The 57671-nt window shown below is 29.3% G+C and carries 40 protein-coding genes, 4 tRNA genes and 2 pseudogenes (1 of these 46 only partly in view); 16 read left to right on the top strand and 30 right to left on the bottom strand.

The window, feature by feature from the left end; genetic code table 11:
• Positions 1-414 precede the first annotated feature (414 nt).
• Positions 415-1536, top strand: a complete 1122-nt coding sequence (locus M9407_RS00240) for a porin (protein WP_250237165.1) — start codon at positions 415-417, stop codon at positions 1534-1536.
• Positions 1537-1624: 88 nt separating this feature from the next.
• Complete coding sequence (locus M9407_RS00245; protein WP_250237167.1) at positions 1625-2707, top strand: D-alanine--D-alanine ligase family protein; 1083 nt, start codon at positions 1625-1627, stop codon at positions 2705-2707.
• Positions 2708-2715: 8 nt separating this feature from the next.
• Here the strand turns inward: M9407_RS00245 and M9407_RS00250 are convergent.
• Positions 2716-2789, bottom strand: a tRNA-Pro gene (locus tag M9407_RS00250).
• 268 nt (positions 2790-3057) lie between these two features.
• The gene (rplY, locus tag M9407_RS00255) at positions 3058-3351 is read right to left on the bottom strand and encodes a 50S ribosomal protein L25 (protein WP_250237169.1); all 294 of its coding nucleotides are present in this window, start codon (positions 3349-3351) and stop codon (positions 3058-3060) included.
• Positions 3352-4232: 881 nt separating this feature from the next.
• Between rplY and folE the strand changes: the two genes are divergently transcribed.
• Positions 4233-4898, top strand: coding sequence for a GTP cyclohydrolase I FolE (gene folE, locus M9407_RS00260; RefSeq protein WP_250230840.1), 666 nt, complete (start codon positions 4233-4235; stop codon positions 4896-4898).
• 1014 nt (positions 4899-5912) lie between these two features.
• Here folE and metG read toward each other — a convergent pair.
• Positions 5913-7547: pseudogene (metG, locus tag M9407_RS00265) on the bottom strand (methionine--tRNA ligase); the annotation flags it as partial.
• A gap of 568 nt (positions 7548-8115) precedes the next feature.
• On the opposite strand from metG, the gene gndA reads away from it, so the two are divergent.
• Positions 8116-9525 carry an NADP-dependent phosphogluconate dehydrogenase gene (gene gndA, locus M9407_RS00270; protein ID WP_250237171.1) on the top strand — a complete coding sequence of 470 codons (1410 nt, stop codon included), beginning with the start codon at positions 8116-8118 and terminating at the stop codon, positions 9523-9525.
• 251 nt (positions 9526-9776) lie between these two features.
• On the opposite strand, the gene hisIE is transcribed toward gndA, so the two are convergent.
• From hisIE to sbcB, 9 genes and pseudogenes are all read right to left on the bottom strand, one after another.
• Complete coding sequence (gene hisIE, locus M9407_RS00275) at positions 9777-10418, bottom strand: bifunctional phosphoribosyl-AMP cyclohydrolase/phosphoribosyl-ATP diphosphatase HisIE (RefSeq protein WP_250230844.1); 642 nt, start codon at positions 10416-10418, stop codon at positions 9777-9779.
• The gene (gene hisF, locus M9407_RS00280; RefSeq protein WP_250237173.1) at positions 10412-11188 is read right to left on the bottom strand and encodes an imidazole glycerol phosphate synthase subunit HisF; all 777 of its coding nucleotides are present in this window, start codon (positions 11186-11188) and stop codon (positions 10412-10414) included. The genes hisIE and hisF overlap by 7 nt, the downstream gene beginning before the upstream one ends.
• The gene (gene hisA, locus M9407_RS00285) at positions 11170-11910 is read right to left on the bottom strand and encodes a 1-(5-phosphoribosyl)-5-[(5-phosphoribosylamino)methylideneamino]imidazole-4-carboxamide isomerase (protein WP_250237182.1); all 741 of its coding nucleotides are present in this window, start codon (positions 11908-11910) and stop codon (positions 11170-11172) included. The genes hisF and hisA overlap by 19 nt, the downstream gene beginning before the upstream one ends.
• Before the next feature lie 3 nt (positions 11911-11913).
• Positions 11914-12503 (bottom strand): annotated as a pseudogene (hisH, locus tag M9407_RS00290) (imidazole glycerol phosphate synthase subunit HisH).
• Positions 12500-13570 (bottom strand): bifunctional histidinol-phosphatase/imidazoleglycerol-phosphate dehydratase HisB, encoded by a 1071-nt coding sequence (gene hisB, locus M9407_RS00295; protein ID WP_250237184.1) that lies wholly within the window; start codon positions 13568-13570, stop codon positions 12500-12502. Before hisB ends, hisH begins: the two are co-directional and overlap by 4 nt.
• Before the next feature lie 16 nt (positions 13571-13586).
• Complete coding sequence (gene hisC / locus M9407_RS00300; RefSeq protein ID WP_250237186.1) at positions 13587-14663, bottom strand: histidinol-phosphate transaminase; 1077 nt, start codon at positions 14661-14663, stop codon at positions 13587-13589.
• Positions 14641-15972 (bottom strand): histidinol dehydrogenase, encoded by a 1332-nt coding sequence (gene hisD / locus M9407_RS00305; RefSeq protein ID WP_250237188.1) that lies wholly within the window; start codon positions 15970-15972, stop codon positions 14641-14643. The genes hisC and hisD overlap by 23 nt, the downstream gene beginning before the upstream one ends.
• 4 nt (positions 15973-15976) lie before the next feature.
• Complete coding sequence (gene hisG, locus M9407_RS00310) at positions 15977-16876, bottom strand: ATP phosphoribosyltransferase (protein WP_250230857.1); 900 nt, start codon at positions 16874-16876, stop codon at positions 15977-15979.
• Positions 16877-17389: 513 nt separating this feature from the next.
• On the bottom strand, positions 17390-18892 hold the full coding sequence (sbcB, locus tag M9407_RS00315) for an exodeoxyribonuclease I (RefSeq protein WP_250237190.1): 1503 nt from the start codon (positions 18890-18892) through the stop codon (positions 17390-17392).
• A gap of 273 nt (positions 18893-19165) precedes the next feature.
• Here sbcB and tmaR point away from each other — a divergent pair, with 273 nt between their 5' ends.
• Both tmaR and gutQ read left to right on the top strand, forming a co-directional pair.
• Complete coding sequence (gene tmaR, locus M9407_RS00320) at positions 19166-19489, top strand: PTS system regulator TmaR (protein WP_250230859.1); 324 nt, start codon at positions 19166-19168, stop codon at positions 19487-19489.
• Positions 19490-20063: 574 nt separating this feature from the next.
• On the top strand, positions 20064-21041 hold the full coding sequence (gutQ, locus tag M9407_RS00325) for an arabinose-5-phosphate isomerase GutQ (RefSeq protein WP_250237191.1): 978 nt from the start codon (positions 20064-20066) through the stop codon (positions 21039-21041).
• A gap of 77 nt (positions 21042-21118) precedes the next feature.
• On the opposite strand, the gene M9407_RS00330 is transcribed toward gutQ, so the two are convergent.
• Positions 21119-21194 (bottom strand) — tRNA-Asn (locus M9407_RS00330).
• A gap of 288 nt (positions 21195-21482) precedes the next feature.
• Between M9407_RS00330 and M9407_RS00335 the strand changes: the two genes are divergently transcribed.
• Positions 21483-21572, top strand: a tRNA-Ser gene (locus M9407_RS00335).
• A 448-nt stretch (positions 21573-22020) separates the two neighbouring features.
• Here M9407_RS00335 and M9407_RS00340 read toward each other — a convergent pair.
• Together M9407_RS00340 and mdtH are read right to left on the bottom strand one after the other, a co-directional pair.
• A tRNA-Ser gene (locus tag M9407_RS00340) sits at positions 22021-22113 on the bottom strand.
• 212 nt (positions 22114-22325) lie between these two features.
• Positions 22326-23549 (bottom strand): multidrug efflux MFS transporter MdtH, encoded by a 1224-nt coding sequence (gene mdtH, locus M9407_RS00345; protein ID WP_250237192.1) that lies wholly within the window; start codon positions 23547-23549, stop codon positions 22326-22328.
• 605 nt (positions 23550-24154) lie between these two features.
• Here mdtH and murJ point away from each other — a divergent pair.
• Entirely contained in the window at positions 24155-25702 is a 1548-nt protein-coding gene (gene murJ / locus M9407_RS00350; RefSeq protein WP_250237194.1) for a murein biosynthesis integral membrane protein MurJ, read from the top strand.
• A 23-nt stretch (positions 25703-25725) separates the two neighbouring features.
• On the opposite strand, the gene argS is transcribed toward murJ, so the two are convergent.
• Positions 25726-27471: an arginine--tRNA ligase gene (argS, locus tag M9407_RS00355; protein ID WP_250237196.1), complete on the bottom strand. Its 1746-nt coding sequence runs from the start codon at positions 27469-27471 to the stop codon at positions 25726-25728.
• Between the two features lie 634 nt (positions 27472-28105).
• Between argS and aspS the strand changes: the two genes are divergently transcribed.
• On the top strand, positions 28106-29830 hold the full coding sequence (gene aspS, locus M9407_RS00360) for an aspartate--tRNA ligase (protein ID WP_250237199.1): 1725 nt from the start codon (positions 28106-28108) through the stop codon (positions 29828-29830).
• 288 nt (positions 29831-30118) lie between these two features.
• Complete coding sequence (gene mepM / locus M9407_RS00365) at positions 30119-31477, top strand: murein DD-endopeptidase MepM (protein ID WP_284309713.1); 1359 nt, start codon at positions 30119-30121, stop codon at positions 31475-31477.
• 166 nt (positions 31478-31643) lie between these two features.
• On the opposite strand, the gene pyk is transcribed toward mepM, so the two are convergent.
• On the bottom strand, positions 31644-33092 hold the full coding sequence (gene pyk, locus M9407_RS00370) for a pyruvate kinase (protein ID WP_250230871.1): 1449 nt from the start codon (positions 33090-33092) through the stop codon (positions 31644-31646).
• Between the two features lie 670 nt (positions 33093-33762).
• Between pyk and zwf the strand changes: the two genes are divergently transcribed.
• The 3 genes from zwf to cspE all read left to right on the top strand — a co-directional run bounded on the left by zwf (position 33763) and on the right by cspE (position 37231).
• Entirely contained in the window at positions 33763-35247 is a 1485-nt protein-coding gene (gene zwf, locus M9407_RS00375; RefSeq protein ID WP_250237203.1) for a glucose-6-phosphate dehydrogenase, read from the top strand.
• Positions 35248-35477: 230 nt separating this feature from the next.
• The gene (gene htpX / locus M9407_RS00380; protein WP_250237205.1) at positions 35478-36407 is read left to right on the top strand and encodes a protease HtpX; all 930 of its coding nucleotides are present in this window, start codon (positions 35478-35480) and stop codon (positions 36405-36407) included.
• A 614-nt stretch (positions 36408-37021) separates the two neighbouring features.
• Positions 37022-37231, top strand: coding sequence for a transcription antiterminator/RNA stability regulator CspE (cspE, locus tag M9407_RS00385; protein WP_011282991.1), 210 nt, complete (start codon positions 37022-37024; stop codon positions 37229-37231).
• Positions 37232-37548: 317 nt separating this feature from the next.
• On the opposite strand, the gene M9407_RS00390 is transcribed toward cspE, so the two are convergent.
• The 3 genes from M9407_RS00390 to manX all read right to left on the bottom strand — a co-directional run bounded on the left by M9407_RS00390 (position 37549) and on the right by manX (position 40301).
• The gene (locus M9407_RS00390) at positions 37549-38415 is read right to left on the bottom strand and encodes a PTS mannose transporter subunit IID (RefSeq protein WP_250237207.1); all 867 of its coding nucleotides are present in this window, start codon (positions 38413-38415) and stop codon (positions 37549-37551) included.
• 26 nt (positions 38416-38441) lie between these two features.
• A complete protein-coding gene (locus M9407_RS00395) occupies positions 38442-39251 on the bottom strand; it encodes a PTS mannose/fructose/sorbose transporter subunit IIC (RefSeq protein WP_250237209.1) in 810 nt (269 codons plus the stop codon).
• A gap of 75 nt (positions 39252-39326) precedes the next feature.
• Positions 39327-40301: a PTS mannose transporter subunit IIAB gene (manX, locus tag M9407_RS00400; RefSeq protein ID WP_250237211.1), complete on the bottom strand. Its 975-nt coding sequence runs from the start codon at positions 40299-40301 to the stop codon at positions 39327-39329.
• A 539-nt stretch (positions 40302-40840) separates the two neighbouring features.
• On the opposite strand from manX, the gene M9407_RS00405 reads away from it, so the two are divergent.
• Entirely contained in the window at positions 40841-42394 is a 1554-nt protein-coding gene (locus M9407_RS00405; protein WP_250237213.1) for a TerC family protein, read from the top strand.
• Positions 42395-42457: 63 nt separating this feature from the next.
• Here the strand turns inward: M9407_RS00405 and pabB are convergent, their stop codons facing one another.
• A complete protein-coding gene (pabB, locus tag M9407_RS00410) occupies positions 42458-43846 on the bottom strand; it encodes an aminodeoxychorismate synthase component I (RefSeq protein ID WP_250237214.1) in 1389 nt (462 codons plus the stop codon).
• Positions 43847-44210: 364 nt separating this feature from the next.
• Between pabB and tsaB the strand changes: the two genes are divergently transcribed.
• Complete coding sequence (gene tsaB, locus M9407_RS00415) at positions 44211-44939, top strand: tRNA (adenosine(37)-N6)-threonylcarbamoyltransferase complex dimerization subunit type 1 TsaB (protein ID WP_250237215.1); 729 nt, start codon at positions 44211-44213, stop codon at positions 44937-44939.
• A 340-nt stretch (positions 44940-45279) separates the two neighbouring features.
• Here tsaB and minE read toward each other — a convergent pair whose 3' ends face one another.
• The 8 genes from minE to hns all read right to left on the bottom strand — a co-directional run bounded on the left by minE (position 45280) and on the right by hns (position 55405).
• Positions 45280-45543 carry a cell division topological specificity factor MinE gene (minE, locus tag M9407_RS00420; protein ID WP_250237216.1) on the bottom strand — a complete coding sequence of 88 codons (264 nt, stop codon included), beginning with the start codon at positions 45541-45543 and terminating at the stop codon, positions 45280-45282.
• Positions 45544-45550: 7 nt separating this feature from the next.
• Entirely contained in the window at positions 45551-46363 is an 813-nt protein-coding gene (gene minD / locus M9407_RS00425; protein WP_250230891.1) for a septum site-determining protein MinD, read from the bottom strand.
• 25 nt (positions 46364-46388) lie between these two features.
• The gene (gene minC, locus M9407_RS00430; RefSeq protein WP_284309715.1) at positions 46389-47069 is read right to left on the bottom strand and encodes a septum site-determining protein MinC; all 681 of its coding nucleotides are present in this window, start codon (positions 47067-47069) and stop codon (positions 46389-46391) included.
• 691 nt (positions 47070-47760) lie between these two features.
• The gene (gene dsbB, locus M9407_RS00435; protein ID WP_250237217.1) at positions 47761-48288 is read right to left on the bottom strand and encodes a disulfide bond formation protein DsbB; all 528 of its coding nucleotides are present in this window, start codon (positions 48286-48288) and stop codon (positions 47761-47763) included.
• Positions 48289-48801: 513 nt separating this feature from the next.
• Positions 48802-49803: a type I glyceraldehyde-3-phosphate dehydrogenase gene (gene gap / locus M9407_RS00440; RefSeq protein WP_250237218.1), complete on the bottom strand. Its 1002-nt coding sequence runs from the start codon at positions 49801-49803 to the stop codon at positions 48802-48804.
• Between the two features lie 345 nt (positions 49804-50148).
• Positions 50149-52002 (bottom strand): signal peptide peptidase SppA, encoded by a 1854-nt coding sequence (gene sppA / locus M9407_RS00445; RefSeq protein WP_420022299.1) that lies wholly within the window; start codon positions 52000-52002, stop codon positions 50149-50151.
• 227 nt (positions 52003-52229) lie between these two features.
• Positions 52230-53036, bottom strand: coding sequence for an exodeoxyribonuclease III (xthA, locus tag M9407_RS00450; protein WP_250237220.1), 807 nt, complete (start codon positions 53034-53036; stop codon positions 52230-52232).
• A gap of 1958 nt (positions 53037-54994) precedes the next feature.
• Positions 54995-55405: a histone-like nucleoid-structuring protein H-NS gene (gene hns / locus M9407_RS00455; protein ID WP_250237221.1), complete on the bottom strand. Its 411-nt coding sequence runs from the start codon at positions 55403-55405 to the stop codon at positions 54995-54997.
• A 622-nt stretch (positions 55406-56027) separates the two neighbouring features.
• Here hns and M9407_RS00460 point away from each other — a divergent pair.
• On the top strand, positions 56028-56639 hold the full coding sequence (locus M9407_RS00460; RefSeq protein WP_250237222.1) for a thymidine kinase: 612 nt from the start codon (positions 56028-56030) through the stop codon (positions 56637-56639).
• A 458-nt stretch (positions 56640-57097) separates the two neighbouring features.
• Here M9407_RS00460 and cls read toward each other — a convergent pair whose 3' ends face one another.
• Positions 57098-57671 carry the end of a cardiolipin synthase gene (gene cls / locus M9407_RS00465; protein WP_250237223.1) on the bottom strand. It continues 896 nt past the right edge of the window, so the window shows 574 of its 1470 coding nt (coding positions 897-1470); the start codon falls outside the window, past its right edge; it ends in the stop codon at positions 57098-57100.

A 57671-nucleotide genomic window follows, 5' to 3' on the forward strand; every position in this document is an offset into this window, starting at 1 on the left:
TGCAATTCATATTATGATGTGATCATTTTATTATTAATGTGAACATTGTGATTATAAGTAATGTTATATTTAATGATAGAAGTTGTTAGTTATAGGTATTAAGTGAGAGATCGTCATGTATTAAACAGTAAATAATATAGATAGGGCGAAACAGGTAGGTTCTTTTTTATGTTGTATGAGTAGGATTTAGTTTTTGTGTGCGTTGTTCAAATATGAGTGGAATTGTTGGGGAATTGTATTTTAAATATGCCGATATAGTTGATACAAAGTGGCAAAGTAGGCGGTTTATTATGTAAATAAACAGGAATGGGTTGGCGTATATAAAGTGCTGATTTATTCTTAAAGACAGTTAATATTAGGTGTTATTGACTTGTTAAATAGTATTTTTTACTTACTATATGGTGAGGTATTAATATGAAATTACGGTGTTTTACTAGCCTGGTTGCAACTATGGTGATGGCAAGCACTGCCGGGGCTTCTGAAATTTACAATAAGGATGGAAATGTATTAGATATGTTTGGTAGTCTTGTTGGAGGTCATTATTTTTCTAAAGATAATACTAAAAATGGGGATAATTCGTTTGTAAGATATGGTTTTTCTGGAACAACATATATTAATGACCAAATTATTGGTTTTGGTATGTGGGAGCATGAAATTTCCTTAAAGAATACCGAAGGAACTATTGTAAATAATAATGATAAGGTGTTGCTTGGTTATGCAGGAATAAAATTTGGAAATTTAGGAAGTATTGATTATGGAAGAAATTATGGAGTATTGTATGATGTGGGAGCATGGACGGATGTAACACCAGGATTTGGAGGAGATATATTATTTGTAGATAATTTTTTATCTAATCGTAGTTCAAATGTGATTACATATCGTAATAAAAATCTTTTTGGTTTTGTGAATGGACTAGATTTTGCCTTACAATATCAAGGTAAAAATGATGTGAACAAAGCAACGGGTCGTACTTTAAAAACGGCTAACGGAGAAGGATATGGGGTGTCCGCGTCTTATTCATTGGATAATGGATTTGCTGCGTCCGCGGCTTACACTAATAATAAACGTATCATTGAACAAACTGGTTTAGATAGCAATCTTTGTTGCAATGATAATGCTGAAGCGTATTCCTTGGGTATAAAATATGATGGAAACGGCATGTATGTAGCAGTTACTTATGGAGAAACTTATAATATGACTCCATTTGGAAGTTTTTGTGATAATCTTAATCCAGAATATATTTATGGATTTGTTAATAAAGCTAAGAATGTTGAATTAGTGGCCCAATATCAGTTTGATTTTGGTTTACGCCCTTCTGTGTCTTATTTGTATTCAAAAGCTGATGATGCGGAAAATGATGGTTATAGAAACTTCTTAAAAAAATGTGTTACAGTTGGAACAAGTTATATTTTTAATAAAAATATTTGTACCACTATGGATTATAGAATTAATTTATTACATAAGGATAGTTTTACTAGAGCGTCTCAGATTTGTACCGATAATGTTGTCGCATTGGGCGTAGCTTACGTATTTTAAAAACCGGTCAACATTTAATACTAAAACAGGCGAATTAATATTATATTAATTCGCCTGTTTTAGTATTAAATGTATCAAGGAATGGAGTATGTCTAAATTATGTATTGGTATTATTTGTGGGGGTCGTTCTTTAGAACACGAGATTTCATTGAAATCAGCTATGTGTATTGCACAGTTTATTGATAAATTGCGTTTTGAAGCTATGATTTTATGGATAGATAAAAAAGGATATTGGCATTTGAAAGATATCGACTTTAATGATTTATCGTATAATAAAAATGATAAAATTTCTATTTTGTTACAAAATTGTCCTCATCAATTTAAATTTCATACTAAAAATATAAATATTTTATTAAAATTTGATATTATTTTCCCTGTAGTTCATGGAACGCTAGGAGAAGATGGTGCTTTGCAGGGTTTATTGTGTATGATGAATTTACCATTTGTTGGGTCTAATGTTTTGAGTTCATCTATAGGGATGGATAAAGACGTATCTAAATGTTTATTGCGTGACGCGGGTTTATCTGTAGTACCGTTTAAAACTGTTTTGGCTCAGGATCAGCATAATATAGATTTTGATTATTTTGTTTCTATTTTTGGATTGCCTTTGTTTGTGAAGCCATCAAATCAAGGGTCATCGATAGGAGTATCGAAAGTTACTAAATTTAAAGATTTTAACTTAGCATTAATCAAAGCTTTCTCTTTTAGTAATAAAATATTGATAGAACCAGCTATTATTGGAAGAGAATTGGAATGCGCGGTATTGGGTAATGATAATCCAAAAATTAGTGTATGTGGTGAAGTTATATTATCAAATAATCATTTTTATACTTATCATGACAAATATGTGGAGCATAAAGCACAGATCATGATACCTGCTTTAATTAATGATGCTATAAGCGATGATATTCGTCATATTGTTTTACGTGCATTTCAAGTATTAAATTGTTCTGGAATGGCACGTGTCGATGTTTTTTTAAATTTGGATAATAAAATTTTTATTAACGAAGTTAATACGTTACCTGGATTTACTTGCGATAGTATGTATCCTAAATTGTGGGAGGCAAGTGGATTAAATTTTCAATCGCTAATTACGAAATTGGTAGAATTAGCGTTGGATCTACATGATAAAAATAATTATTTTTATCATGTAGATAATGCTGTTATTTAAAAATATTTTCGGCATGAGAGGATTTGAACCTCTGATCCCCGACACCCCATGCCGGTGCGCTACCAAGCTACGCTACATGCCGTTTTAAGTTTATTATAAGAAATTTGTAAAAAAATAAATATACAACTGTAGATTATATATCCTGAATATGATTGTTAGCTTTTGTTTGTGATCACTCAGATCTTTTTATATATATTTGATGTTATATGTACTGGTATTTTATTATTTTACGTTAATATATTTATTGAATTCAATTTCATTAGTTATTAATTATAATTTTATTGAATGGTTAATGTGTATTTGTATTTTATGATACAAGGAAGATATATTTATAAAAATAAATTATGTTATTAAGCACGTGTAAAATCAATATGCATTACTTTGGGCTTGAAAGGATGATATTGTAGTTCTTGCACTTTAACTGCAATAGGTTGTTGATTTTCAAGAAACAATAGAATGACATTATTTTTGTATAATTGTATTATAGCTTCAGGATGTAATATATCGTTTTGATTCAATGTAATGGGTACACTTGGTTCATTGCCTCTATTGTAGATAATAGCTGGACATTTGTTTTGTTTACGTAATCGTCTTGTTGCGCCTTTTTTGTGATAAATACGTAAACTAGCTTTGATTGTTAACATTATTGTCATACCTAATTAAATATTTTTATTAATAGTTTGATTATAATATCTATAAATTTACAACGATGATTTCTCTTACCACATGATACAATATAAATAACCATTTATATAGTTAAATATTATATGCAATAAATGTTGTTTAGTATTGTCTGTCGCAATGAATTTTCAATTGAATCATTTCAACCGTTTAATGTATTAAACAATGAAGGTAATTGAAAATTGAATACTCATACCTTATTAGGTTCATCTGATTATAGCAGTTTGTATGTCAATATATGAAAATTATAAAAATTCTGGGGATTTATAGTGCTATACTCATAATATTTAATTGAATTTGATATCTTATTTTATTTCAAGGGATTTGCGATATTATAAAACTGATAAAAATGTAATAGGATAAATATTTTCAATGATTTGATCAATTTTTAAAAATTTTGATTATTTATAAAATATTTTTGATAGAAAAAAATATGTTAAAAATGAATGAATAAATACAGTTTTATTTCCATATTTGTAATACATTAATGGATAATATAACTCTATTTATAGATTCAAAATTATGAATGTGATTCACGGAGATATTTATGCATAAAAATGAGGAATACATGATTGATGTTTTTGTATAAATCATAATATTTATTTTTACAATATGAAAGTGTTGGTAATGTTTAGGTGTTTTTTATAACAAATGTAATTATATAAATAAGATCTAAATAATTTAAAAACTAATATACTTGATTGTGGGTTTGTAATAATAAAATATGCATTTTTAATATTAATCAATGTATACTTGATTAATATTAAATTTGTTTTGAAATTGATGATAAGTACAATATTTTACATGAAAATTTTTTAGTGAATGCATTTTTAGAGAAAGTTATATGTCTATTTTAACACAAGAAGCGCTATTAGTACGTGATGCTTTATCAGTTCGAGGATTAGAAAATCCATTAATTGAGTTGAATATTAATCATCAAATACGTAAACGTCGTATTGAAGACCATATGAGAGCTATTGTGCATCTTCTTAGTCTCGATTTAGAACATGATAGTTTATTAAATACTCCTAAACGTATAGCTAAGATGTATATAGAAGAAATTTTTTCAGGTTTAGATTATTCAAATTTTCCTAAAATTGCAATTATTCAAAATACAATGCAAATCAATGAAATGATCACAGTAAGGGGTATTAATATCACTAGCACTTGTGAGCATCATTTTATTGTTTTTAATGGCAAAGTGACTATTTCTTATATTCCAGAAAAAAATGTGATTGGTTTGTCAAAAATAAATAGGATAGTACGATTTTTTTCTAAAAGACCTCAATTACAGGAACGATTAACAAAACAAATTTTTTTAGCGTTGCAAACCTTACTTAATACAAATAATGTGGCAATATTTATTGATGCAGTGCATTATTGTGTCAAAGCTAGGGGTATTCATGATGTTAGTAGTACTACGACTACTACTGCATTAGGGGGGTTATTTGAATCTAATACGAATATTAGAAAAGAATTTCTGCATGCAATTATGTATTGTAACCATTGATTTATTTTTATTTAAAATTTAATAAAGTTATTATATATAACATAGAATATGAATTCTAAAATATAGCAATTTGCTTATAATATGTATTTAAGTATTTGTAATAGATAAATATCGAAGTATAACAAATTATACTTCGATATGAAATATTTCATGCTTATGTGAATAGATATTAGAGTCGTTTTAGGGATTTGTTTTTATCAATATAAAATTGTAACTGTATATCTGAATATATATTTAAGTAGAAAATCATTTATGTAGTTTTTTATTAAATAAATTGATCTAAGAATTTATTTTTTATGATTAAGCGTTTAAAAAAAAGATCATAAAAATTGAAATTTCAGTGCACTTGATTTTATCTCTGTTAATTCATAATATGATTTATATGTCTATATGTATATTATGTTTGGACTCGCTCAGTTTGATTGCAATGTAGTGGAGTGGGGGAGTGTTGTCTTGAGAGGTTATATTTTAAATGGAAACATGAATGAGTATAGAGTTAAAAACAAAAATTTTTTAAATTATATAAAAACATTGATATGGATGTTGTATGTAAGTAAAATAAATTCTATCAAGTAATAGCCCTGTAAATGAAAGGAATGATTATAATAAAATTTTTTAATATTTAATTTTTTATTGTCATTAATTTGATAATAATTGTCGTCTACAAGACGACATATGTTAATATAGCGTTGTTTCATTTTAAAATACTTTAATAGAATTAATAGTATTAATTGTTGTTGTATCTTAATGATATTAAGAAATGTTTTCATTTATTTGAATTAAGATATTAAATATAATATTAAATTAATGTATACTGCATCTTTTTAGGTGATGTTTTTCTAAAACAAGAGTCTATGTATGTCTTCATTTTTGATAATAAATTCACGTATAGTTTTCATTGTGTAGCATATGAACTAATATAGTTGGTTTGTTTTGATGTTATTGTCTTTATATTAAATAGTGATTTGGGCTGTGTATTTATACATTATTGTTATTCGGAACGTGCTCATGTAATTGAGATGTGTTTGTTATGGATGCAATTTGGTCGGGATGGATTCGAGAAAAAATTATTTTGAATTCATTAATTCTATGATTTGATAAAGGCACAGAAAGACTGTCCCATGTAAGACGAGTATTGAGAAAGCATTCACTATAATTGGCTAATTTAGGCAAGACAGGTTTCAAATAGATCATCAGCACACGAAACAATTGAATACCCATAGAATAAATAGATAATGCCTCTTGTCTGCGGTCTGGTTTTTTTGCGATGTGCCACGGAGCATATTTATCTATGTAACGATTAGCTTCATCTGCTAATTTCATAATTTCACGCATTGCGTAATTAAAATCTCTTTTTTGAAATAATTTCCCTATAGCATGTCTGGATTCAATAAACATATTGTATATAACTGGATTTGTTAATGTATTCGATAATTGGCCATTATAATATTGATGTATAAAACCAGAATTTCTAGATGCTAAATTTAATACTTTATTAATAATATCTGAATTTACTCTAGTAATGAAATCCGATAAATTTAAATCTATGTCGTTAGTATGAGATGAAAGTTTCGTAGCATAATAATATCTTAAATAATCTGGGTTTAAATATGATAAATAAGTACTTACGTTGATGCAAGTCCCTTTAGATTTTGATATTTTAGATCCGTTTAAGGTAACATGTCCATGAACAAATATATTAGTTGGTTTACGAAATTGACTGCCTGACAAAATAGCCGGCCAAAATAGACAATGAAAGTAAATGATATCTTTACCTATGAAATGATATAAGTCTGTTTTGGAATTCGAGCTCCAAAAATCGTTAAAAGATATATTTTTGTTTTTTTTGCATAAGTTTTTAAAGGTACCCATATATCCAATAGGGGCATCCATCCACACATAAAAATATTTTTCTGAAGAATTAGGAATCTTAAATCCAAAATAAGGAGCGTCTCTAGAAATATCCCATTGTTTTAAACCTAATTTAAACCATTCTTCTACTTTGTTGGCTACTTCTTTTTGTATACTTCCTGATCGGATCCATGTACGTAATGTATCAGTAAAAGCTGGTAAATCAAAAAAGAGATGTTTGGACTTGCGTATTATCGGGGATGTTCCAGAAATAACTGATTTTGGGTTTATAAGTTCTAAAGAGGTATAAATAGTACCACATGTTTCACAATTATCTCCATATTGATTATCTGCTTTGCATTTTGGACATGTACCTTTAACAAATCGATCTGGCAAAAACATATTTTTTTTGGAATCATATAATTGAGAAATAAATTTAGATTTGATGAATCCACGTGCTTTTAATCGAAAGTAAATGTCATATAGTAATTCACGAGTTTCTTCGCTGTGAGTAGAATAATAGTTATCATAGCTAATTCCGAATTTGTAGCAATCTTGTTGATGTTCTTGTCGTATTTGAGCAATCATTTGTTCTGGCGCTATGTTCATGTGTTGTGATTTTAACATAATGGCAGTTCCATGCGCATCATCTGCACAAATAAAGTATACGCAATTGCCTTGCATGCGTTGATAACGAACCCAGATATCTGCTTGTATATGTTCTAACATGTGTCCAATATGAAGAGAACCGTTAGCGTAAGGCAGGGCACAAGTAACTAGCATTTTTTTTGCAGTCATAATAGTTTTAGTTGGGCTTAAAAATTTAAATATATTGTATGACGATATATATTGTAGATAATGAAAACGTAATGGTTTTTCATGATTACATCACGAGTGTATAGTATATATTATATTTATATATATTACAATAATTAAAATTGTATTTGGTTTTTTAATAGTTTTTTTTGATGTTTTAATGTTGTTGTAATAGTAGTTGTATGTTTAATAAAAATTCTATTTTATAATTTATCACGCGTTTTAAATTTAATATAGCACGGGCGTAATAATAGTTTGTATTATGATGTATAAAATACATATATGTATACGGTCGCGTCTGTAGGATATTTTTAAATAAATTATTCACAATTATTCACAATTGGATTTGTTAATTACGATTTTATAACATTGTTATAAGCTTATTGTTATTTTTGCGTTGTGTATTCATGTTTAAATATTGTTTAAAACTTTTTATTTTTATATTGGAGTATTTATGTATAATATTTTTATATTATGAACCAGATACAAATTAGTTATTATTTAACTATTATTAAAATATATAACATACTTATACCATAGAGGAGTAGACATGTTTAAACAACAAAAGATTGGTATTATCGGTATGGGTGTTATGGGTCGAAATTTAGCGTTAAACATCGAAAGCAAAGGTTATTATGTTGTCATTTACAATCGTTCTAAGGATAAAACCGATGCAGTTATTACTACTAATCCAAAAAAAAATATTATCCCATGTTATTCAATAGAAGAGTTCGTGCTATCCTTAAATAAACCTCGTTTTATATTTTTAATGATTACATCAGGAACGCATATCGATAATATTATAAAAATATTATCCCCTTATATGAATTCGGGAGATATTTTAATTGATGGAGGTAATTCATTTTATAAAGATACTATGCGTCGTAATCTTGAGTTATCAAAAAAAGGGATAAATTTTATTGGAACTGGTATTTCTGGGGGAGAAGAAGGGGCTTTAAAGGGGCCATCGATTATGCCCGGAGGGCATATTGATGCATACAAAATGGTTGAGCCGGTTTTTAAAAAAATTGCTGCTCGCGTTAATGATGAAACTTGTGTTGCATATATAGGACCAAATGGATCTGGTCATTATGTCAAGATGATACATAATGGCATAGAGTACGGAGATATGCAAATAATTGCTGAAATATATTTTTTTATAAAAAATATATTTCATTTAACTCATGAAGCATTAGGAGAAATTTTTAATCAATGGAATCAAGGCGAATTAAATAGCTATCTTATTGAAATAACAAGTCGCATCTTCATTAGAAAAGATGCTAATCATGGTTGTATTCTTGATTCTATACTAGATGTGGCTGGAAATAAAGGTACTGGAGCATGGGCCAGTCAAGATGCAATTGATTTAGGAATACCGTTAAGTATGATTACTGAATCAGTGTTTGCTCGTTATATATCTGTACTTAAAAAACAACGTCTCGAAGCATCAAAAATATTGTTAGGACCTAATAGAAGAAATTGTTTTGAGAGTAAATGTTTATATCTAGAAAAGGCGCGAAAAGCATTGTATCTTAGTAAGATTATTTTATATGCGCAAGGTTTCTATCAATTGAAAATCGCGTCTGATAAGTATCATTGGGATTTAAATTACAAACAAATTGCTCAAATTTTTCGTGAGGGATGTATAATTAGATCAAAATTTTTACAAAAAATCATTGATATTTATTCCCAAACTCCGGATGTCACTAATTTATTGTTATCTCCGTATTGTATCAATATCGCGAATGATTATCAACAAATGTTGAGAGAGGTGGTAGTGTGCGCCATTAAATACGGTATTCCAATGCCTGCGTTATCTGCTGCTATAGCTTATTATGATAGTTATCGCAGTAATGTGTTACCTGCAAATCTTATTCAAGCTCAAAGAGATTGTTTCGGAGCACATACTTATACGTGTTTTAATAAAAAAGGTACGTTTCACACTGATTGGTTAAAATAAATATAAGGAGAATATTGTTTTAATATTAATTAAATAATTTAAATAACACCCAATATCCCACATATAATGGGATATTGGGACATCAAAATTTATTAATTTTTATTCATTTAGGACGGTTTATTGTTGCATGTATAATAAATTAATTGGTATTCCTGTAAATATATTAATATTGGATTGTATATATCATTACTAATAAAAACGAATAATTGTTTGGTTGTCATTATGTTATTTTATGTAAATAATGTTATTGTTTATTGGTTTAATTTGTTGTCATTATTTCGAATTTTTAGTTCCTGGATGATTGCATTAAAACTTAATGATTTATGTTGTAATAGGACTAATAAATGATAAATTAAATCCGATGCTTCATTAATGAGTTCTTTTGTATTGTAGCAAGAAATTGCTGCAAGGGCTGTTTCTAGACCTTCTTCTCCAACTTTTTGAGCAATACGTTTGACGCCACTAGCATACAAACGAGATGTATAGGATGTATTAATGAGATGGGATGGTATATTTTTTTTTGAGGATATAATATTTTCTAATTGATGAAGAAAACTTAATTCTATTATCCCAGGATGGAAACAGCTACTAGTATTGTTGTGACAAGTAGGTCCGTGAGGCAAAGCGAAAATTAATAACGCATCCTGATCACAATCTGAATACCAATTGATTAATTTTAATATATTTCCGGATTTTTCTCCTTTAGTCCATAATCTGTTTTTACTGCGTGAAAAAAAAGTAACATGCTTAGTTTGTTCTGTTTTTATCATTGATTCTTTATTCATATGTCCTAGCATCAATACTTCTCCTGATTCAGCATGTTGTATGATAGCGGGTATTAGACCGTGATTTTTAGTCCAATTTAATTGCTGATGCTGATTTTTAATTAGCATAATCTAATTTTTATTCCTTCTTTATCTAAAAATTGTTTTAATTTATGAATGTCAATAATTTGGTTATGAAATACTGAAGCTGCTAACGCCCCGTCTACATCGGCATCACGAAAAGCTTCTAAGAAATGTTGATAAGTACCAGCTCCTCCAGAAGCTATAAGTGGTACTTTACAATGTTTTCTAATATTTCGTAATTGATCTAAATCATAACCATTTTTCATTCCATCTTGATTCATCATGTTTAATACTATTTCTCCAGCTCCATATTCTTGTACTTTTTTAACCCAATCCAATGTTTGCCATGTTGTGATTTTTGAACGAGCACTGTCCCCAGTATAGCATTTGACCTGATAAATTTTTTTTTTAGGATTATGCCAAGTATCGATGCTAACTACAACGCACTGTGTACCTAAATGGTCAGCTAATTCTTGGATTAGCATTGGGTTGATTAAAGCAGGAGAATTAATTGAAATTTTGTCTGCTCCAGATGCAAGAATTTGCTTAGCTTGCTTTAATGTGCTTATGCCTCCAGCGACACAGAATGGTATATTTATTACTTTAGCAACCTGAGAAATCCATCTCTTATTCACTACTTGATCATTAGGTGATGCTGTGATGTCATAAAATACTAACTCATCGGCTCCTGATTTTGCATATCTATTGGCTAAGTCTAAGATATCTCCTACAATTTTGTGGTCTTTAAATTGTACTCCTTTGATTACTTTGTTGTCAGCTACATCGAGACAAGGAATTATTCGTTTTGCCAACATGATATAGCCTCATCGATAGTAAATGTATTTTCTAAAAAAGCACGACCAATGATGATTCCTGCTACCCCAGAAGAACGTAATTTAGATATTTCTGTTAATTTATTAACACCTCCAGAGGATTGAAACGCTATTCGTGGCCAAGAATGGCATATTGATCGATATAAAGATATATTGCTGCCTAACAAAGTTCCATCTTTGGAGATATCTGTACAAATAACATGTTTTAAGCCTACAGTATAATATTCTTCTATTATTTGTTCTAATTGCAAATCAGTTTCTTTTTGCCATCCGTAAATAGCAACTTTTCGATTTTCTTCGGAGTAAACGTGTATATCTACCGCTAAAACTAAAGTATTTGGATCAAAATATTCAAACCATTTTTTTACTATCTTTGGTTGTGTAACTGCTATAGAACCTAATACTATACGTGTTGCTCCTGATTCTAACAGAATTTCTACATCTGTAGCGTTACGTATACCTCCTCCTATTTGTATCTTCGATAGAGGAGTAGCTTCTTTTATTAATTGACTAATTAATAAACTTTGTTTTTTTGATGGATTTTTTGCTCCATCTAGATCAACTAGGTGTATAATTTTTGCTCCTTGTTGTATGTATTTTTTCAATAATGATATAGGTTCTCCGTAATTAGTTTGCATACAATAAGATCCTTGATACAGTCTAACTATATTTCCGTTAATAATATCTAGTGCGGGAATAATCACAAATTATATCTCCAAAAAATTTTTTACTAATTGTTGTCCAGGCATTCCTGATTTTTCTGGATGAAATTGTACACCAAAAAAATTTTTATATTTTATAACTGAACTAAATAATTGTCCGTAATTTGTTTGAGAAATTGTTACAGAACATATTTCTATGAAATAACTATGTGCAAAATAAAAATAATCATTCTCTTTTATACCATAAAATAAAAAATGTTTTTTAGGAATAGTAATAGTGTTCCATCCCATATGTGGCAGAGGAAAACCGTGGTATTGCATACGTTTAACAGGTGTATGAATAATGTTTAAAGTGTTTACACCATTATTTTCAGAACTTATGGATCCAAATAACTGCATTCCTAAACAAATACCTAATATTGGTTTAGTACAATTTTGTATCAATGTAATTAGATTTTTTTTTTTAATTGTTTCATCGCGGATAAAGCAGCGCCTACTCCTGGTAAAAACAGTTTGTCCGCTTGAGATATAACATCAGCGCTGTCACTTATTATTGGATTGTGTCCTAGTCTATGCAGCATGGTTTTTACAGATAATAAATTAGAGCAGTTGGTGTCTATAATAACTATATTCATAGCAATGTTCCTTTAGAGCTTGGTATGTTATTATTGTCTATGTAAATGGCTTGACGTAATGATCGCCCGAAAGATTTAAATAAACTCTCTGCTTTATGATGATCATTTTTGCCAGTTGCTTGTAAATGCAAAGCACAACCCATTTTTGAAGATAATGAACGAAAAAAATGTTCTATCATTTCAGTGCTGAGATCTCCTATTTTTTGAAAAGTATAACTAGCTTCATAGCAAAAGTATGTTCGCCCAGAAAGATCTAATACACATTGCGCAATACTTTCATCCATAGGTAAGGTAAACCCAAATCTTCCAATGCCACATTTGTTGCCTAATGCAGTGTTTAAAGCTTCTCCTAGTGTTAAAGCTGTATCTTCTACAGTATGATGATCATCTACATGTAAATCGCCTTTTGCTGTAATATTCATACAGAATCCAGCATGCACAGCTATTTGCTGTAACATATGATTGAAAAAATTAATTCCAGTATTAATGTAACTTTTATTATTTTGATCTAACCATATCGCGATATCTATATTAGTTTCTTCGGTGATGCGATGAATATGCGCTGATCTGTGACGTTGCGTTAAATAGTTTTTAATTTTTTTCCAGCCAAAATCAGTACGATTATATTGTATTCCTTGAATATCCATATTAGTTGCTAAAATCATATCAGTATTTCGATCTCCGATAACATAACTATTATATTTATTTAATTTGTTATCGATTAGCCAAGAATTTACTAATTCAGTTTTTGGTTTGCGACAACTACATTGTTCTTCAGGAACATGAGGGCAAATCAGTATTTGATTGAATTCAATACCTTGAGATTGAAATATTTGAATCATTAGATGATGTAGTGTATCAAATTTTTCTCTAGGAAATGAAGCACTTCCTAATCCATTTTGATTAGTAACTATAACAAATTCAAAGCCTATATTTTTCAATGCTATGAGAGCAGGAATCACATATGGTTCCAATGAGAATTTGTCTAACGAATCAATTTGAAAATTGTCTTTTGGTTCACTAATTAAGGTTCCATCACGATCTATAAATAAAACTTTATGATGCATGAGCGCTCCTATTTATCTATATAGATAATGGTACAACATGTAATTTTTTTAAAACAGAAATTACGTGTTTGCATTCATTATATGTGCCGACAGTGATACGCAAGCAATTAACTAATCCTGGTTGATTGCTTTGATCTCTTAAAACTATGCCTTGATGCAATAATGTCTTAAAAACCTGATATTTTGGATTGAATTTAACCAACACATAATTAGCGTTACTATTAAATACTTTTTGAACACAAGAACATTGTTTTAAGCCTGTAATTAATATGTGTCGGTTTGTATTGATTGTAGCTATTCTATTTTGAGTGTATTGTATACTTGCAGGGGTTAGAGCTTGTTCTGCGATGTCAATTACTGGAGTAGACAATGGGTATGGTGCTATCACTTTTGCTAATAATTTAATAATTTCTGGATTAGCTAAAGTGAAGCCACACCGCAATCCTGCTAACGCGAAAGCTTTAGATAAAGTTCTTAAGATAACTAGATGAGGATACATTGATAGCCAACGTACTAGGCTTGCGTCCGGGCAAAAATCAATATATGCTTCATCGGTTACTAATAACGCTCGATTTTGAATAATTTTTAATAACTTTTTTAAACTATTTAAATGAATAATATTACCAGTAGGGTTGTTTGGGTTACAAATATAAATTAATTTAACATTGTTTAGTTGTGATTCAATGGATGCTAAATCAAGTTGCCAGTTTTTCTTTTTAGGTATAATCCGATAATTAATTCCTAAAATTTCTGCAGTAGTTTTGTACATACCGTATGTTGGTGGGCAAAATATAATAACGTCTTTTCCAGGATTACAAAAAACTTTCATTAATAATTCAATACTTTCATCGGCTCCTCTCGATACTAAAATTTGATCAGATTGAACTCCAGCATAATAAGCATAATTGTTGATCACTTCATGTGGTTGACAAGTAGGATATCTATGAATTTTTCTGTGACGAAATTGATAGTCGGGAGCGATTGGAAATTCATTAGCGTTCAGCCATATGTTACCTGAATGTGTGAATTTTCTAGCAGATTGATAAGGTTTAAGAGTTAATATATTATTCCTAGCCAAGTAACGAACGTTCATTTTGTTCCTTGATATAATTTATACGATGTGTTATAGCATATTCATGAGCTTTTAATTGTTCGATTTGTGTTAATGTTGTAATGGTTGATGATAGCTGTAATAATCCATTTTGGGTTAATTGTTGTACTGACATTCTTTTTTGAAAATCTGTCACTCCTAGCCCAGATGTGGTAACTGCGCGCCCGTATGTAGGTAAGACGTGATTAGGTCCACTTGCATAATCTCCAGCAGTTTCCGGAGACCAATTTCCAAGGAATATTGATCCAGCATTTATGATATAATGCAAATAATCTGATGCATTTTCAATTTGGATAATTAAATGCTCTGGAGCGTAGCTATTACTTATAGAAAAACATTCCATTAAATTGTTAGTAATAATCATGCGACTGTTCAATAATACATTCTGAATTATATCATTGCGTGGTAGTATTTTTAATTGTTTATGTAACTCTTGTTTTGTTTGCTCTGCAAGGTGTGCATAGGGTGTTATAAGTATTATGTGTGAATCAGGTCCGTGCTCTGACTGTGACAAAAGGTCTGCTGCGATAAAAATAGGATTAGCCGTATTGTCTGCAATAATTAATATTTCGGAAGGCCCAGCTAGCATATCAATAGCAGCTCCATTTGGAGTAAGGTTAATTTGTCGTTTTGCTTCGGTAACCCATATATTACCTGGTCCAAATATCTTATCTACTTTCGGAATAGACTCAGTACCAAATCCCATAGCGGCTATAGCTTGACTACCTCCTACTTGATAAATTTCGTCGATACCGCAAAGTTGTGCGGTATATATAATTATGTCTGGAATTGGTGGGGGTGAACATAATATTACGCGTTTACATTTCGCAATACGAGCTGGGATACCTAACATCATTACTGTTGACAATAGTGGTGCAGTTCCTCCTGGTACATATAGCCCAACAATATTTAATGGCCGAATAATTTGTTGGCAATATACACCTGGAAAAGTTTCTACGATTACCTCTGAATAACATTGTGCTTGATGAAACCGTGTTATATTGGTCATGGCGGTATGTATTGCTTGTTTTATTTCATTAGACAAGTTACGTCCCGAATTCATGATAATTTCCGTTGGAATTTGTAATTGTTTAATTTGTACGTTGTCAAAATCAAAATTAAATTTAAATAAAGCACGATCGCCTTCGTTATAAACTTTTGTGAGTATATTTTTAACATCTATATAAATATCGTTTAATTTATTATTTATTGGACGGGTAAGAAGTGTGTTTTGTTCAGATTTGGAACAATCATGCCAATAAATAGATATAGGATGTTCATGAGAAATCATAATATTATTCCATCATTTTTTCTATTGGTAATACTAAAATAGAACTAGCTCCAAGATTTTTTAAATTTTCCATTGTTTCCCAAAATAATGTTTCATTACTTACCATGTATATTGCTACACGATGTTGATTGCCTGCTAATGGTAATACTGTTGGGCTTTCTGCTCCAGGCAGTAAATTAATAATTTCCTCTAGTTGTTCAGCAGGAGCATGCAGCATGATGTACTTAGACCCCCTGGCCTGGATTACTCCTTGAATACGAATTATTAATTTGTTTATCAGTGATTGTTTTATGTTGGACAATTCTCCAGATCGTTGAATAAGACATGCTCTAGATCGATAGATTACTTCTACTTCGTGTAATCCATTAGCTTCTAATGTAGCTCCGGTAGACACTAGATCACAAATTGCATCTGCTAATCCAGCGCGTGGCGCTACTTCTACTGAACCATTTAACAAACAAGATTTAAAATGAATACCTAATTTATCTAAATATTGTTTCAGAAGATGTGGGTATGAAGTGGCAATCCGTTTGTCTTGTAAGGATTTTGGACCGTTCCATGGCTCATCTATGGGTAAGGCCATAGATAGCCGACAATCTCCAAAATCTAATCGAAGTAACATAATGTAACAGGGATTATCTCCTTGCGATCGCCTCGTTAATAATGCTTCTTCTAATACATTTTCTCCGATAATACCTAAATCTACTATGCCGTCCATAACTAAACCAGGAATATCATCATCTCGTACTCTCATTATATCGATAGCCATGTTTTCCGCAAACGCTAGTAGACGTTGTTGTTGTAAATTAATTTTAATTCCACATTGTTCAAGAAGTTGTTGGGATTCTTTGCTCAATCTTCCTGATTTTTGAATTGCTATTCGTAACCGTGATCTATCCAGCATGATATTTTACCTTATGTCAACAATTTTTCATTACTAAATACTTTTTTAAAGTTCTTGCAACAGAAGTACCTTTGATATTATTAATAAACAAAATATTAAAAATGATTTCTATTGTTAAATGTATTTGAAGGATTTAGTCAGGGTCATGATGATAAATTAACATATGAAGTACAGTCTTCCTATTGAAAATTTTTTTATTACCTTAATATTTTAACGAATATAATTAAATTTGTATAGGGTTGAATGTTATAAAGTTATTTTATATATATACATATATAATTAATGTTTTAATTAAATTAAAAATGATTTTTAAATATTAATGCGCATAGTTGAAAAGTAATTATGTAAAAATATAAATATGTAGTTGCATATTGCATATGGTTGCATGATATATATGTATTATAGTGTATATTGTTAGTATAAATTATATGATTTTTTTTGCAAATTGTTTCATATATTTTAGATTAGATTAAAGTGTACTGCGTTACGTGTATATGAAAAAAAATTAATTTTTTAATGAAAATTGAAATAAGCTGTATAAAGATATTGATAATATTTTTGTAATGAATGTAAAAGTGTAATTTTTTGATCGTTGTACTTATAGATCGACATAAGTTGATTTAGTTTATCGTTATAAGATTTTGATTGGTCTGTATTAAATAATTTATTTTTTTTATAGTTTAACCATTTTTTTTGTTCTTGGTGATTTAAAGTATTAGGAAAATTTCGGGCTCTATAGTAGAATAAGAGTGGTTTTAAACGAGTATCAACGTAGTCAGTGCATAAATTTTTCAACTCTTTTGAATGAGTTCTACGGATACTTTCAATTATTTTGCGATCAGAATTATTGAAAAATTTGTGATATAGTTGATTGTCTACATGAAGATTATTATGTAGGTTTTGTTGATTTATGTAAGATTCTATAATGGTATATAGTGTGTTTATTTTATTACGTAAATGGACGCTATTTTCATGAATTCTAATTAAATTTGAGTTTTTTAAACAGTATTGATAGTGGGCGGAGAGCTGTACGGTATAAGTAGTGTTAATGTTGTTTTTTTCAAAAAAGTTTATTGGTATTAAAGTGGGGCACGCATTTAAACGAATCAATCGTAGGGGTATTTTTTTAAAAATATCATATATCGTGATGTGATTAGAGTATAACTTTTGGTATATCGTATTGATATTTAAATTAATTAAAGTATCCATATTACCATTTAAATCACATGCTATTAAAATGTTAGGGTTTATGGGATGTCGAGCGATTGGAGCTATATAAGTTATAAAATTTTTATATTTATTATTTATTTTATTCATTATAAATATCAGAGGGTTCATGGTATCTAGATCGATTATTTTTTGTAATTGATATTTGGTGCGATGATCAAATAGAAATTGAAATAATTGTGGCTGGGCTTTTTTTATTAATTTTGTTAATTCTAAAGTAGCGTATACATCTGACATAGCGTCGTGTGCGCTGAGATGTTCTATAGCATTTGCTTGTGTTAAATCCTTTAGACGAAAGCTGGGTTTATTTTGAGTGTTCAATGGCCATGTAATGCCATCTGGGCATAGTGAATAACAGGCACGTAGTATATGTAATAAGTCCCATCGGGAATTTCCTTGTTGATAAGCCCACAAGTAGGGGTCATGAAAATTTCTGTAAAAAATGTTTCTACTAAATTCATCGTCAAAATGAATATTATTGTATCCAAGAATACAAGTTTTAGGGATACAAAATAATTGATAAATACGACGGGCGAACTCAGATTCAATCAATCCATGACGCAAAGTATCTTGAGGAACGATGCCTGTAATGAGGACAGATTGTGGATCGGGGAGATAGTCATTTGATAAGCGACAAAAAAAAACTTCTTCTTTTTCTATAGGTTTTAATGCGTTATCTGTACGAATTCCGGCGAATTGTGCTGGTCTATCTAAGGCTGGATTGATGCCAAAAGTTTCATAATCATAAATAAAAAAACTAGGTTGTGTAATATTAGAACGTATTAGCATAATGATGTGAGTTGTCTTGATTGAATAATCATCAAATGATTTATTAATATTATAATAATTTAATTTGGATTTGATTACATATATGTATGTATTATATATGGGTGTTTTAATTTATTATTGTTAGTAATAGTTTAATTATGAATATTCATGATAATGTTATGACATTATATGATACTAATAATGTTTGTTACATCAATTTTTATTTTGATTTAATTAGGGTTGTGAAGTTTTCAATATAAGGGTTTTTGCAATAAATATAAATGGGATATAATTATGAGAGATAATGTTAATCAATCATTTTATGATGTATTAGAGTTTGTGCGTATATTCCGTCGTAAAAATAAACTGCAACGAGAAATTGTTGATAATGAAAAAAAAATTCGTGATAATCAAAAAAGAGTGTTATTGTTGGGTGATTTAAGTGATTATATTAAGTCTGAAACTTCTATAGAAGGGATACAAGTTATTATTGCTAATATGCGTAATGATTATGAAGATCGAGTGGATGAATATATTATAAAAAATGCAGAGTTATCAAAAGAACGTCGTGAGTTGTCAAAAAAATTAAAAAATTTTAAAGAATCTACAATTGATTAGATTTGATGATTGTTGGTTTTCAAAAATATTTATTTTTCCGTTACATAGAAAATGTGTGCAATATTTAAATACACAAATAAGCAAGGTACTTCATTTTATAAATGAAGTACCAGAGATAATGAGTTTATAAAAAAAACAAAAGCATTATTGTTTCTTATTTATGATCATGGAATATGAAATATCATATTTATAATGCGAGTAATTTTAAATAATTTATGTAGCATGAAAAATTATTATATGTAATATTTTAAATGTGTCATTACGTATTGTATTTATAATATTATTGTAATTTAACAAAAATATAATATGGTGATCGTTAATTTAAAATTACATTTTTATGTAATATTGAATGTTGATTAAAGTATTTGTAAATATTAATTGTTTTGATACAAAATGTTACTCTGTGTTTTTGGTTGGGTTTATGTTGATTCAGGTACAGTATATTTTAGAGTGTTTTTTATTTGCATTATATCCCGCAGATATACGTATTCCAATGTTATAAGAAGGATGTAACTTATATTAAATATGAGTTGTTTATGGTATTATAGATTTTATATTTATCATTTTGATAGTTATGGTAATAATTAATGATGCACTGTTATTGGAATATGCTAAAGAAACTTTAGAGATCGAAATTAACGAAGCTCAAAGAATGTTAGATAGGTTGGACGAGAGTATTGTGTTTGCTTGCCGTATATTGCTAGATTGCACAGGAAAGGTTGCTGTTTCTGGTATAGGTAAATCCGGCCATATTGGAAAAAAAATTGCTGCTTCTTTAGCTAGCACGGGTACTCCAGCTTTTTTTGTTCATCCCGCAGAAGCTTTGCACGGTGATTTAGGCATGATTGGAACACAAGATGTAGTAATGTTTATTTCTTATTCAGGTCGTGCTTGTGAAATCATTACTTTAATGCCGTTATTAGCGGATAGCGGTATTCCCGTGATCGCATTTACTGGAGATGTTACCTCTCCTTTAGCTCAAGGAGCTACATGTGTTCTTAATATAAAAATACAAAGAGAAGCCTGTCCTATGGAGCTTTCTCCAACTTCAAGCGCGGTTAATACTTTAATGATGGGCGATGCGTTAACAATGGCGCTTATGAGACACAGGGGTTTTAGTTTAGAACAATTTGCTCGATCTCATCCAGGAGGTAGATTAGGAGCTCAATTGCTAAATTGTGTACATCATTTGATGCGTACTGGAGAGCATATTTCGAAAGTTTTTTGGAAAGTTACAGTAATGGATGCTATGTTTGAGTTAAGTCGTACTGGGCTTGGATTAACTGCTGTGTGTGATAACCACAATCGTGTTATAGGAGTATTCACTGATGGAGATTTAAGGCGTTGGATAGTACAAGGTAAATCTCTTGATGATCCTGTCGATATTGCTATGACTAAGCCTGGATATTGGATTCCGAAAGAATGGCGCGCAAGCGTAGCATTAAAAGCTTTGCATCATCGGAAAATTACCGCGGCACCAGTCGTGGATAAATTAGGAAGGTTAGTTGGATCAATTAACATGCACGATTTACATCAAGCTGGAATAGAGTAATTATTTAATTATATCTGTAATGTATATAAAATAATACTTATGAGGTTAAGTAAAAATGTTTCCTTAATTTTATTATTTGGCTCCTCTGACTGGGCTCGAACCAGTGACATACGGATTAACAGTCCGCTGTTCTACCAACTGAACTACAGAGGAACCAATACACAACCGTGTTATTTTATAGGAATATGAAAAACAATACAAGTACTTAATGGCGATCAATGTAGTTAATCAGGTATTATAATGTATGAAAATAGTATTTTTTATATCAACATATATGTAATTTCATCCGATGATATATGGATTGTATGTTGATTCCTTTCTTATCCATACGGACACAATAATGGATTTGTATGATTATATATTTACGTATAATAGTGTTTTAAAGGATTATTATTTTATATTAAAGAACATGTGATATTTGAGATAATTTTTTTTAAATAGGGAGAGATGCCGGAGTGGTTGAACGGAGCGGTTTCGAAAACCGTTTTAAAGAGATAATATCTTTCAAGGGTTCGAATCCCTTTCTCTCCGTCATGTTTGAGCATATAAAATGTTGTATTGTATGATATTTTAAATGTTGTAATCATAGAACAATATGCAAATATTATATTTGTGAAGCGTTTCGTGTTTTTAAGTATGATGTTTGTGTCATTGGGATCGTTGAATAATTGATGATGATGTTTTATAAGTATCCAATGATTGTTGATGTGAATGTGTATATGCGATTGTTATCATTGTATTTTAATTATATTAAAGTGGTTTATATTGTGATGTTTTTTGAGATGATATGTAAAAGTATTTATTTACGTGTGATTCCTATGTATAAATACATAGGAATCACACGTAAATAAATAAAGTGATATACTGATCAGTATAATTTAATAATTGTTTTTTTGTTTTAAAAGTATAACGGTATAGTCATGACATCTTAAAAATACTGAAGATAAGATCATACTGTGAATGTGAATGTACATGATTATGGCGGTGAGGAAGGGATTTGAACCCTTGATACACAAGTTATATGTATACATGCTTTCCAGGCATGCTCCTTAAGCCACTCGGACACCTCACCATATCACAAAAGAAAAAGAAATAATAAAAAATAGTTATAAAGTCTGATTTGTTTGATTGAAGTCAAATATGATTAATCAAATTATCGATTAAATTGAGTAATGTTAATTGTATGCATGTGTCTGCGTTTAGGTATGAAAAAATATCTGCATTCATATCAAGTTCCAGTAATTAGTAGGTAGTGGTGAATTCGTATTATTGTTTTATCGTTAATCACAGTTTACGTTTCTTATCATGATGATTACTAAGTAAAGATTGAAAAGAATAATATTTAAATTGACAATATAATCCTAATAACGTAATCAGGCCTATTATACTTAAAATGATCCAAGGTAATTGCATAAAATTTTGTGCTTTCCCAATATCATATAACCATCCACTGCCACTATATCCTACAGTACCTCCTAAAGCTAGACTTAATTTGCTAAAACCTATGTAACTACTACGTGCTTTATAGTCCGTTAATAGCGCTCCCAAAGTTTCTCTTGCAGGTTCGGCAATAATAGATCCTATGTAGAATAAGCTAATTAGAATTAATAAAGTATGTAAGTTTTTGACTAATCCAATAGGAAATAAACTAATTATCATAGTTATTAATCCTACCATCAAGCGTGTTTCTAATTTGAAATATTTTTCGCTCCACCAAGTTATAGGCATGATTAATAATAAAGATAAAATTGCTTCTATGATATACATCCATTTGATATATGATAATTGACCGGATACTTCATGAATGCGAATGGGTAACATTAACATTACTTGAGCTGATAAAATGTAATAACCAGTTAATGTGAAGACATAAATTACAAATCGTTGATTATTAAGTACTTTTTTTATTCCTTCTAATAATGAAGCATGGGAACTAGAAATTTTGTATGCAGGTAACCGCCAAGCATTAAACACTCCGGCGATAAAAAATAATATTGCTCCGGTAAAACATACTAATTTGAAGTTATATTGCAATAACCATGTACCTAGCACAATTCCGATGATGGCGCACATACTGTCTTCTAGCATTAATACAGAATAAAACCTCCCTAATTCCCATGGACGTACTAATTTGATTACTAATGCAGTACGTGGCGGATCAAATAACGTGCCACCTAATGCCGATAACATACATGATAAACATAGTAGCATGGGGGTGTTTGCAACGCTCATTATAATAAACCCTAAAGTACGAATGAATAACCCAGATACAATCATAGGCTTAGCTCCTAATTTGTCAGCAAAAGCGCCACTAAAAATGCCTAGTCCTTGCTGAATAAATTGTCTTAGTCCTAAAGCAAATCCTACTAAAAAAGCACCCCATCCTAGTTGCTCGACAAAATATATTGAAATCAGTGGAAAAACAACATAAAACCCTACAACTACAAACATGTTATCTATAATTAAAAAATATTTACCCAATCTTCTAGCTTTAGATATTGTATACATGAGTCACCGTTTATATATTTTCGTATACATTATTATTTATTGTATGCACGAAAATTATTTTAAAATGATTATAATTTTTTAATTTTTAAGTATAGTGAAAATTAATATGTATCTTCTATTTTCTATAAGATATTTACATATAATAATTATTGGTATTGTTTACAGTTTATTTTTTGTATATGTTATTTTAGGCATAAAATTTTAAAAAAATAGGAGTAACTATATTTATTGAAGATTAAAAAAATTATATGTATATATTTATGTATAACCAATTTTTTTTAGAAAAATCAAAGAAGTATTTTAAGTGATCATCTTTTAAAATATGTGAAATAAGAAATATGATTTTTGTCATTGGTTATTTTTTCATGAGTACTATGTTTTATACGTATTAGCATGCATATACTATATCAGAGATATGTAATAATTGTAATTATATGTGAACTGTATTAGTATTTCAAATATATGATTTTTAAAAGATTTTTAAATGTTCTTCTGGAAATAATTTTAAAAATTGTACATAAAATTGGAGCAATTATTATAAGTTATAAGAAAATAGTGTTTTGTGTTGTTGTGTTAATACTAAATACTAAAAATTTTTTAATACGATGAACCTGTTAAAGTCTTTGACCGCGATAAGTTTTATAACTATTTTATCTCGTATTTTGGGTTTTATTAGAGATACTATCATGGCTCGAATGTTTGGAGTCAGTATTATGACAGATGCATTCTTTATTGCTTTTAAGTTGCCTAATTTATTAAGACGTATTTTTGCTGAAGGAGCATTTTATCAAGTTTTTCTTCCTATATTATCAGAATATCAATGTCGAGAAAGTAAAGAAGAAATACGATTGTTTATTTCTAGAGTATCTGCCTTGTTAATAGTTACTGTAACAGTTGTAGTATTCATTGGTTTGTTGATAGCGCCTTGGATTATTATGGTTATTGCTCCAGGTTTTAATAGTTCTTCAGAAAAATTTATTATGACTATTGAGATGTTTCGAGTGATGCTTCCTTATATTTTATTAGTATCATTGACATCATTAATGGGGGCGATTTTGAATGCTTGTAATTTTTTTGTAGTTCCAGCGTTCACTCCTATTTTTTTAAATATTAGCATGATAAGTTATATGTTATTTACAGGATATTCATATTTTTATATTCCTATTATGGGATTGGCTTGGTCAGTAATTGTAGGGGGAGTATTACAGTGTCTTTATTGTTTGTTATTTTTAAAAAAAATTAATATGTTAGTTACCCCAAAAATGCAATTTTATGATAATAGGGTATATAGAATATGCCGATCCATGGTGCCTGCTGTGATTGCGGTTTCAAGTAGTCAAGTATCATTAATTATTAATACTGTTTTTGCGTCTTTTTTAAGAGATGGTTCTGTTTCTTGGATGTATTATGCTGATAGGTTAATGGAATTACCTATTGGAGTTTTTGGTGTGACATTAAGCACTATTTTAGTGCCGTATTTATCTCGTTTTATTTCTAGGAAAAATTATGGAGATTATTTTTATTTAATGAATTGGGGTATGAGGTTATGTTTTATATTCAGTTTACCTAGCGCTCTTATTTTGGGTGTTTTGTCTGAACCGTTAGTAATAACGTTGTTTAAGTATGGAAAATTTTTAGAATTTGATGTGTTAATGACACAATATTCTGTAATTGCGTATGCAATCGGTTTGCCTGGGTTAATTTTTACCAAAGTATTGACATCTGGTTTTTATGCTCTCCGTGATATTAAAACCCCAGTGTATATAGTTATTATTGTGCTTTTTTTTACTCAATTTATAAATTTGGTATGCATTAATACATTAAAGCATGTTGTTTTTTCTTTTTCTGTCAGTTTGGGTGCATGGCTAAATGCAGGGTTGTTGTATTGGAAATTTAAAAAAAAATATTTATTCCAATTGCAAGCTGGATGGTTATGTTTTTGTTGCCAATTAATGATTGCTCTTTTTGTAATGTATATAGTATGCATAGGATTATTAACGTATGTATCTAGTTGGGATCAAGGAAATATCGTATATAGATTAATTAAAATGATAGGGGTTTTGATATTAGTTAGCAGTAGTTATGGTATAACGTTATGGGGTGTAGGCATGCGTCTAAAAGATTTTATTTTTTTGAGTAAAGATTTATATTGATGTAATACAAGATATATTCATTATCACATATGTCTTACCGTTTTAATTCCCAATAAATTTAATCCTTTTTTTAAAATACGACCAGTAATTAATGCTAATTTTAATCTACTATATTTTGTATGTGTATTATGCGCTTTGATAATGGGACAATTTTCATAAAAGGAGGAAAATAATACGGATAATTTATATAAATAAGAACATAGCATGTGAGGAGTTCCTTGATTTGATACTGCAACAATCGTTTCTTCAAATTGAAGTAAACAAATTGCTAACAACATTTCTTCTTCAGTTTCTAATTGAATATTATTTTTTTTTAATTGAAAATTAGGTTGTTTAGATCGTTTAAAAATAGAAAAAATCCTGGTACATGCATATTGTACATAAGGCGCCGTATTTCCTTCGAAGTTTAACATGTTATTCCAATCAAATATATAATCTGTAGTACGATTTTTTGATAGCTCAGAATATTTAATAGCGCCTATACTAATAATATGTGCTAGTTTATTGATTTCAGTATATTTTAAATTAGGGTTTTTGTTTGATATTAAACAACGAGCGCGTTCTAAAGCTTCATCTAATAATGTTTTTAATTTCAGTGCGTTTCCAGATCGTGTTTTAAATGGCTTACCGTCTTTCCCAAGTAACATACCACACATATGGTGTTCTAATAATACTGATTTTCCTATATAACCTGCTTTATCAGCAATTTCCCATGCTTGTATTAGATGTTGTTTTTGCCGAGAATCAATATAGTAAATAATTCTATCGGCATGTAGTACCTTGCAACGATATTTTATGCAAGCAATATCAGTAGTGCTGTATAAATAAGCTCCGTCTTTTTTTTGAACAATGACCCCAAAAGGAGTACCGTGTTTGTTATGATGCTTCTCGAGAAGTACCACAGTAGCTCCATTACTTGTGACGGCTAAGCCTTTATTTTTTAAATCTGACACAATGTTAGGAAGCATATCATTATAAAAACTTTCTCCTATAATGTCGCTTTTTTTTAAGTTAATATTTAATCGTACGTATATGTTTTGATTGCTTAAAATGGAAATTTCTACTAGACGTTTCCATATTTGACGATAATATCGATCGCCTTTTTGCAGTTTTAGAACGTAACTTCGAGATAATTCAGCAAAATCAGGATCAATATCATATTTTTTTTTAGCTTCTCGGTAAAAATGTTCTAACGTAGATAATTGTATAGTTTCATTTAGTAAACATTCAGTTTGTGTGTTTTTCTCTATATAGGCGATCAGCATACCGAATTGAGTACCCCAATCCCCTATGTGGTTGACTCGAATGACATGATGCCCTAAAAAAGATAAGATGCGTGCAATACTATCTCCGATAACAGTTGAACGCAAATGCCCAACATGCATTTCTTTTGCAACATTTGGTCCAGAATAGTCAATAACAATAGTTTTTGATGTAGCTGGAGTAATACCTAAATGAGATGCGGAAAAAATATTATTAATTTGATTGGATATCCATGTTGGATTTAAAAATATATTAATAAATCCTGGTTTTTCAAGTTTTATTGTATGAGCAACATCATTTAAATTAATAAATTTTATGAATTTTTTAGCGAGTTCTTCCACAGGTATATTTAATTTATTAGAGATAGCTATTAATCCATTAATTTGATAGTTCCCAAATTTTCTTTTTGTTGATTGTTGTACTTGTATCAGATGAAAAAAGGATTCATTTGTAATTGCACGTAAAGCTTGATGAATTTTTTTTAATAAAAATTTTTGAATATTCATATAAAGGTTTTAAAAATGTATTATTTTCTATATTAGAAATGTAATTGATTTGTTTTGATATAAAGCAAAACTATATTTTGTAATTGTATAAATATTTTAAAGTTATTTTGTATTTGTCTGATATATTCATGTTGTGTTTATAACACTTAGATTATTGAATTATTATTGGTAATTATGTAGTTTTTTATGTGATTTTTTTCAAGACAAATAGTAACAATTACATGTGAAATAAAATATATTTTATTTCACATGTAATTGAAGTTTTAATTTTATTTGTAATAAAAATATCATAAATAAAAACCATATACAAGGATACATATGTATCCTTGTATATGGTTTTGTTGTGTGTTATTTATTTTAAATGATTAAGTGTTATAATATTATTTAAATAAAATATAAGGTAAATTTAAATTACGGTTAATTTAAACAAATTTTAGTGTAGTGTAGAAACAGGTTCTATAATATTTTTTTCAGATTATTCACATTATGTAGAAATAGTTTTTGTTTTTATGAATTTTTGAAAACAAAAGCGTATGTGTTTTTATAAGTTATAATATACATGTGTTTAATTGATATGTAATTTTCTGTAAAATAGGTATTATCTAATTCGATATTCATGATTAGAGGTATTTGTATGCGTACTGCATATTGCGGTCAATTAAATTTGGCTCATGTGGGTTTAGAGGTTACATTATGCGGGTGGATCAATAAATATCGTAATTTTGGTGGGTTAATTTTTATTGATTTGCGTGATAGAGAAGGATATGTACAGGTTTGTTTTGATGTGAATCACAACAAAGAAGTGTGTATATCTGCTACTAAATTGAAACAAGAATTTTGTATACAGTTAATAGGTATGGTTCGTGCACGTCCTAAAAACCAAATTAATAGCAATATATCTACTGGTGCTATTGAAGTAATAGCGAAAAAATTTTCTATTCTTAATATTTCTGATCCATTACCATTGGATATCAGTAAAAATAATATTGAAGAAAATAGATTAAAGTATCGCTATCTTGATTTAAGACGTTCTATTATGTTTTATCGAATAAAAACTCGATCGCGTATTATGTCAATTGTTCATCGTTTTATGGAATTAGAGGGATTTTTGAATATTGAAACGCCGATGTTAACAAAAGTTACTCCAGAGGGTTCTCGTGATTATATTGTTCCTAGTAGATTACACACGGGTAAAAATTATGCTTTACCTCAATCACCTCAAATATTTAAACAATTGTTAATGGTTTCTGGTTTTGATAGATATTATCAGATTACTAAATGTTTTCGGGATGAAGATTCACGTGCAAATCGTCAGCCAGAGTTTACTCAAATAGATATTGAAACTTCTTTTATGACAACACAAAAAATACGAGAACTTATGGAAATTTTTATTCGTATTATTTGGCGTGAAATTTTAAACGTAGAATTGGGAGTATTTTCTCAGTTTACATATTCTGAAGTGATGCAACGTTTTGGATCTGATTCTCCAGATTTAAGAAATCCAATAGAAATGTTTGATGTATCATATTTATTTAAGTCAACACAAAATAGGTTGTCATTTATTAGAGCAAATAATATTGATGTTGAGGTAATAGCTATGAAGGTACCTAATGGTAGACAACTAACACAAAGACAAATCGATGAGTATATTGATTATTCTAAAAAATGTGGTTTGAAGGAATTAATGTGGGTTAAGGTTCAATTTAGTGAAAATGATATTACTAAAAAAGAAATTCAAGGATCAGTTACTAATTTTATAGATAATTTAACTTTAGATATTATTCTAAATAAAATTAATATTAAAAATAATGACATTTTGTTTTTTGGGTTTAATGATAATAAAAACCAATCTATCACAAAAATGTTAAGTTCTTTAAGATTAAAATTAGGTAATGATCTGTGTTTAATTAAGAAAGATTCTTGGGCTCCGTTGTGGATAATAGATTTCCCGATGTTTAAAAAAAACAGCCATGGGGAATATATATCTATGCATCATATGTTTACTTCTCCAAAAAATTGTGACGTTCAAATGTTAAAGAAAGATCCGTTATTAGTCATTTCAGAAGCTTATGATATGGTGATTAATGGTTGCGAGATTGGTAGTGGATCAGCGCGTATTCATTCATTTGATATACAACAAGCAGTATTTAATATTTTAGGTATTACTAAAAACGATCAGAAAAAAAAATTTGGGTATTTCATGGATGCATTAAAATATGGAGCGCCTCCACATGCTGGTTTAGCATTTGGATTGGATCGGATAGCTATGTTACTAACTGGATCTAAGAGCATTCGGGAGGTGATTGCGTTTCCTAAAACTACAGCATCAGTAGATATAATGGCTAATGCACCTGATTAATTTATGCATCAAGTAGGGGTGTTTGGTATTGTAGTATTTATGTGAGTAGATTTTTTTATATTATAAAAAATATTTAAGAAGGTTATTGTAGATATTTTAAAAAATAAAAGTAATCAATAGATTGTTATGTGTAACTATTTGTTACAAGATACATAAGTAATGTGATTGTTTTATTGAGAGACAGCGTTAGAATTAAAGTCATTTGTATTTTTTTCTGTAATAATTTCTTTTAATTTTGGTTAGAATGATTCTCTTTTTGTTGGAGATCGTAATATAGGCTATTAATTAGTGCATAGTATTATTGTTAGTGCTATTAAGTTATTATATCGTTATATGTATAAGCATTATTTTGTAATGTTATTTGTGTTTCTATTAATGGTTATGATTGTAACGGTTTGCGAAGTTTTTATTTCATGTACGTTAAATAAAAATAAAAAAAATTCTAATAAAGCACTTCTTATTCAGAACCGTGAGTTTCATCAATTTGAAATTATGAAAAATGGAAAATTCTTCAATAGTGTCATAGTTCGTTCTAATATTTTGAAGAAACACTGGTATTTTAATAAATCATCACAAGAAATAAACATGTATAACTATACAGTATCTCAGAATGAGATATTGAGTAAAATTTTAATAAAATATAGCAGCAATGGTATCGATGCTTCTGAAATTACTCTTTTACTACAACAGTATCCAGAATTAAGACAGATAAAAATGGGGCAAATACTTTCTTGGATAATAATTACAAAAAAAAAATTACAATGTTTAGTTTGGGATATTTTTCCGCAGGAAATTCGTGTCTACAATCGTATGGATGCTAGTTTTACAGAAGGAATTATTAAATTTGTAAATCAATTAAATGATGGGTTATCTCCTTCAATTTTATTTATAGGTAAATTAAGCGGAACATTTATTGATAGTGCTCGTTCTTTAGGTATAGAGGAAAATTGCATTATGGATATAATTAATGCATTACAATATCAATTAGATTTTCACAAACTACATCAGGGAGATAAATTTTCTGTGTTAATATCGATAATGATGAATGATGACCATAGTATTAAAAGCACATTACTTGGAGCGAGATTGTATACTGCTGGTAAAGATTACTATGTATTTCGTGCAAATAACGGTAAATTGTATGATCGTGAAGCTGTGAGATTAGGAAGTAATTTTATACGATTTCCTACATTAAAACCATTTCGTGTGTCTTCTAATTTTAATTTAAATAGATTAAATCCTGTGACTGGTCAAGTGTCTCCTCATTCTGGAGTTGATTTTGCCGTACCAATAGGTACTCCTGTTGTATCTGTAGGGGATGGAGAAGTTATCGTCAGCGCATATAGCAAAATTGCTGGTAATTATGTGGCAATTAGGCACAATTGCCATTGTATCACTCGATATATGCATTTAAAAAAGTTATTAGTTAAACCTGGACAAAGAGTTAAATTAGGCGACAGCATAGCGCTATCCGGAAATACAGGTCGATCGACAGGACCTCATTTACATTTTGAAATATGGATCAATCATCGTCCCGTAAACCCATTGACTACTACATTATTAAATATTGAGAAGCTATCAGGCCCTGAACGTACGATATATTTAAATCAAGTAAAAGAAATTCTTTCTCAATTACGTTTTGATTAGATGTATTTAATTGTATAATTTTTTAATAATATAGTTTTTATTTGGTTTCTTTTTTAAGATAGTTTACTCGCATGCATGCGAGTTTTTTAAGTAATATTACATATCATATACGTGATGATATCATGAATTTTTCATGTAATTGCAAAAATATTTCAATCAATGATAATTATTCTACTTGTAGAATGTGACTAATATTAATTACATCACACTTATTGTATATATCATTTTGTATCACAACCACTAATTCACCAGATAGCAGAAGTCCTTTGTCGCGTAACAAATTACTAGCATACTTGGCGTCTATCACGTTATTCCCTATTCTATTAAAATAAATAGGAATAACTCCTTTGTAGAGAGTAACTATATTTAAAGTGCGTTTGTGTTGGGATAGCGCAAAAATAGGTAATTTTGAATTGATACGAGACATCAATAACGTAGTACTTTCAAATTCAGTCAAAGCAATAACAGCGCTTACTCCTGTTAGATGATTAGCAGTGTACATTGCCGATATAGCGATAGCTTCTTCGATATCATTAAATTTTTTTTTTTGGCTGATGTCTGATAAAAAATTGATGTTTGAATTTTTTTCGGCACCTAAACATACATTAGCCATAGCTGTTACAGTTTCAGATGGATATTGACCTGTAGCGGTTTCAGCGGATAACATAACTGCGTCAGTGCCATCCAATACTGCATTGGCTACGTCCATTACTTCTGCGCGAGTAGGCATAGAATTATAAATCATAGATTCCATCATTTGAGTTGCGGTAATGACTGCGCGATTAAGAGCACGTGCTCTTTGTATTATTTTTTTTTGTACACCCACTAGTTCTGGTTCTCCAATTTCTACTCCTAAATCTCCTCGGGCTACCATGACTGCGTCTGATGCGTGGATGATATCGTCTATTGTTTCGTCGGATGCAACTACTTCTGCGCGTTCTATTTTAGAAATAATTTTTGCATGACTGCCGGCATCGACAATTAATTTTCGTGCACAATTTAAATCTATACTGCTACGGGGAAATGATATCGCTAGGTAGTCAACTCCAATTTGAGCCGCGGTAATAATATCAATTTTGTCCTTGTCTGTTAAGACTTTTGCTGAAAGCCCCCCTCCTAATTTGTTTAAGCCTTTGTTGTTGTATAATATACCTCCAATAATTACTTTAGTATATATTTTAGTATTATGGATTGTTACAACTTTTAACTGAATTCTTCCATCATCTAATAGAAGTAAATCCTCTGGGTGTACGTCTTGCGCGAGTTCTTCGTAATCAACGCCTACGCATTTGTGATCACCTGTATTGTTGTTCGTCATCATGGCATTAATTAACAAGTTATCTCCAGATTTTAAATATATTTTGTTTCCTTGAAAAGTTGAGATACGGATTTTAGGTCCTTGTAAATCTCCGAGAATAGCAATGTATGTACTTAGTTTGGAGGCTATTTTCCGTACTTTTTCTGCTCGGACAAAGTGTTCTTGTGTTTTTCCATGAGAAAAATTTAGTCGTACGATATTTGCTCCTGAGATAATTATTTTTTCAAGGTTGTTACCTTTATCTGTAGCAGGACCTAAAGTAGCGATAATTTTAGTTCTTCTCAATTGTTGAGACATAATAGTTCCTTATGCAACTTAAATGTAAATAACCAATATTAAAAAATGGTGATCATTAATTATGTCATTAATGTATTATAATTTATGTTTATTTTATATTAAATTTTAATATACTATATAATAATGTATATTTTATATATAAAATATTTGTTCTTGATATTTATAAAATAATTAATTAATTTTTTTGGAAATATTAGCAACGTTAATGTAGTAGCGTTTAAGATTATGAATATTAATTGATAATCTATCGATTAGATAAATACATAGATAACTACAGTTGTAGTGGGTATTATTTTTTAATATAAAATAAACTATTCAATTATGTACAAACTTATGATACGTTAATTCAGGGATTATAAAATATGTATTATTATATATTTTATTAATCTTTAGGCATATCTAATTTTTAGATATATAGTTTGATTATATATCTTAAAAAGCATAAAAATGCTCTAAAACCATTGTGAAAATATAAAGACAATTAATATTAATATTACAAATGATGCCTAATTTTTTTTACGGATTATTACTTTTATAAACCCAAATTTAATTAAGGCTACTTATTATTGTATTTTTGATTAAATATAACAAGCTTGTACTTGTTATATGGCCTACCTATATATGATGGATATTAAAAACTTATATTCATCTAACATATCAGAGAACAAATATGAGATCAACATCTATTACTCAAGCATGTAATTTAATTATTTTTGGAGCTAAAGGTGATTTGGCACGTAGAAAATTGTTTCCATCATTATATCAATTGGAAAAAATAGGCGCTATTCATCCTGACACACGTATTATAGGAGTAGGTCGTGCAGAATGGAGTCTTGTTATGTATATCGAAGTTATATATGTTGCTTTAAAAACATTTATGTCGGATCCCATTGACGAATCGCTATGGCATGTGTTCAGAGCACGACTTGATTTTTGTAATTTAGATGTATATCAAACTGAACGATTTGTTTTGTTGTTAGATAAGCTAAAAAGTATAGATATGGTAACAGTGAATTATCTTGCTATGCCTCCTGATACATTTGGTGTTATATGCAAAGGGTTAAGCACTATTGGATTAAATAAACAATCAAATCGTGTAGTTATAGAAAAACCGTTGGGTACTAATTTAGCTTCTGCTCGTATTATTAATGCGCAGATATCAGAATATTTTGAAGAAAATCAAATTTATCGTATTGATCATTATTTAGGAAAAGAAACGGTTTTGAATTTGTTGGCATTGCGTTTCGCAAATTATTTGTTTTCTTCGAATTGGGATAATAATACTATTGATCACGTGCAAATCACTGTGGCGGAAGAAGTAGGTATTGAAGGTCGTTGGAAATATTTTGATTCGGTAGGGCAAATGCGTGATATGATACAAAGTCATTTATTACAGATTTTGACTATCATAGCAATGTCGCCTCCAACTAATTTAAGCGCTGATTGTATTCGAGATGAAAAAGTTAAAGTACTTCATTCATTAAGGAAAATTAATTGCAATAACGTACATGATGTTACGGTGCGTGGACAATATACGTCTGGTTTTATTCAAGGGAAACCAGTTCCTGGTTATTTAGAAGAAGAAGGGGCTAATAAAAGCAGTAATACTGAAACATTTGTATCTATTTGTGTCAACATAGATGATTGGCGTTGGACTGGTGTTCCATTTTATCTACGTACCGGGAAAAGGTTACCTATTAAATGTTCTGAAATTGTAATTTTTTTTAAAAAACCAATGATTAATTTATTTCCTGATTCATATAAAGATCTGCCTAATAATAAGTTGACTATTCGATTACAGCCAGATGAAGGGATAGATGTTCAGATTTTGAATAAAGTACCTGGATTAGGTCATAAACATCGATTACATACTACTAAATTAAATTTAAGTTTTTATAAAGATTTTTGCCCAGAACATGTAGTTGATGCATACGAACGATTATTGTTAGAGACTATGCGCGGTATCCAAGTATTATTTGTTCGTTGTGATGAAATAGAAGGTGCTTGGAAATGGGTTGATTCTATTGTGCAAGCTTGGGAATTGGAAAATGACGCCCCTAAGCTTTATCAAGCTGGTACTTGGGGCCCTACAGATTCTGTGACTATGATTGCTAAAGATGGTCGTTTTTGGAATGAATATAAATTTCATACGTAATGATTTTATACATTATAGTAATCATTAATTTGTTTATTTTAATTAATAGAAGTTTAAAATTTTTTATTTTAAAAAACATTTATGATAATTGGGTGTTCTTAATTGTTTAAAAAATTAATATCGAAGTGTTTTTATTGCATATAAAAGATTCTTAAAAAATTGAAATTATCTATATCATTGGATATTGTGTAAATATTTAGGTCTTTTTATTAAATAGGAAGATGGTTTTTATGATGCGTATTATATTGCTTTTAATTACTAATTTATCAGTAATAATATTATTTGGTAGTATATTGAGCTTGTTGGGATGTAGGTCCTCTACTACATTTGAATTAATGAGAATGGCTGGAATATTTGGTTTCGGAGGCGCGGTTATTTCGCTATTGTTATCTAAATCTATAGCTTTATCTGCAGTTCATGGCGTGATTATTAGTAAAGCATCTAATGATGTAGAACATTTATTGTTAAAAATAATACACGATCAGGCTAAGAAATTAGATATTGGTGCGCCACAGTTGGCTATTTACGATTCTATAGATATGAATGCTTTTGCTACGGGAGCAACAAGAAATTCGGCATTAATAGCCGTTAGTACTGGTCTTTTAAAAAATATGAATCAAGAGTCAATTAAGGCTGTTGTTGCTCATGAAATGAATCATATTGCTTCCGGAGATATGATTACTATGACCCTTATTCAAGGTATAATTAATACTTTTGTGATTTTTGTGTCGCGTAGTCTTGCCGCGATGATATTTTATTGGACTTCATTTGCAAATGATCAACATGATGAGCAGATTGATATCCCTAGCAGCAATTATTGTGATATAAATAATTCTATAGCATATATTATTGTATCAACGATTTTAGAGATTGTGTTCGGTATATTTGCTAGTATCATCGTGTTTTGGTTTTCACGTCATCGTGAATTTTATGCGGATGCGGGTGCCGCTAAATTAGTAGGATGTAGAAACGTTATTGCTGCTTTACAAGAATTAAAAAATAGTCATGAACTTAACACGTCTAATAGTATTACTACTTTGTATATTAATAGTGTAAAAAAAAGTATATTAAGTAATTTATTCGCATCTCATCCTTCTTTAGATAAGCGGATAGAAGCATTACAACATGGTATTTATTTAAATAAGTCGTCTTATTTTTAAATAAGTAACTTTGATTAAAGATGAAAATCATTGTTTTTATGAGTTTATGTAAAGGGTTGTGTGTTGTATGATTTACAAAGTAAAAAATAAATGCTATCTTACTTGTAGCACTTAGTATGAGCGTAACGTTTTTATAGAAATATTTATTTTAATTTAATTATGTTCTAAAATAACGAAAAAATTTGTTTTGTTTTTAGGTTTTATGTGGTAGAAATGGTAGTGTAGATTAGTTCTTTATTTATATGTAAAATCTTTTAGATATTGTTATTAATTGAATAAATTGGTTTACATCATAGTGATGTGTGTTGGATTGCATCGTTACTTCAGTATGTTTTTTGAATTATTCTTGTTAGTGATGATCGTGAAGATATAAATGAAAGATGTTTTATATATTATTAGTAGGATCATTTAATCATAGGATTAGGTGATGAAATGTCAGGTAAACCGAGATATGCTTCCGTATATAAGTAGTATTTTGATAACTTCAGTAAAGAAGTGTTATGTATGAATAATATAATTTCCTCTTATTTGAATGTTTCGCGAGAATAATAACTCTGGTTTGTCTTTTAATCGCTGTTACGGCAAATGTAAACACTCTAAAGGAAATACGTAAGATGGCAAAAATTAAAGGTCAAGTAAAATGGTTTAATGAATCTAAAGGTTTTGGTTTTATTACACCGTCAGATGGTAGTAAAGATGTATTTGTACATTTTTCTGCCATTCAAGGAAATGGATTTAAAACTTTGTCTGAGGGACAAAGTGTAGAATTTGAAATTCAAGATGGACATAAAGGTCCGTCTGCTGTAAACGTGACGGCTTTATAATCTGTTGATTGTGATGTATGTGTATTTATATGAAATAAGGGTATTTTGAAAATAAACAGCGAGTATCATAGTACAAATTTACTGTTGATGTGAAATACATAGTATACATAGTGCTTTTTTAAAGTTTAAAAATATGTGCAGGTATATGAGAGAAGATGTGGTACTAATGTGTTAATTTAGTAATTTTGGTAAAGATCTTAAAATAATGGATGATGGTTACTGCTGTGATAGTAATTTAGAGCTACAAAAAAATAAGAGAACCTAAAAAGTAAAAGTATTTAGGTTCTCTTATTTTTTTGTAGCTCTAAATTACTTGTTTAAAGCCCTAATAGTCCTGTGCGGTACCCAACAATCCCGACCCCAAAAAATCCTATAATAATCCATAGTGCATTTATTTTTTTATTCAGTAACCACATGCAACCAAACGTTAACAATAAAGGAACAAATCCAGGCATGAGCTGATCTAAAATATTTTGTACAGTTGTGACTACTGTATTTCCATCATTATCAGTAATTTTAGAAAGTACGCATGGTATGTTTATATGTGTCCATTTGTTAACTAATGCTCCCATAACAAATAAACCTAAAATGGAAGAACCTTCTGTCAATTTTTGCAAAACCCCTCCTTCCATATCGTTAACAATGCTGATTCCTTTTTTATAACCATACGTGATGCCATAATAACGAGTAGCTAGTCTTGCTGTGTTGAACAAAACAAAAAATAGACACGGACCTAATAAATTCCCTCCTATGGCGATTCCTGCTCCTAGGGCAGCAAATACCGGTCTAGCGGTTCCCCAAAATATTGGATCACCTACTCCGGCTAAAGGCCCCATTAGTCCTACTTTTAAACCATTGATAGAAGCGTTATCTATAGTAGTAGCACCATTAGCCTTTTGTTCCTCCATGGCCATAGTGACTCCTAATATAGGGGCAGCGACATATGGGTGTGTATTGAAAAATTCTAAATGTCGTTTAATTGCTTCTTTTTGATCTTTACTATTTTTTGGGTATAAACGTCGGATTACTGGAATCATAGAAAAACAAAATCCTAATGCTTGCATACGTTCAAAATTCCAAGATCCTTGAAAAATATTAGAACGAATAAAAACTGCGCGTATATCATTTTTTTTTAATTTTATTGTTTTTGTTTTAGTATAGATTTTTTGAGGATTATTAATCATTATAATTACCTATTAATCTAGTCTTATTAATCTAGTTCATCATCAAGTTTACTTGGAGACTGAACAGTTGGGTTAGTTATATTTTGTTTGTTAACTTGATTATAACGTGGAGACAATTGGATGTACAGGATGGCCATAATTATACCAATGATACCCAATGCGACTAAATTGAAATCAGTAAAGGCTGTAATAACAAATCCTAGAAAAAAAAACGGCATTAAATATCCCGCGCGCATCATATTTATGACCATAGCATAACCAACTACAACAATAATACCTCCAGCAATATTTAGACCGTTAGTTATCACTTCTGGAATAGCATGGAGCATAGAGTGCACTGTTTCAGTTCCAACAGAAACTCCGACAATAGTAGCTGGAATTGAAACCCGCATAGCTTGTAACATGAGAGCTGTAATATGAATCCAACTTAAAATTTTTATATTACAGTGTTCAGCTGCTTTATCAGCGGCGTGTTGGAATGCTACAGTAATAGTGCGTACAATAATGGTCAATACTTGTCCGGTAGCAGCTAATGGAATTGCTAAAGCGATTCCAGCCCCGATAGATTGCTGTCCCATAATGACTAAAATAGTAGAAATAATTGAAGCTAAAGCAGTATCGGGTGCTACAGCAGCTCCTATATTCATCCATCCTAGTGCTATCATTTCTAGTGTGCCGCCAATAATGATCCCAGTTTTTATATCTCCTAAAATTAATCCAGTTAGCGTACATGCTATTAATGGTCTATGACACTGAAATTCGTCGAGTATTGAGCCCATTCCTATAATACAAGATGTAATAAACAATAAAATAATTTGAAGTGCGTTAATTTCCATTTCATTTCCTGAATATATGAAAATAAAATATAGTGTTTACATGAATTTATTAAATAAAATTGTATATTTAATTAATTAGGAATTATTTATTTTTTTTATTAATTGCATCATTTTTAATGATGGATCTGATGGCACTTTACGTACTTCTAATTCAATGCCATATTGATTAAGTTTTTTAAAAGCTTCAATATCTGTGTTATTTACTGATATAGCATTATTTATTTGTTTTTTATCTTTATAAAAAGCCATTCCCCCAATATTTACTGAATTGATAGGAACGCCGCCTTCAAAAAGACGCAAAACATCTGTAGGGTTAGTGAATAACATGATAACTTTATCTCCGGAGTATTTAGGATTATTGTATACACGTATAGCTTTATTGATATCTAGAACATGCGCAGTTATTCCAGGGGGGGTTACTTGAGTTAGTAAAGTTTTTCGGATCATGTCTTTAGATACTTCGTCGTTTACTACTATGATACGTTGAATATTGTATTCTTTAGCCCAACGAGTTACTACCTGTCCATGAATCAATCTATCATCAATACGTGCTAAGCAAATGATCATATGGTTTTTGTTATTTTTATCTGATAATTCAGGTGCGGTGGGGTGTTTAGTGATATCTTTTTCATCGTATAAATGATTATGAGCTAAGGAGTATTTTACTGATTTTATACTTTCACTACCAGATTTTAATGCGATTTGTACTAGTTCTTGAAAGGAGTGGATATTATCGCGCGCCATAAAAACTTCAATTAACATAGGGATGTTCATTCCTGTAACAATATCATATTTTTCTTTATTTAACACGATACTATGAGCGGCATTAAACGGGCTTCCTCCCCAGGTGTCCACTAAAAATAATACCCCTGCGCTTTTATTAAGATTTGATAGATGTACATGATATTTTTCAATTAATATTTTAGTGTTGTCTTCGGGCAATAAATCAACCCACGCAACATTTTGTTGTTTTCCTATGATCATTTCAGTGGTTTCAATCAATTTTTTAGATACAGAACCGTGAGCTCCTAATATTATAGCAATAGTCACTACTTTTTCCTCTTTTGAGTATTTTTAACAATTCCTCATTATTTTAAGTATTAAAATAATAGGAATTGTTTTCAATGTTATCGTACATAGGTTAACATTGTTTTGATATTTAAAAATAAAAAATATACTACTATAATGGTTTAGGTTATTTTTAATTTTTGTTTCAACCAATAGAAAGTATAGAATTAAAATAAACTTAATGTACTTCAAAAAAAATAACCGAGTGTATTATACTGTCTTTTTTGTCGTAATGATACATTATATTTAATGTTAGAATATTTATTTTCAATAATTTGAAGAGATATTTTATGCATTACCATAATAATGGTCTTATTATGTAAGTGATATCCACATAATTTTGTGGTTAAATATATATATATATATTTAATTTTTTATCAACACCCTCCTCTACACAAACTTGTATTTTGATCGTGTTTACTTTATTGCTGACAACTTCACTATGTAATCAGATATTTTAATATGTTTAATATAAATATGCCATGAGACGATTTGTTATCTAATGTTCAATGGAGATTATCATGGAATTTTTAACAGACATATCAATGTGGATAGGATTCTTAACTTTAGTAATTTTAGAAATTGTACTTGGCGTCGATAATTTGGTTTTTATTGCTATTTTAACAGACAGACTTCCAAAAAAACAACGTGAACGTGCATGTATTATCGGGTTAACATTAGCATTAATAATGCGTATCGCATTATTATCTTTGATCTCATGGTTTGTTACTCTCACAAAACCATTGTGCAAGATTGCTACTTTTTCATTTTCTGGAAGAGATTTAATTTTATTATTTGGGGGTATTTTTCTTTTATTTAAAGCAACTACTGAATTACATCAACAACTAGAACATAAAGTACATAATCACACTAGTCGTGGATATGCTAGTTTTTGGGTAGTAGTAATACAAATTGTAGTTTTTGATGCTATTTTTTCTCTTGATGCAGTAATAACAGCTGTCGGTACAGTAGAGAATTTAACAATAATGATAATAGCAGTTGTTATAGCAGTAGTAATAATGTCGCTATCATCTCGTTTATTAACTAATTTCATTAATAGTCATCAAACTGTAGTAGTTTTATGTCTGAGTTTTTTATTAATTATTGGTTTGAGTTTAATTGCAGAGGGAATTGGATTTTATATACCAAAAGGTTATTTATATGTTGCTATTGGATTTTCGGTGTTAATTGAATTATTTAATCAAATTGCTCATTGTAATTCTATGAAGGGTCAATCAACTAAATCAATGCGTGAACGCACAGCAGAAGCAATTATGAGGTTAATGGGTAATACAGCTCAATGGAACTTTGATACAGAGAAAAATTCTTCAGTTCTTTTATCAAAAACACATTTTGCTGAAGAGGAGCGCCATATGATTACTGGAGTATTATCGTTAGCTTCACGCACCTTACGAAGTATAATGACTCCTCGAAATGAAATTTCGTGGTTAGATTCTCAAAAACCAGTGCAAGAGTTATATTCTACATTAATGAATACTCCTCATAATATGTTTCCAGTATGTAATGGTGAATTGGATCAATTAATAGGAATTGTTCGTGCTAAAGATTTAATGGCAGCTATTGCTAATGGAGAACGGTTAGAAACACATGCTTCAGAAAATTTGCCCATTGTAGTTCCAGAAACTTTGGATGTATTAAATTTATTGAAAGAATTGCGGCGTGCAAAAGGAAGTATGGTTGTTGTATCTAACGAATTTGGTATTATTCAAGGATTAATAACTCCTTTGGATGTATTAGAGGCTATAGCTGGTGAATTTCCTGATGAAGATGAAACACCAGAAATTGAAATAATTAATAATGGGACAGGTTGGTTAGCAAAAGGTAGTATGGATTTACATGCATTACAACAGGCATTACAGGCTTATGATTTGGTGCATGTTTGTGATCATGTAGCTTCTTTAGCTGGTTTGTTGTTATCCCGTTGCGACCGTATACCAAAAGAGGGCGATGTGTTAACAATTAATAGATGGCGTTTTATAATTCGAAAAATGATAGAGTATCGCATTGAATTAGTAGAAATAGAATGCCTTTTATTTTTTAATGATACACACTAATAAATAGTATTGTTAATATATACATATGTATATATAATATTAAAAATTGTTGATTTAAAGTAGTTATTTTAAATAAAATTTTTTTAGTAGCGGTAGTAATAAAGTAGAGACTTTGTCTTTCATTTCTTGATATTCTATTTCTTCATCGCTGTCGAAGATAATACCGCTCCCTACCGAACAAAATAGATGTTGTCTTTCAGCTAATATTGTTCTGATAGCAATACTGGTATCCATATTACCACAACAACTTAAGTATCCAATACTGCCAGACCAAACGTTCCGGCGTTGTGGTTCAAGTTGTTCAATTAATTGCATAACTTGAACCTTTGGGGCTCCAATTATAGATCCTCCTGGAAAACATGCACGTAATAAATCACAAGCAGAAAAATTATTAGACAGTTCTCCTGTAATGGTGCTGATCATATGATGCACCCCTGGAAATGATTGAATATCAAATAGTTTAGACACACGAATACTACCTGGAACAGCTACTTTTCCAATGTCATTTCTTAATAAGTCAACAATCATTAAATTTTCTGATTGATTTTTTGTAGATTCAGATAATTTAATAATTTGGTGATAATCATCTTGTACGTTTTTTAATCTAGGCAATGTACCTTTAATAGGTTGGGTTTTGATTTTTGTATTATGTAATCTCAGAAAACGTTCTGGAGATAAGCTGAGTATACTCAATTTGTTTGGTAGTCGAATAAAAGCCGAAAAAGGTGCGTGATTATAATGTAACAGGTAACGAAATGCTATCCATTCATCTCCTATATATGGAGCAAAGAAACGCTGAGAAAGACATACTTGGTAGCAATTTCCTGAAATTATATGTTTTTGGATAGTACGAAATTTTTGTGCATATTCGGATCGACTAATGTTACTTTTCCATGGTTGTATGAGATTAAATGATGTATTGGAAACATGATTGTTATATATATGTTGTTGTTTATATATCCAGGTTAATATTTGATTGGGATCATCATGAGTAACAAGATAATTTTTACAAAGTTTATGATCTGCAATGATCGCCCAGCGATACAAACCTATTGCCATATCTGGGAACGAAAGATCTTGTTCTGCTAATTTTGGAAGTGATTCAATACATCTTGCGAGATCATATCCAAATACACCTAAAAATCCACCTTGAAATGGTAATTGAAAATTATTTTCCGGTTTCATATTCATGATATGAATATATTTTTTTAATAAGATAAATGGATCTGTATTATTAATTTGATGATTTTTACCATAAGAAATTGTAGTGATATTTTTGTGCGTTATTAATGTTAGTGTTGGATCAGTAACTAATATATCAAAACGACTATCTGGGTGTTTATTATTATGACCAGAATACAATAACATAGACCATGGTGTGTTAGATAAAGGCTCAAAAAGATTCAGTATAGTTTGAGGATGATAGGGTAATTCTATAAGATGGATGCCCATGTAAAATAGATGTTTCCTGTATGATTTTAAAATATATATAATTATATATATTTTATTTGATCGTTATTACCTGTAGAAAATGAAGAATATTTAAAATTTATGCTGTTGCATGTATCGGATTTAATTATTGTATATGCATTTTATTTTAGAACACTTTAAAAATCACATGATTAATATATTTATACTACTGTGTTAAAATACTCGATTGTTATATCATCGGTATGATGAAAATATTAATATAATTTTTAGTTTTAATCATTGTAGTTTGTTTAATAAAATTTTATATTTTACTATAAGTATTACATATATCATGTAATATAGTTATAACTTTATTTTTATATAATCTCGTTTTTATTTGCGTGATATGGCCACTCGAATTTTAGCTTTCGATACTACCACTGAATTGTGTTCTGTTGCTATGATGATCGATCATAGCATATATGATCATAAAATTGTAGCCCCAAGGAGTCATTCAGAAAATATATTGCCTATGATTAATCAATTATTAATAGAAGTGGGTGTTACATTGCAATCCCTTGATTGCATTGTATTCAATAGAGGACCGGGTAGTTTTTCGGGGATACGTATTGGGATAAGTGTCGCACAAGGCTTAGCGTTAGGAGCAGATTTACCGTTAGTAGAGGTATCTGCTTTGGAAGTATTAGCGCAAGGGGCTTGGCGTATTTTTTCTGCTAAACAAGTTATATCTACTATTGATGCGCGTATGGGTGAGTTGTATTGGGCTTGTTACCATAGAATAAGTGATGATAGTTGTTGGATACGTAGCGATAATGAGTCTATTATAAGGCCGGAAATAATTATAAAAAAATTAATATATTCTAGTTTCCAAAAACTACAGGGCAACTGGGCGCTTGTAGGAACAGGTTGGAATAACTATCCAATGTTGAAGTGTATAAGAGTGCCTGGTGTGATTAGCTTAAAGAAGAGTATTATGTCGCCCGAAGCACAGGACATGTTGCCTTTAGGGATATGTAGTTGGAAAAATAAAATATTCATTCATCCAAATCAGGCGAAACCTGTTTATTTACGTAATGTAGTAGCTGTAAAGCCAGATGATATTCTAGTTTTGTAGTAATGCTGATCGATGACTAATAATATTTAGACGTCGTATATTTTAATATTTTTATGGTCAGTGTATATATATGTATTGTATTTTAGCATTGTAATATGGTTATGTATAGAATTGTTTTGTAACATTAAGGTATGGTTGTGTTTTTTACTGTAATTTGGATTTTTGCAGTAAAAGTGTTTATTGGATATTGACTAATAAAAATAAGGAGATATTACAATTTTGTTGTAATTTTATTTTGTTTTTATATGTTAATGTAATCTCTCTTATTCTGAGAGAACATTGTTATGTAAAATAGTATTGATGAATTTTTTAATTGTAAATTAGTATTAATTGTACGATTTTATTGTGTTTCTTCGTTAAAAAAAATTATCTTACATTTTAAAATAGATGTATTGTTGTCTTTTTTTTCTAATTGGATTGAAAGTATTTGAGGGTTATGTATGTATTTACTTGTTGTTTGGACTAAATCTTTTTTTAATTGAGGTAAATAATATGGAGTAAAATTATTTCTAATGTTATGTTCAGAAATAATTTCTTGTAATCTTTTTTTAGCGATGTCGGCCGGTGTTTTTTTTCTAAAAAAAAAGAAATTTACTAATACCATAATAGTATTATCTCTTGAAAAATCGTTTAAAAAAATTAATTTTTTTTTCCTTAATAAATCTAAAAGGACATGGGTTGCCTAATAAACGATCTACTGTATCTGAATAGGCTTGTCCTGCATGAGATTTTGAATTCAAAATAATTGGTTCACCTTGATTAGATGCTTTTAATACTGATTTATCTTCTGGTATAACGCCTAATAAAGGAATTCGTAATATCTCTATTACATCTTCTAAACTAAGCATATCCCCTCGTCGAACGCGGCTAGGATTATATCGAGTGAGTAATAGGTGTTCTTTGATTGTTTCTATACCATTTTCGGAACGTTTAGACTGAGATGCTAAAATACCCAGCATGCGATCCGAATCATGTACTGATGAAATTTCTGGATTGGTCGCGACAATTGCTTCGTCTGCAAAATATAGAGCTGTTAAAGCTCCGCTATCAATACCTGCAGGAGAATCACATATTATAAACTCAAAGTTCATTTTATTAAGATTATTTAATATTTCTTCTACTCCAGCCCGATTTAAAGAATTTTTATCACGTGTTTGTGAAGCAGGTAGAATATATAAATAATCAGTGTGTTTATCTTTAATTAATGCTTGGTGTAAAGTGGCTTCACCTTGAATAACATTAATAAAATCATACACTACTCTACGTTCGCATCCCATAACTAAATCAAGATTACGTAATCCAATATCGAAATCAATGACAGCGGTTTTTTTACCTTTACGTGCTAGTCCAGTAGCAAGAGCTGCGCTTGATGTTGTTTTACCTACTCCTCCTTTTCCTGAAGTAATAACTATTATTCGTGTCATAAACAAATCCTTATTGCAGGATACATTATAAATTTTGAATGATAAGCATGTCGTTTTTTAAACTGAGTCTTACCGATTTACCTGAAAATTCTTTTGGAATTTGATCGCTTAACCAATAACGCCCTCCAATAGATACTAGTTCAGGAGATAAATGAGTACAAAAAATTTGGGATTCTTTACTACCAGATGCACCGGCTAATGCTCTTCCTCTCATTGTACCATAAATATGGATATTTCCGTCGGCAATAATTTCAGCTCCAGCACTAACATTTGCAATAACAATTAGATCTCTGTTGCGAGCGTATATTTTTTGTCCAGAACGTATTGGTGTATTGATTAGTTGTGTTTTAGAGATTATTGGAATGTTTTTTTGTAAGCATTCTGAAAAATATTTATGTTTTACAGAGGTTCCTTGTGTAAGAATAGGTATTCCACTACGAATGATTATTTCTTTTAGTTTGTTATCATGACAACAACATACTCCAACTATAAATAATCCAGCATCGGATATTGTGCGATACAGAGCATCCCAATTATTACAATAATTAAGGTTACCAACGTTTACGACAACTGGGGTGTTTTTTAATAAAAAAAAGGGAGCTTTTTCTATTTTTTCTTCTAATGATCGACGAATCACTCCTATACACGTACTATAGACATGCATCACCAATAATGTAAAATTACTCCCTGTTATGCTAATGGACACATTGATCTTTCACAATTTAGATACACATGCATATGCTTATATGCAACATGATTATTTGTACGAATGTATATTTATTATGCATTTTATGAATATATATATATTAATTTTTAAATTATAGAATATTATTACGCCTATAGTAGAATAGGCGAAGCGGTAATACATCAATTAAAAATTAATTAATGATCATACATAGTTAAATAACTACTGCATTATAATGTATTTTATCGGTGTAGTAAATATGATATATTTAAAATTGTACGATATTAACGGTAATGGTTGTTTATTTTCATAAATTACCATACGGACTATATTCCTTGTGAACATGAGAGTAGGGATAATATATTGTAATAGCATATTGGTTAATATAATTTTAAAATTAGATATTAATGTATATATATATTTTATAAAAAATTTTAAAACCATAAGAAATACTGGCAATAATATTATTTCAGAGGGTGTATATTATAGAGTATTATGCACTTGAGTTGGTTTTTTAACAATATTTTTAAATAAATATATGTTAAAATCAATCAGTATATTTTGTATTGATTTTTTTTCAGTATGCACCCAATTAAGGTAATGGGTGGTTGCAACAAAGATCGATGATAATGTATATTTTGTGTTTTATGTATAAATAAGTGATATATGTGCTGAAATGTAAAAAAAAATGGGTATAAATTTTATTTACATTCTATTTATTATTATATTTTTGGAGATCAATAATTTGTGATAGTGATACGAGTATCGCTATCATTAAGTAATTAGCAAAAATTATAAGCATCCATTGAGATATTTCTAATGATAAAAAATACCATTTATATTCAGAGCAATCACCATCAGCATCAAACATACCAGGCCACCACTTATTTAAAGGTAACCAATGAGGAAATTGGACAAACAGATCACACGTGAGAAATGGGGATGGATGTAATTGAATATCAGTATATTCTTTAGCGAATAACAATCCTTTCCAGGCGCTGTATATCCAAATTGGGATAGAAAAAAATCTTAAAGGAGTAAACGACGGAGCAATTGCTCCAACCAATCCAGCAATCCCTATACCCCATAAAGCGCATCTTTGGTAAACACACAACACGCAAGGTTTTATTAAAACAATGTGTTGTAAATATAAGGCCATTAACTCTAAAATAACAACGGTGAATACTAATAAAATCCAGCTCTTTCTAGTTTTAGAGTAAATATTAAAAAAATGCAACATAAATAATTACCTAAAATTAAAACAATTCAAATTGATGTATTTTAATATTTTTTAAAAAATAAAAAATTTGATATCATCAAATCTGTTGTATATTAAAATTATTGTATATGATATGTGTATAATTATGTATACGTTTTAATTTTATTAAAACTATCAAATTAGAAACAATGAGACAAGTATAACAATTTAATTCACATTTATTTTCGGGAAATACCTTAGAATATTAATGTTTATAATTTTTTTCCAATGAAAGTTAATCGGATAAGTTTAGATTTATAGATATTGTAAATGATAATATTATACATTATACATAATATGTATTAATAGAATTTTTATAGTTCTCATATTTTATTAATCCTTATTTATATTTCAACTATCCCACTGATAAGAGATGTTCTTTGAGCTGTTGCCAAGATAACATCTCTTATTTGACAGTCATTAAATTATTTTTATTTGATTCTCATCATTCATTAGTTTATCTACGTAATAGATTAAAATATTTATTGGATAATATTATTTAAATTTTGAAATATATATACTTAAATCAATTACTTTGTCGGAGTAGCCTGTTTCATTATCATACCAGGATATTAGTTTAACAAAATGATTATTTAATAAGATGCTTGCTTGTGCATCGAAAATAGAGATCAATTTTTCTCCATTAAAATCGCTAGATACCACTTTTTCATCAGTATATCCTATAATTCCTTTTAAATTTCCGTAAGCAGCTTTTTTAATAACATCACAAATATCTTTATAAGAGGTGGATTTTTCTAAACGGACGGTAAAGTCAATAACAGAAACATTTGGAATGGGGACTCGGAATGATATTCCAGTTAATTTACCATCTAGCTCTTTAATAACTTTTCCTAATGCTCGTGTTGCTCCAGTAGAAGATGGAATAATATTTTGGTAGGCACCACGTCCACTTCTCCAATCATTATGTATTGGGGAATCGACAGTTTTTTGAGTAGCGGTGGCAGCATGAACAGTAGTCATTATACCTTCAATGATGCCAAAATTGTCATTAATAACTTTAGCTAATGGAGCTAAACAATTAGTAGTGCAAGACGCATTAGATATTATTTTTTCTCCGTTGTAGAGATGGTTATTAACTCCCATAACAAACATTGGTGTATCATCTTTTGATGGGGCTGTTAATACTACTTTACGGGCTCCAGCGAAGATATGTCCATAAGCTTTTTCTTCAGTTAAAAACATTCCTGTAGATTCAGTAACAACATCAATATCAAAATTTCCCCAATATAAGTTTTTTGGATCCTTTTTTGAAGTGTAGTGTACAACTTTATCATTAATGATTAAATGGTCGCCATGCACACTAATTGTCCCTTTAAATCGCCCATGAGTTGAATCATACTTCAACATATATGCGATATGTTCAATGTCGAGCAAATCATTAATGGCGACAACATCTGCATCTTTTCTGTCTTGCGCAGTTCTAAAAATAACGCGACCAATTCTACCAAATCCATTAATACCTATTTTAATAGCCATATATTATATGCTCCTGTTTTAATTGTCATTAAATGTTATGTTGTAAATTTTAAATGTGGGTATGAAATATTGTTTTATATATCAAGTCTTAATAATAATTATTTTAATAACTTCAAATTAATGTGCATGTTTGATGTTTCGATATTTCACTAATATGTATATATATTTAATTTTTTGATAGTTACGTGTATTTTATAATTTATTATGATTTAATGATATAAATAATATTTTTAGATTTTGTTTTTGTAGGTATTAAAGTTAAAAAAAATTTATTAATGCGATGCTTTATGATCAAATCATCATTTTATAATTCTATAAGTATGTAAATGTAATTTACATTATATATTATAATTGTTCTGAATAATTTAAATCAAGAGCATAGCAATTTTTTGGATCATTCCATGAAAATTGCAGGATGTTAGAGTTATTTATTTTTATATTATTATTAAAATTAGTTAATGAAACGTAATGATTAAATAAATTTATAATTATAGTCTGAATAACTTTATTAGCTTGTTGTATTAAAACATCCATCCAATTTAATTTATCTTCGTACCAATTAAGTTGATATTCTTTTAAGTGAGCTAATTCAATAGCTTTATTTATTGCGTCATCTAAATCTCCTATATTGTCAATTAATCCATTTTTTATTGCATCGTAACCAAGCCATACATGGCCTTGAGCAATTTTATGGATATCCTCTGTAGTTTTACAGCGATATTCAGCCACCGTGTTAATAAAATAATGATAGCTGGTATTTACATAAAGTTGCATCATGTTTATATATTCAGTGGGTAGTGGGGTAGTTATTGAAATATTTGATATAGGGGATGTATTTACTCCGTCACTATGAATACCGATGGTGTCAAGAGATTTTTCAAATGTATTAATAATACCAAATATACCGATAGAACCCGTAATAGTGCTGTTACTCGCAATAATAACATTGGCTGGCGTTGATATCCAATATCCACCAGATGCTGCTATGCTACCCATAGAAACCACTACTGGTTTGCCAGAATCTCTGACAGATATTAATTCTAATCTAATTAATTCAGAAGCATTCACGCTGCCACCGGGGCTATTGACGCGTACTACTATTGCTTTTATTTCAGGATCAAACCGAGCGCTGCGGATTTTATGAGCTATAGTATCACCGCCAATTGAACCTGGTATATCAGGTCCATCCACGATAGGACCATTAATACATATTATTGCTATTTGGTTGTTTTGTTTTATAGGAGCGACAAGATTATAATCATACATGCTAATGGCATTAAATGAAGTGCCTTGTTTATTAGATCCAAATATTTTTTTCATCGTATTTTCTATAACAGAATGGGATGCGATTTCGTCGATCCATTTGTTTTTTAGCGCATAAGCGGCAGTATCGCCTTGCATTTGATGCAATTCATTTAGTATATTGTTAATTCCTGGAAAAATTTCCTGTGTTGTCATGTTGCGATTAATAGATATTATTTTTAGATATTGATTCCATAAACAATTTATTAATTTTGTTTCTTCATGTCGTACATGATCAGACATTTGATCTTGAATAAATGGTTCAACGGCAGATTTGTACGTACCTACTCTAAAAATATGAGTATTAATTTTTAAATTATCTAATAGAGATTTATAATATAACTTGTTGGTAGAAATTCCTCGCAAATCTACAAATCCATGTGGTGTGAGATAAATTTTGTTGGCATAACTAGCGAGCAAATATTGCGATTGATTATAATAATCAGAAATAGCATAAATTGGTTTACCAGATTCTTTGAATTCACGTAATGCTTTACCAATATATTCTAATGATGTCTGATTGCTTCCATAAAAGTTTTTTAATGATAATATTAATCCAGTTATATGTGGATCATTTTTGGCTTGACGTAATATATTAATAATATCAAATAACGAGTTTTCTTTAGCATTTGATCTATTTGTATTTAATAAATGTTGACTGAATTTTTGAAATTTACTGTATGTCACTGGTTTATCTACAATAATGCCAGAAAGATCTAGAACTAACGCAGAGCACTTCGATAATGAGGTAGAAGAATCACGTAAATTTAAATATATTCCTACGCTAATCATAATGAAAATGATAAAAAATATATTTATTATTATTGTTCGTATTAGATATAATGCACGTATGCTATATCTAAGTATTTTATAAATGATTTTCCATATATTCTGAATGAACGCTTTTATTGTTAAAAACATTGTATAATATCCACATGAACTTTACATTTTCACACTTAAACCAAATTGGGTATCACGCAATGCGCATAAATTAAATGAAAATTATGAAACTTTTATGATTTTATTAATTTTACGTATATAAAATTAAAAATTTTCAGTGATATTATGTCATATCAGTAGTTAAGGTTTATATAAAATGGTTTTCCGTGTGAAGTAAGTATATATTAAATATCAAAATCTACCCATACTGGAGCATGATCGGACGGTCGCTGCATTCTACGAATATTATAGCTTATCTCACTATTTTTGCAAAGATTGGCTAGAGGACGAGTTGCCAATATCAAATCAATACGCAAACCATTATTTTTGTAAAACCCACGGGATCTATAGCTGAACCAGGAATAACGTTCATCATTTTGAGGGTGCATATTTCGGTATATATCTACCAACCCCCAGCTCATCAAACGATTGATCCATATTCTTTCCTCTGGCAAGAAAGAACATCGTCCTGATGCGATCCAATGTTTTTTATTTTTTTCACCAATACCAACATCAAAATCTGTAGGACTAATGTTCATGTCGCCCATAATCAGCAATAATGAATGACTTTGGTAGGTATGTTCTAGGTAGTTTTGAAAATTTTTATAAAATTTTTTTTTGTACGTAAATTTTTCTGGATGATTTTTATTTTCTCCTTGAGGAAAATAACCGTTAATAATAGTCAATGTTCCGATTGATGTCATAATATCAGCCATAATTATCCGTTTTTGAGATAAATTATCATCATCAGTCAGTCCGCGAGTAACAGTTAAAGGAATTTGACGTAGAAACAATGCAACACCATGATATTTTTTTTGACCATAATAATATACGTGATAACCATGTTGCAGTATTTCTTTTATAGGGAAAAAATCATCATGTACTTTAGTTTCTTGTAACCCAATTACATCAGGTTTCAATTGCAAGATAATTGCGTTTAATTGATGCATACGAGCACGTAATCCATTGATGTTAAAAGAAACAAATTTCATATTATGACGATCCGTATTTATTTCCGATGATAATTTATAGGTGTTATTAACTTAGTAAAATAAAAGCATTAACAATAATTAACTATTATACTTTGTAAGTATATGATAGCACATGTAAGTAAATACTATTTGTTACACCTATTTAATTATTAATCAGTTTAGTATATTTAATTTTTTAAAGATAATAGTTGGAACTTCAAAGCTGCAGGTCATTATATATGAATGTTTCTATATAATACAATGGATTAATAAATTAAAATATTTCTTGTGTTTTGAATAACCTGTTTAGGTATGGGTATATTTACGAGTGTGATAAGATCATGAGTATATTGAAATCAATTATTATGGTTCTAATTTTGTTATATGTTTATTGCTGGACGATCAATGAATTTAACTAGTAGTCGGAGATTACAATTATTATTGCAATAGTTTATAAAATGCGTTCTTTAATAATCTGTAGCTTTGTTCTAATTTTATGCAATAGAATATTTGCATATAATGGTTAATTATTTAAACTAAAATCATGTTAATTTAGAATGGGTTTGTTATCAATTTTTTTATAAGGTTGCTTAAGAATAATTAAAAAATAATTTAACGTATTTGAAATAGTATTTCAAAAAAAATTAAATTTATAGCTTTTTCCAAAAACTTATTTTGATCCTCTTATCAGGGAAGTGGTCTTATATAAGATAGATGTATTAAATAATATTATGGAATACCCATGATTTTTGTATAAATTTATTTTTTTCAGTAATGTAAAATTCTGTTGAAACAATTGAAAATTTATGTATTGCATAATTGCAAATCAAGTCTATGGTTTTAAATAGTTGTTAATATGTTTTATGTTGATGCTATAGTAATGCCGACAGGTGTGTTGTGTCTTTTATATGCAAGTAGGATATGCCATAAAAATTTATAATCACAAAAATTTTAAAAAATATGTTCGAGTGGTATCATTGAATGTTAGTGAGTATAATGATTTTATAATTTGAATTTTTATTGACATATATATAACAAGTATAGTGATCTTCCGAATGTACATGATACTAGGATATTGTTAATATTTATAATATTATAAAATTTTTTCTATTAAGCATTTAAAACATATATTATTTGGTACAATAAACTACAATATTATATTAAATTACAATATATTATGATGTGATGCTGGGGTTTTTATTTTTAATTATTTTAGCAACTCCAAAAACAGTATAGATCATAAGTATATGTACTTTTTGGTACGTGTTTATAGGTATGCATTTTTTAATGAAGAATTAATTTTTAATAAATTGTCCATGAAATAAATTACCATCTAATATTTTAAGTTCAGAGGGTATGAAGGCAATAATAACTGCCATTTATATAAGTAACCATGTTTAATAATCGTGATATTTATTCTAATGAAATTTTCAATTTTACAGTCGATGTCAATATAGTTGTTGTTATTTTTTAAGATTTATATTTTTTATATGAATATAAAATACCAGTAAGTATAGCTTATTGGTTATAATTGATGTTGTAGACTATACATAAAATATACAGAGATATTTTGAAATACAATTAAATAGATGCATTTATATGTATGCAAAATATTACAATAATTTAATACAGTAATAATTTGTTCGGGTAATAATGGGTTTAAATTGGAGATGGATATTATTAAAATTACTGCAAATTTATTTACTTTTACTAAACGGAGTAGTAACGGAGAACTAGAATTTATAAAAAACAAATAAATATACAATAGATTTATTAATCTAGTTAAATATATTTGTGTTTTATAAAAAGTAATTATGATTGTTATATGTGATACTATGGAATTTATAATGTTAATTTAAATGATCGTAAACAGTGTCATATTAAATTATGCATATGATGATCACGGACAAAGAGCTTGAAAATATTATCCAGAATCTCTTTGTTTAAGATGAAATAAATAAGCATTATTTATGTATTAATTATAGTAGAAAATCTTCTAATGTTTTCTTTTTTTCATCGATAGCTTTTTTGATAATTGAGGGAGTACGCCCTTGTCCGGTCCAAGTTTTAATTTCGCCATATTTGTTAATGTATTGATACTTTGCTGGGCGAGCTGCACGTTTATTTTTGTGAAAAAGTTTAGTATTAGAACTTATATTTTGTAATAGTTCATTAGGATCTATTCCGTCAGCTATGAGCATATCGCGATATTGTTGTAATTTTCGAGAATGTTTTTCTATTTCAGCTTGAGCTTGATTATTTTCTTCTCGGCGTTCATTAACAACTACTTCTAATTTTTCTAACATTTCTTCTAAGGTATCAAGGGTGCACGCTTTAGCTTGCGCTCGTAAAGTGCGTATATTATTAAGAGCTTTTAGTGTGTCGTTCATCGAATTAATCTCAAAATGTGATAAATAACAGTCTATTATAAGGATAGAGCGCTAATTTATTTTCCGCAAGACCTAGGATGTTTAATTTATCAATAATCTTATTATATTTTGTGTTAATTGATAATTATATATATAGTGCCATAAGTATCAGTGAGTATGATTTATATTTTTCCTATTAAAAATATTTAATTAATTTTAATTAAATGGATTTATGTATTATTTATAATAATATTTAATATTATTTAATGTTTAAGTATTGTTGATTCAAATTAGAAATTATTTATTTACTTATAAAATTTTTGAATATAAATAATATCTTTTTATTAATTTAAATGATTTTTTTGTAAATATATAGATTGTATGTTAAGTGTAGACTGTTTTATTTACCTGAATCGTTATTTTTAATATAAAATAAAAAATAGTGTTATATGATATTGTAAAAGTGTTTATCTCGGATAAAATAAAAAAATTTGTTTTATTACACATTAATTTAGTACATAAAAATAAATGTTTTTTATAAGTTTATATATTAAATAATTTTTAAACCTAATATTATCATAATTTAAATTATATTTATGTTGTTAGTAGTAAAATACTATAAGTCGAATAGGGTGTTAGCTGTATGGCACAATTATATTTTTATTATTCTGCAATGAATGCTGGAAAAACTACCGCATTATTACAGTCTTCTTATAATTATCAAGAACGAGGAATGCACACGGTGTTATATACTGCTGACATGAATTCTCGAGATAATAGATATAAACAAATTAAATCTCGTATTGGATTATATGCTTCTGCCAGAGCGTTTAACATTAAAACTAATTTTTTTGATCAAATAGTAACTGTACATCAAAAAGATATCATACATTGTGTGTTAGTGGATGAGTGTCATTTTCTCAATCGTAATCAAGTGATTGATTTAAGCAAAATAGTTGATATGTTAAATATTCCAGTGCTATGTTATGGACTACGTACCGATTTTAGAGCTGATTTATTTTCAGGTAGTCTATGGTTATTAGCATGGGCAGATAAATTAATCGAATTAAAAACTATTTGTTATTGTGGACGAAAAGCTAATAGAGTTCTTAGAATTGATGATCAAGGTTTAGTAATTCGAGATGGAAATCAAATACTGGTTGGTGGTAATAATCGTTATATTTCAGTGTGTCGTAAACATTTTGTAGAACAATTAGAGTCACCATTATCTTTAATAAAACACACATATATATAAATAGATAATAGTTTATTGAAGTTATGCGTATGTTACTTTCTTTTAAATAAGATGCATTTTTATATATAATAAATTTTTTATATTTAAGTTTTATATTGATATACAATATTATTGTATTTTGGATTTATTTTTATCAATCATATGGATTTGATTTATATTTTATATATCACAATTTTCAGTTACATGTAATAATGATAAAATACTGTGCAATGTCGTCATGAACTTGACGTCAGGTGTTAGATATATTATATGGAATATATTTTTTATTTTAAACGTCTATAAGAATTTTATTCTTATGTAAATCAAATTGATATATGAGAATATGTTTAATTATGATAAAGGAACTTTACGGATATCTTAATTAAAATTAAGAGTATCTTGTTTAATGGATGTAGTATAGGGATGTGTTATATTTATTTTTGAGTTATTTTGTTGAAACTAAAAATTAAAAAAATTCCTTACAACAGAGGACTTAAGAAATAAAATAAACGCTCAACAATACGTTCCCAATAAGGGCGGTTGGCCCATTTTTGAGGGTCGATTATTTTAGAGTGTGCAATGTAGTTTTCATGTGTTTTTTCTAGTTCATTACTAAAATCTTTACTATCAATTACTAATGTGATTTCAAAGTTTAGCCATAAACTGCGTATATCTAGGTTTACGGTTCCTATTAGGCTTAATTGTTGATCGACTAATACACTTTTTACGTGTAGTAATCCATTTTGGAATTGATGTATTAAAACTCCGGCTTTTAATAATTCGCTAAAAAACGCTCTACTAGCCCAGTTTACTAATATAGAGTCGTTGTTTTGAGGAATAATAATATGTACTTCTACTCCCCGTTGTGCTGCTGTACAAATGGCATGTAATAAATCATCACTAGGTACCAAATATGGAGTAGTAATAATAAGCTTTTTACGTGCTTCATATAATGATATTAGTAGTGCTTGATGAATTATTCCCTCGGGGCATCCTGGTCCAGAGGGAATAATTTGAATAGTATGTCCTGTTGATATTAGTTTATGATCTGTT

This window comes from Blochmannia endosymbiont of Camponotus sp., assembly GCF_023586365.1.
GTDB lineage: Bacteria > Pseudomonadota > Gammaproteobacteria > Enterobacterales > Enterobacteriaceae > Blochmanniella.

Excerpts from the sequence above, each read along its gene's own strand:
- M9407_RS00240 (WP_250237165.1), top strand. The coding sequence starts at position 415 with ATGAAATTACGGTGTTTTACTAGCCTGGTTGCAACTATGGTGATGGCA.
- M9407_RS00245 (WP_250237167.1), top strand. The coding sequence starts at position 1,625 with ATGTCTAAATTATGTATTGGTATTATTTGTGGGGGTCGTTCTTTAGAA.
- rplY (WP_250237169.1), bottom strand. The coding sequence starts at position 3,351 with ATGTTAACAATCAAAGCTAGTTTACGTATTTATCACAAAAAAGGCGCA.
- folE (WP_250230840.1), top strand. The coding sequence starts at position 4,233 with ATGTCTATTTTAACACAAGAAGCGCTATTAGTACGTGATGCTTTATCA.
- gndA (WP_250237171.1), top strand. The coding sequence starts at position 8,116 with ATGTTTAAACAACAAAAGATTGGTATTATCGGTATGGGTGTTATGGGT.
- hisIE (WP_250230844.1), bottom strand. The coding sequence starts at position 10,418 with ATGCTAATTAAAAATCAGCATCAGCAATTAAATTGGACTAAAAATCAC.
- hisF (WP_250237173.1), bottom strand. The coding sequence starts at position 11,188 with ATGTTGGCAAAACGAATAATTCCTTGTCTCGATGTAGCTGACAACAAA.
- hisB (WP_250237184.1), bottom strand. The coding sequence starts at position 13,570 with ATGCATCATAAAGTTTTATTTATAGATCGTGATGGAACCTTAATTAGT.
- hisC (WP_250237186.1), bottom strand. The coding sequence starts at position 14,663 with ATGAACGTTCGTTACTTGGCTAGGAATAATATATTAACTCTTAAACCT.
- hisD (WP_250237188.1), bottom strand. The coding sequence starts at position 15,972 with ATGATTTCTCATGAACATCCTATATCTATTTATTGGCATGATTGTTCC.
- hisG (WP_250230857.1), bottom strand. The coding sequence starts at position 16,876 with ATGCTGGATAGATCACGGTTACGAATAGCAATTCAAAAATCAGGAAGA.
- sbcB (WP_250237190.1), bottom strand. The coding sequence starts at position 18,892 with ATGCTAATACGTTCTAATATTACACAACCTAGTTTTTTTATTTATGAT.
- tmaR (WP_250230859.1), top strand. The coding sequence starts at position 19,166 with ATGAGAGATAATGTTAATCAATCATTTTATGATGTATTAGAGTTTGTG.
- gutQ (WP_250237191.1), top strand. The coding sequence starts at position 20,064 with ATGGTAATAATTAATGATGCACTGTTATTGGAATATGCTAAAGAAACT.
- mdtH (WP_250237192.1), bottom strand. The coding sequence starts at position 23,549 with ATGTATACAATATCTAAAGCTAGAAGATTGGGTAAATATTTTTTAATT.
- murJ (WP_250237194.1), top strand. The coding sequence starts at position 24,155 with ATGAACCTGTTAAAGTCTTTGACCGCGATAAGTTTTATAACTATTTTA.
- argS (WP_250237196.1), bottom strand. The coding sequence starts at position 27,471 with ATGAATATTCAAAAATTTTTATTAAAAAAAATTCATCAAGCTTTACGT.
- aspS (WP_250237199.1), top strand. The coding sequence starts at position 28,106 with ATGCGTACTGCATATTGCGGTCAATTAAATTTGGCTCATGTGGGTTTA.
- pyk (WP_250230871.1), bottom strand. The coding sequence starts at position 33,092 with ATGTCTCAACAATTGAGAAGAACTAAAATTATCGCTACTTTAGGTCCT.
- zwf (WP_250237203.1), top strand. The coding sequence starts at position 33,763 with ATGAGATCAACATCTATTACTCAAGCATGTAATTTAATTATTTTTGGA.
- htpX (WP_250237205.1), top strand. The coding sequence starts at position 35,478 with ATGATGCGTATTATATTGCTTTTAATTACTAATTTATCAGTAATAATA.
- cspE (WP_011282991.1), top strand. The coding sequence starts at position 37,022 with ATGGCAAAAATTAAAGGTCAAGTAAAATGGTTTAATGAATCTAAAGGT.
- M9407_RS00390 (WP_250237207.1), bottom strand. The coding sequence starts at position 38,415 with ATGATTAATAATCCTCAAAAAATCTATACTAAAACAAAAACAATAAAA.
- M9407_RS00395 (WP_250237209.1), bottom strand. The coding sequence starts at position 39,251 with ATGGAAATTAACGCACTTCAAATTATTTTATTGTTTATTACATCTTGT.
- M9407_RS00405 (WP_250237213.1), top strand. The coding sequence starts at position 40,841 with ATGGAATTTTTAACAGACATATCAATGTGGATAGGATTCTTAACTTTA.
- pabB (WP_250237214.1), bottom strand. The coding sequence starts at position 43,846 with ATGGGCATCCATCTTATAGAATTACCCTATCATCCTCAAACTATACTG.
- tsaB (WP_250237215.1), top strand. The coding sequence starts at position 44,211 with ATGGCCACTCGAATTTTAGCTTTCGATACTACCACTGAATTGTGTTCT.
- minE (WP_250237216.1), bottom strand. The coding sequence starts at position 45,543 with ATGGTATTAGTAAATTTCTTTTTTTTTAGAAAAAAAACACCGGCCGAC.
- minD (WP_250230891.1), bottom strand. The coding sequence starts at position 46,363 with ATGACACGAATAATAGTTATTACTTCAGGAAAAGGAGGAGTAGGTAAA.
- dsbB (WP_250237217.1), bottom strand. The coding sequence starts at position 48,288 with ATGTTGCATTTTTTTAATATTTACTCTAAAACTAGAAAGAGCTGGATT.
- gap (WP_250237218.1), bottom strand. The coding sequence starts at position 49,803 with ATGGCTATTAAAATAGGTATTAATGGATTTGGTAGAATTGGTCGCGTT.
- xthA (WP_250237220.1), bottom strand. The coding sequence starts at position 53,036 with ATGAAATTTGTTTCTTTTAACATCAATGGATTACGTGCTCGTATGCAT.
- hns (WP_250237221.1), bottom strand. The coding sequence starts at position 55,405 with ATGAACGACACACTAAAAGCTCTTAATAATATACGCACTTTACGAGCG.
- M9407_RS00460 (WP_250237222.1), top strand. The coding sequence starts at position 56,028 with ATGGCACAATTATATTTTTATTATTCTGCAATGAATGCTGGAAAAACT.